Source organism: Shewanella sp. 0m-6 (assembly GCF_052977325.1).
In genome coordinates this window covers 1-57,671 of record NZ_JBRIMD010000011.1, presented here as the reverse complement: position 1 = coordinate 57,671, position 57,671 = coordinate 1, and the positions used below count along the sequence as shown (strand labels likewise).

General features: G+C 41.0%; 46 protein-coding genes and 1 pseudogene. 35 read left to right on the top strand and 12 right to left on the bottom strand.

Annotated elements, in window-relative coordinates; translation table 11 throughout:
* Positions 1-34: 34 nt before the first annotated feature.
* The 4 genes from ACVBJC_RS10465 (at position 35) to ACVBJC_RS10450 (ending at position 3,829) form a co-directional block, all read left to right on the top strand.
* The gene (locus ACVBJC_RS10465) at positions 35-1,222 is read left to right on the top strand and encodes a protein-glutamate methylesterase/protein-glutamine glutaminase (RefSeq protein WP_447161394.1); all 1,188 of its coding nucleotides are present in this window, start codon (positions 35-37) and stop codon (positions 1,220-1,222) included.
* Positions 1,215-1,871: a hypothetical protein gene (locus ACVBJC_RS10460; protein ID WP_447161393.1), complete on the top strand. Its 657-nt coding sequence runs from the start codon at positions 1,215-1,217 to the stop codon at positions 1,869-1,871. The genes ACVBJC_RS10465 and ACVBJC_RS10460 overlap by 8 nt, the downstream gene beginning before the upstream one ends.
* A 244-nt stretch (positions 1,872-2,115) precedes the next feature.
* The gene (locus tag ACVBJC_RS10455; RefSeq protein WP_447161392.1) at positions 2,116-2,907 is read left to right on the top strand and encodes a ParA family protein; all 792 of its coding nucleotides are present in this window, start codon (positions 2,116-2,118) and stop codon (positions 2,905-2,907) included.
* Positions 2,891-3,829, top strand: a complete 939-nt coding sequence (locus ACVBJC_RS10450) for a chemotaxis protein CheW (protein WP_447161391.1) — start codon at positions 2,891-2,893, stop codon at positions 3,827-3,829. The genes ACVBJC_RS10455 and ACVBJC_RS10450 overlap by 17 nt, the downstream gene beginning before the upstream one ends.
* Positions 3,830-3,855: 26 nt before the next feature.
* Here ACVBJC_RS10450 and ACVBJC_RS10445 read toward each other — a convergent pair whose 3' ends face one another.
* Positions 3,856-4,104, bottom strand: a complete 249-nt coding sequence (locus tag ACVBJC_RS10445; RefSeq protein WP_447161390.1) for a hypothetical protein — start codon at positions 4,102-4,104, stop codon at positions 3,856-3,858.
* A gap of 217 nt (positions 4,105-4,321) precedes the next feature.
* Here ACVBJC_RS10445 and ACVBJC_RS10440 point away from each other — a divergent pair, with 217 nt between their 5' ends.
* Together ACVBJC_RS10440 and ACVBJC_RS10435 are read left to right on the top strand one after the other, a co-directional pair.
* Positions 4,322-4,813, top strand: coding sequence for a chemotaxis protein CheW (locus ACVBJC_RS10440; RefSeq protein WP_447161389.1), 492 nt, complete (start codon positions 4,322-4,324; stop codon positions 4,811-4,813).
* Positions 4,814-5,395: 582 nt separating this feature from the next.
* Entirely contained in the window at positions 5,396-5,800 is a 405-nt protein-coding gene (locus tag ACVBJC_RS10435; protein WP_447161388.1) for a DUF2802 domain-containing protein, read from the top strand.
* Positions 5,801-6,459: 659 nt separating this feature from the next.
* Here ACVBJC_RS10435 and ACVBJC_RS10430 read toward each other — a convergent pair.
* A complete protein-coding gene (locus tag ACVBJC_RS10430; protein ID WP_447161463.1) occupies positions 6,460-6,768 on the bottom strand; it encodes an EscU/YscU/HrcU family type III secretion system export apparatus switch protein in 309 nt (102 codons plus the stop codon).
* Positions 6,769-6,833: 65 nt separating this feature from the next.
* On the bottom strand, positions 6,834-8,528 hold the full coding sequence (locus ACVBJC_RS10425; RefSeq protein ID WP_447161387.1) for a hypothetical protein: 1,695 nt from the start codon (positions 8,526-8,528) through the stop codon (positions 6,834-6,836).
* A 394-nt stretch (positions 8,529-8,922) separates the two neighbouring features.
* Here ACVBJC_RS10425 and ACVBJC_RS10420 point away from each other — a divergent pair, with 394 nt between their 5' ends.
* Positions 8,923-9,702, top strand: coding sequence for an MlaA family lipoprotein (locus ACVBJC_RS10420; protein WP_447161386.1), 780 nt, complete (start codon positions 8,923-8,925; stop codon positions 9,700-9,702).
* A 90-nt stretch (positions 9,703-9,792) separates the two neighbouring features.
* Positions 9,793-10,899 carry a response regulator gene (locus ACVBJC_RS10415; RefSeq protein ID WP_447161385.1) on the top strand — a complete coding sequence of 369 codons (1,107 nt, stop codon included), beginning with the start codon at positions 9,793-9,795 and terminating at the stop codon, positions 10,897-10,899.
* Positions 10,900-11,720: 821 nt separating this feature from the next.
* Here the strand turns inward: ACVBJC_RS10415 and ACVBJC_RS10410 are convergent.
* The gene (locus ACVBJC_RS10410; RefSeq protein ID WP_447161384.1) at positions 11,721-13,190 is read right to left on the bottom strand and encodes a peptide MFS transporter; all 1,470 of its coding nucleotides are present in this window, start codon (positions 13,188-13,190) and stop codon (positions 11,721-11,723) included.
* A gap of 463 nt (positions 13,191-13,653) precedes the next feature.
* Here ACVBJC_RS10410 and rfaH point away from each other — a divergent pair, with 463 nt between their 5' ends.
* The 20 genes from rfaH to galU all read left to right on the top strand — a co-directional run bounded on the left by rfaH (position 13,654) and on the right by galU (position 37,262).
* Positions 13,654-14,175: a transcription/translation regulatory transformer protein RfaH gene (gene rfaH / locus ACVBJC_RS10405; RefSeq protein WP_447161383.1), complete on the top strand. Its 522-nt coding sequence runs from the start codon at positions 13,654-13,656 to the stop codon at positions 14,173-14,175.
* A 1,877-nt stretch (positions 14,176-16,052) separates the two neighbouring features.
* Complete coding sequence (locus ACVBJC_RS10400) at positions 16,053-18,848, top strand: SLBB domain-containing protein (RefSeq protein WP_447162318.1); 2,796 nt, start codon at positions 16,053-16,055, stop codon at positions 18,846-18,848.
* 283 nt (positions 18,849-19,131) lie between these two features.
* Positions 19,132-19,509 (top strand): four helix bundle protein, encoded by a 378-nt coding sequence (locus tag ACVBJC_RS10395; protein ID WP_447162317.1) that lies wholly within the window; start codon positions 19,132-19,134, stop codon positions 19,507-19,509.
* Between the two features lie 187 nt (positions 19,510-19,696).
* Positions 19,697-20,674, top strand: coding sequence for a Wzz/FepE/Etk N-terminal domain-containing protein (locus tag ACVBJC_RS10390; RefSeq protein ID WP_447162316.1), 978 nt, complete (start codon positions 19,697-19,699; stop codon positions 20,672-20,674).
* Between the two features lie 209 nt (positions 20,675-20,883).
* A complete protein-coding gene (locus tag ACVBJC_RS10385) occupies positions 20,884-22,074 on the top strand; it encodes a UDP-N-acetylglucosamine 4,6-dehydratase (RefSeq protein WP_447162315.1) in 1,191 nt (396 codons plus the stop codon).
* A gap of 66 nt (positions 22,075-22,140) precedes the next feature.
* A complete protein-coding gene (locus ACVBJC_RS10380; RefSeq protein WP_447162314.1) occupies positions 22,141-23,286 on the top strand; it encodes a LegC family aminotransferase in 1,146 nt (381 codons plus the stop codon).
* Positions 23,287-23,348: 62 nt separating this feature from the next.
* Entirely contained in the window at positions 23,349-24,518 is a 1,170-nt protein-coding gene (neuC, locus tag ACVBJC_RS10375) for a UDP-N-acetylglucosamine 2-epimerase (RefSeq protein ID WP_447162313.1), read from the top strand.
* Between the two features lie 7 nt (positions 24,519-24,525).
* Positions 24,526-25,599 (top strand): N-acetylneuraminate synthase, encoded by a 1,074-nt coding sequence (neuB, locus tag ACVBJC_RS10370; RefSeq protein WP_447162312.1) that lies wholly within the window; start codon positions 24,526-24,528, stop codon positions 25,597-25,599.
* The gene (locus ACVBJC_RS10365) at positions 25,592-26,248 is read left to right on the top strand and encodes an acetyltransferase (RefSeq protein WP_447162311.1); all 657 of its coding nucleotides are present in this window, start codon (positions 25,592-25,594) and stop codon (positions 26,246-26,248) included. Before neuB ends, ACVBJC_RS10365 begins: the two co-directional genes overlap by 8 nt.
* 3 nt (positions 26,249-26,251) lie before the next feature.
* Positions 26,252-27,307: a nucleotidyltransferase family protein gene (locus ACVBJC_RS10360; protein WP_447162310.1), complete on the top strand. Its 1,056-nt coding sequence runs from the start codon at positions 26,252-26,254 to the stop codon at positions 27,305-27,307.
* A gap of 3 nt (positions 27,308-27,310) precedes the next feature.
* On the top strand, positions 27,311-28,000 hold the full coding sequence (locus tag ACVBJC_RS10355) for an acylneuraminate cytidylyltransferase family protein (RefSeq protein WP_447162309.1): 690 nt from the start codon (positions 27,311-27,313) through the stop codon (positions 27,998-28,000).
* A 302-nt stretch (positions 28,001-28,302) separates the two neighbouring features.
* Complete coding sequence (locus ACVBJC_RS10350; RefSeq protein WP_447162308.1) at positions 28,303-29,571, top strand: O81 family O-antigen flippase; 1,269 nt, start codon at positions 28,303-28,305, stop codon at positions 29,569-29,571.
* Between the two features lie 45 nt (positions 29,572-29,616).
* Entirely contained in the window at positions 29,617-30,516 is a 900-nt protein-coding gene (locus ACVBJC_RS10345; RefSeq protein WP_447162307.1) for a glycosyltransferase family 2 protein, read from the top strand.
* The gene (locus tag ACVBJC_RS10340; protein WP_447162306.1) at positions 30,513-31,538 is read left to right on the top strand and encodes an EpsG family protein; all 1,026 of its coding nucleotides are present in this window, start codon (positions 30,513-30,515) and stop codon (positions 31,536-31,538) included. Before ACVBJC_RS10345 ends, ACVBJC_RS10340 begins: the two co-directional genes overlap by 4 nt.
* A gap of 32 nt (positions 31,539-31,570) precedes the next feature.
* On the top strand, positions 31,571-32,515 hold the full coding sequence (locus ACVBJC_RS10335) for a glycosyltransferase family 52 (protein WP_447162305.1): 945 nt from the start codon (positions 31,571-31,573) through the stop codon (positions 32,513-32,515).
* 3 nt (positions 32,516-32,518) lie between these two features.
* Entirely contained in the window at positions 32,519-33,718 is a 1,200-nt protein-coding gene (locus ACVBJC_RS10330) for a glycosyltransferase (protein WP_447162304.1), read from the top strand.
* 226 nt (positions 33,719-33,944) lie between these two features.
* Positions 33,945-34,769 carry a glycosyltransferase gene (locus tag ACVBJC_RS10325; protein WP_447162303.1) on the top strand — a complete coding sequence of 275 codons (825 nt, stop codon included), beginning with the start codon at positions 33,945-33,947 and terminating at the stop codon, positions 34,767-34,769.
* Positions 34,766-35,680 (top strand): NAD-dependent epimerase/dehydratase family protein, encoded by a 915-nt coding sequence (locus ACVBJC_RS10320; protein WP_447162302.1) that lies wholly within the window; start codon positions 34,766-34,768, stop codon positions 35,678-35,680. The genes ACVBJC_RS10325 and ACVBJC_RS10320 overlap by 4 nt, the downstream gene beginning before the upstream one ends.
* Entirely contained in the window at positions 35,677-36,228 is a 552-nt protein-coding gene (locus tag ACVBJC_RS10315) for a sugar transferase (RefSeq protein WP_447162301.1), read from the top strand. The genes ACVBJC_RS10320 and ACVBJC_RS10315 overlap by 4 nt, the downstream gene beginning before the upstream one ends.
* A 155-nt stretch (positions 36,229-36,383) precedes the next feature.
* Complete coding sequence (galU, locus tag ACVBJC_RS10310; protein ID WP_447162300.1) at positions 36,384-37,262, top strand: UTP--glucose-1-phosphate uridylyltransferase GalU; 879 nt, start codon at positions 36,384-36,386, stop codon at positions 37,260-37,262.
* A gap of 219 nt (positions 37,263-37,481) precedes the next feature.
* Here the strand turns inward: galU and ACVBJC_RS10305 are convergent, their stop codons facing one another.
* Positions 37,482-37,784 carry a hypothetical protein gene (locus tag ACVBJC_RS10305; protein WP_447162299.1) on the bottom strand — a complete coding sequence of 101 codons (303 nt, stop codon included), beginning with the start codon at positions 37,782-37,784 and terminating at the stop codon, positions 37,482-37,484.
* Between the two features lie 374 nt (positions 37,785-38,158).
* Between ACVBJC_RS10305 and ACVBJC_RS10300 the strand changes: the two genes are divergently transcribed.
* The 3 genes from ACVBJC_RS10300 to rfbB all read left to right on the top strand — a co-directional run bounded on the left by ACVBJC_RS10300 (position 38,159) and on the right by rfbB (position 42,799).
* Positions 38,159-40,102, top strand: a complete 1,944-nt coding sequence (locus ACVBJC_RS10300; protein ID WP_447162298.1) for a polysaccharide biosynthesis protein — start codon at positions 38,159-38,161, stop codon at positions 40,100-40,102.
* A 233-nt stretch (positions 40,103-40,335) separates the two neighbouring features.
* Complete coding sequence (gene rfbA / locus ACVBJC_RS10295; protein WP_447162320.1) at positions 40,336-41,199, top strand: glucose-1-phosphate thymidylyltransferase RfbA; 864 nt, start codon at positions 40,336-40,338, stop codon at positions 41,197-41,199.
* Between the two features lie 556 nt (positions 41,200-41,755).
* Positions 41,756-42,799 carry a dTDP-glucose 4,6-dehydratase gene (gene rfbB, locus ACVBJC_RS10290; protein WP_447162297.1) on the top strand — a complete coding sequence of 348 codons (1,044 nt, stop codon included), beginning with the start codon at positions 41,756-41,758 and terminating at the stop codon, positions 42,797-42,799.
* Between the two features lie 512 nt (positions 42,800-43,311).
* Here the strand turns inward: rfbB and ACVBJC_RS10285 are convergent.
* Positions 43,312-44,772, bottom strand: coding sequence for an MBL fold metallo-hydrolase RNA specificity domain-containing protein (locus ACVBJC_RS10285; RefSeq protein WP_447162296.1), 1,461 nt, complete (start codon positions 44,770-44,772; stop codon positions 43,312-43,314).
* 649 nt (positions 44,773-45,421) lie between these two features.
* On the opposite strand from ACVBJC_RS10285, the gene ACVBJC_RS10280 reads away from it, so the two are divergent.
* The 4 genes from ACVBJC_RS10280 (at position 45,422) to rfbC (ACVBJC_RS10265) (ending at position 49,714) form a co-directional block, all read left to right on the top strand.
* Positions 45,422-46,588: a nucleotide sugar dehydrogenase gene (locus ACVBJC_RS10280; RefSeq protein WP_447162295.1), complete on the top strand. Its 1,167-nt coding sequence runs from the start codon at positions 45,422-45,424 to the stop codon at positions 46,586-46,588.
* A gap of 234 nt (positions 46,589-46,822) precedes the next feature.
* Positions 46,823-47,833 (top strand): NAD-dependent epimerase, encoded by a 1,011-nt coding sequence (locus ACVBJC_RS10275; RefSeq protein WP_447162294.1) that lies wholly within the window; start codon positions 46,823-46,825, stop codon positions 47,831-47,833.
* Positions 47,834-48,144: 311 nt separating this feature from the next.
* Positions 48,145-48,711, top strand: coding sequence for a dTDP-4-dehydrorhamnose 3,5-epimerase (gene rfbC, locus ACVBJC_RS10270; protein WP_447162293.1), 567 nt, complete (start codon positions 48,145-48,147; stop codon positions 48,709-48,711).
* Positions 48,712-49,147: 436 nt separating this feature from the next.
* Positions 49,148-49,714 carry a dTDP-4-dehydrorhamnose 3,5-epimerase gene (gene rfbC / locus ACVBJC_RS10265; protein WP_447162293.1) on the top strand — a complete coding sequence of 189 codons (567 nt, stop codon included), beginning with the start codon at positions 49,148-49,150 and terminating at the stop codon, positions 49,712-49,714.
* Between the two features lie 474 nt (positions 49,715-50,188).
* On the opposite strand, the gene ACVBJC_RS10260 is transcribed toward rfbC (ACVBJC_RS10265), so the two are convergent.
* The 6 genes and pseudogenes from ACVBJC_RS10260 to ACVBJC_RS10235 form a co-directional block, all read right to left on the bottom strand.
* Positions 50,189-51,535, bottom strand: coding sequence for a CDP-glycerol glycerophosphotransferase family protein (locus ACVBJC_RS10260; RefSeq protein WP_447162319.1), 1,347 nt, complete (start codon positions 51,533-51,535; stop codon positions 50,189-50,191).
* A complete protein-coding gene (locus ACVBJC_RS10255; protein ID WP_447162292.1) occupies positions 51,535-51,990 on the bottom strand; it encodes an adenylyltransferase/cytidyltransferase family protein in 456 nt (151 codons plus the stop codon). The genes ACVBJC_RS10260 and ACVBJC_RS10255 overlap by 1 nt, the downstream gene beginning before the upstream one ends.
* Before the next feature lie 120 nt (positions 51,991-52,110).
* Complete coding sequence (locus ACVBJC_RS10250) at positions 52,111-53,601, bottom strand: sugar phosphate nucleotidyltransferase (protein ID WP_447162291.1); 1,491 nt, start codon at positions 53,599-53,601, stop codon at positions 52,111-52,113.
* A gap of 10 nt (positions 53,602-53,611) precedes the next feature.
* A complete protein-coding gene (locus ACVBJC_RS10245; protein ID WP_447162290.1) occupies positions 53,612-55,816 on the bottom strand; it encodes a WecB/TagA/CpsF family glycosyltransferase in 2,205 nt (734 codons plus the stop codon).
* 191 nt (positions 55,817-56,007) lie between these two features.
* Entirely contained in the window at positions 56,008-57,084 is a 1,077-nt protein-coding gene (locus ACVBJC_RS10240) for a glycosyltransferase family 2 protein (RefSeq protein WP_447162289.1), read from the bottom strand.
* Positions 57,081-57,671: pseudogene (locus tag ACVBJC_RS10235) on the bottom strand (hypothetical protein); the annotation flags it as partial. The pseudogene ACVBJC_RS10235 and the gene ACVBJC_RS10240, both read right to left, overlap by 4 nt.

Here is a 57,671-nt window from a genome sequence, read left to right as displayed (position 1 = left end):
TTGAGCGAGCCAGTGGTGCGGTATAGGGATTTAAATGGGCATTAAAGTTTTAGTCGTTGATGATTCGAGTTTTTTCAGACGACGTGTTAGCGAAATAGTGAGTCAAGACTCTGAGCTTGAGGTGGTGGGTACCGCGTGTAATGGTGCTGAGGCCGTGAAGATGGCTGCAGAGTTGAATCCGAATGTGATCACCATGGACATCGAAATGCCTGTTATGGATGGGATCACTGCGGTAAAGCAGATCATGGCGAGCAAGCCAATTCCTATCTTAATGTTTTCATCACTGACCCATGATGGCGCTAAAGCCACATTGGAAGCATTAGACGCGGGTGCTTTAGACTTTTTACCAAAACGCTTTGAAGATATCGCCAGTAATAAAGATGACGCGATAGCGCTATTGCAGCAACGAATTCGTGCGTTAGGTCGTCGACGTCTATTTAGGCCGATTGCTCGTCCATTGTCTGGCAATGACAGAGTTCAGCCTAGCGGTGTTAGTGCTACTAGTAGTATTAGTAATGAGAGAGCCGCGGATAGGATCCGTAGTTCATCGAGCCTTTCTCGCTCAGCCGTTACAGCTACAACCGCTGCAAGCACACTTGAAAGGCCCGCCAGTCGAGCAAGTGTTATCACTCGTGGTAGTGGCAAAAAATATAAAGCATTACTTATCGGTACCTCTACAGGGGGGCCAGTTGCACTGCAAAAGGTGTTAACTCAATTACCTGCGAATTATCCGCACCCCATTTTGCTTATTCAGCATATGCCAGCGGCTTTTACGCCAACGTTCGCAACCAGACTTAATAGCTTGTGTAAGATTGAAGTTAAAGAAGCTGAAAGTGGCGATCAGCTAAAGCCTGGCTGCGCATACTTAGCGCCTGGCGGCATGCAAATGATGCTAGAGCGCGGTGGGGCTTACGGCAGAATTAAGGTGATAGCGGGTAAAGCCGATATGAATTATAAGCCTTGTGTCGATATTACCTTCGCATCAGCGTCTAAAGTAATTGGCGGCGATGTGCTTGCTGTTGTCTTAACCGGTATGGGGGCAGATGGTCGCGAAGGGGCCAGAATGCTTAAAGGTATTGGCGCTACAGTGTGGGCTCAGGATGAGGCTAGCTGTGTGGTTTATGGTATGCCGCAAGCAGTAACTGCGGCAGGCATCGCCACTAAGTCTATTGCGTTAGAGCATATGGCTGAATCGATTATTAAAGAGACCATTAATGGCTAAAGCGGCTTTGAGGCAACGTGCCGAAAGAAAAAGTGCCGTAAGAAAAAGCATCATAGCGCAGCGGGGCGAAGTGAATACGCTGTCATTGCTATTGATGTTTTTGCTAAGTATTGCCTCTTTTACGTTTGGTTCACTCTACTTTGAATCTCAGCATAAAAACAAACTGTTAACCAATGAAGTACAGAAGCTGCAAAGCAGCCAAATCTTATTGATGGTCCCCGATGAACAGGCTGAAGTGATGGCTAACTGGATGGCTGAAAATCCACATTTTGTACAGTCTTTTGTCGATAAGGCACTGCAAGGTGAGTCAACGGTTTTACCCATAGGGCCAGGAGTTACGCAAGCAACACAAGTTAAGCAACTTACGCAAGCAACAAGAGTTAAGCCAGAGACACCAGCTCAGCCAACAAGTCATCTTGATGAGACTCGTTCAGTAAATAAGACGTTAAAACATAAAGCAGAGACAAGTGATAAGCCGCTTGCAATACAGCAAGACGTTAACAGGGCGCTAAACACTGAGCTTGTTAAGCATAACGATATGAGTCGTCAGGCGAGCGCTGTGACAGTGTTAGAAAGCGATGATGGAGTGAAACTCATTAGTTTGCCCCATGGCGGAATTAGAGTAACAACCAGAGAGCCAGAAGATTAAGTGGTGTGAGCTTTGACAAGGGCAATCATTCATTTGATTACAGCACAATCTTCATTGAGCGATAGAGTGCAAAAGTTGAGCGAAGTAATAACGTTGAGCCATAGCACTGATCACTAACACTGAGCACTAGCATTAAGCACTAACACTGAGCACTAGCATTAAGCACTAACATTAAGCACTAACACTGAGCAGTACAGCTGATTAACAAGCGCTAAAACAAAATCTTATAACCGGGGATTATCCTTTGAAAATCTGGACCATAGCAAACCAAAAAGGTGGGGTGGGGAAAACAACAACTGTTGCCAGTCTAGCGGGTGCGTTTGTGAAACGTGGTCTGAAGGTGTTGATGGTTGATACCGATCCCCATGCATCCCTTGGGTACTATCTTGGTATTGATAGTGAGCAATTACCCTGTTCTTTATACGATCTGTTTTTAGCGAATAAGCGCTTAACGAGTGATGTCGTACAGGCTCATATTGTACCGACCAATGTCGTGGGATTAGATTTAATGCCCTCAACGATGGCGTTAGCGACGATAGACCGGAGTTTAGGTCATCAAGAAGGCATGGGGCTCATTTTAACCAAGGCCTTAAAGTTAATCGAAGATAGGTACGATGTAGTATTGATAGATTGCCCGCCAGTTCTGGGGGTGTTAATGGTTAATGCGTTAGCCGCAAGTGAGCATATTATTGTGCCGGTGCAAACTGAGTTCTTAGCACTTAAAGGTCTAGACCGTATGGTGAAAACCATGTTGTTAATGGGGCGATCAAAAAAAATCCAATACAGCTACACCATAGTGCCAACCATGTATGACAAACGCACTCGCGCGGCCTCAGCGGCATTGTTACAACTTAATGAAGATTATAACCAAGAGTTATGGCAGGACGTGATCCCTGTTGATACCAAATTTAGAGATGCCAGTTTGAGCCATTTACCTGCTTCCCATTACGCCCCTAATAGCCGTGGCGTAAAAGCGTACGATAGATTACTCGATTATTTACTTGCGAAGGGCTTATCACATGTCAAAATCAGTTGATGATGCAGTATGTGATTATTTCTCGTTGCTGCTTAATGAGCCGCAAACAAAGTGCGCAGTAGCGAGTAGCGTAACAGAAGGCGATTACGCACAAAGCAAAACCCTAGAATGCACAAAATTAGCAAGCCGAGAGGCAGATGAGCGCCTAAGTCGACAAGCATTAGAGCAATTGTTCGCTCGCTCACCTCAAGAAAGTGCCAACAAGGTTGAGCCGCAATACTCGACAGCGACGTTAGCCAGTGCTGACACTCTTACCGATATTTCGCCTGCTGCCGGCATAGCTTCAATTAGCCATGATTCAACTTTTAGTCATCATACAAAAATTGAACCTGAGTCTGAATTGCTCGCTGACTCAGCAGTTATCAGCGATAGCGCCCAGCAGCAGGATCTAACGCCTCAAACTACAGAGCAATCAATCAATGAGCCTTTAGTGTCTACTCAAACACTATTGGAGCAGCTAGATGAAGAGTTTCAGGTGTTATTTTTTAAAGTAGCGGGTTTGACGCTAGCAGTACCTTTAGTGAGTTTAGGGGGCATTGTGAGTGTTGATAAGATCACTCGTCTCATGGGACGGCCGTCTTGGTATATGGGAGTGCAACAGCATCGAGAAGCACAACTTAATGTTGTCGATACTTGCGCTTGGGTGATGCCTGAAAAATATGATGAGCAATTAAGCGAGAATGTGACCTATCAATATGTTGTTCTACTAGAAAATAGCGATTGGGGCCTTGCGTGTGAGTCATTAGTTGACACAATATCGATTAAAAAATCTGACATTAATTGGCGTAGCCAAGCAGGTAAACGGCCATGGCTTGCTGGTGTGGTAAAAGAGCGCATGTGCGGCATTTTAAATGTTGAGGCCTTGGTACAGATGTTGGGTTCAGGCTTAGGCTGTCAAGACTGGGTAGTCAAGACAGCATAACCATATAAAGTTCGGATGATTTTTATTTACTCATCGCCCCACAGTATTAACGACTTAGAGTTGCGCAGGGGTGCTAAGGTAAAGCTGTTCAGGTAAAGTTGCTCAGATAAAGATGCCACACTATTGATGCCAGTGTATCTATGACCTAGTAAAGATGCTTGGGTAAAGAAGCCAAGATACAGAAGGCAAGGTAAAGAATAGTGCTGAGCAGTCGATACAGGGCAATAGGGAAAGATTGTTGGCAGTCTTGCATTAGACTGCGATGCTTGCACCATAGTAAAAATGAGCACCTATTTTAGATAATAGATTTATTAATGGGAATTCAATGGCTATATGCGGCATAGAAACAAGTAACTATCTATTTTAGTTATCAATATTATGCGTACTAGCACATTATTAGCATTTAACAGTGGTTAGCCAATCGGTTTGGTTGGTATAAATATTAAAGAATAGATTAGACAAATAGCTGCAGAGCTATAGATTGAGGCGATTATGACAAGTTCAAACAGTGTAGCCGTAGCAGCGGGAACCGAAGATGCAGTGTTACAGTGGGTAACATTCAAGCTCGATAATGAAACCTATGGTATCAATGTAATGCAGGTACAAGAAGTATTGCGTTATACCGAGATAGCGCCTGTACCTGGTGCGCCTCACTATGTATTAGGTATTATTAACTTACGTGGCAATGTTGTCACCGTTATCGATACCCGTTCGCGTTTTGGTTTAGCGTCAGCTGACGTAAATGATTCAACGCGTATCGTTATTATTGAGGCTGAAAAGCAGGTCATCGGTATTTTAGTCGATAGCGTTGCTGAGGTTGTTTACCTGCGCCGCTCTGAGATTGATAACGCACCGAATGTAGGAACTGAAGAGAGCGCCAAGTTTATTCAAGGCGTGAGTAACCGCGAGAGTGAATTATTGATTTTGGTTGATCTAGATAAGTTACTATCTGATGAAGAGTGGATGGAACTAACGCAGATTTAAAGTCGGGGCGAGAACGGACTTCGTCCTGCTAGGGCGTTCGCAGGCTCACTTCAAGGACGCTTCGCTGCTAGGTCCTAGGAAATGCAAAAGCAAATGCAAAAGCTTGTATCGATTAAGTGTAAAGTTTCTTTTGCCAAACCTAGAACCTTCTTTTAAAGTAGGTCGGCATTTATGCCGTCGTTTCTATAGATGGCATCAGTATTTGATGGGCTAAATCCGAACCTACAAAACATAACTTGCTGAGTCTAGAAGTGACTCAGTCTGTTCGTTTTAATTTTTTGATGTTCCTAGGACCTAGCTCCTTCATAGCTTTAATCTAGAAGGAGCAACGCGACGCCTTTCTTCGTGTTTCCGTAAGCGAAGCGTTCCGTAGTGACATTCAGTTAATACAAATAGTCACGTGCCGTAAGACCGCAGGCCGTTCGTCTTAGCCTTACTATTTATTGATTTTCCTAGAACCTGATTTTCCTAGGACCTAAGTCCTTCTTCGCTTTAACCTAGAAGGAGCAAGGCGACGCCCTCGAAGTGACGCAATCACGCTCTAGCAGCGTCCTTCTTAGATATTTAAAAAATGAGTTATTAATGATTTTTGAAGAAATTTTAATCGCAGCAGCGTTACTATTCATCGTTGTCTGCCTTGCGTTGGTGTTTTATTTACAAAAACAGACTGGCGAGCTACGAGCAAAAGTTGATGCGTTAACTTTGTTAGTAAAAGAAGGCGATAAGCAAAGAGAAGCCGTTAAGCGCGAACTACAAGAGCTTAGAAGTGGCACCATTGGTGTTGGGCGTCGAATGCTAGAGCTTGAGAAAAAGCTAACACAACAAGATGAAAAACTGGAAGAGAGTAGCCAACAAGATCCGCAAGCTAGACTATATTCTCGTGCAATGAAGATGGTTGCCCTAGGCGCAGGCGTTGCAGAATTGATTGAAGAGTGTGAGCTACCAAAAGCCGAAGCCGAACTGTTGATCCGACTGCATGGAAAGTAGCAGGACGTTCGCAAGCTTACTTCTAGGGCGGACTTCGTCCTGCTAGGGCGTTTGCAGGCTCACTCATAGAACGCTGCGCTGACGGTACAAGCGAAGAAGAATCTAGGGCGCTGCGCTTCTAGGTGCTAGAGCTGACTTCGTCCTGCTATACAATCAAAGGCTGAGACGAACGCTGGGCTTACGGATAACGGAACGTTCGCAGGCTCACTCACAGAACGCTGCGATGACGGTTTAAGCTAAGACTATACAGGCTGAGATGAAACCTCCTGGGGCTGTGAGAGCCAAGATGAGAGCACATAAAATAATTTTTTGTAGGTTGGGCTTCAGCCCATCAATCTGGGAGGCAAACACAAAATTTGTCGGGATAAATCCCGACCTACATTTAAAAGGGTTAGTACAGGCTAAGATGCTACAGACTAAGACGGTACAGGCTGAGTCTTCTGACTTATTTATCTCCTTCACTTTTTCGGCTTTGTATTCCAATTACCGCAGTGTTTTTTTTGTTTTCCGTAAGCGAAGCGTTCCATAGTGACATCCAATCAAATCAAACAGTCATGTGCCGCAGGCCGTTCATCTTTGTTTTTTTCGTCCTTCTTTGCTTTCCATCTTAGCTTTCACCTAGGACCTTTCTTTGCCTTTCCTCGGACCTCGGACCTTCTTTAAACCTCTTCCATTATCTTATGATGTAAATTGTCCCATTTTTCTGGAAACTTGCCGTCTAGCACATATACAAACGCAATTAGCTCTGCGATAAGTAAGTAAAGCTCGGCTGGGATCTCATCACCAACCTCTAATCGCTGTAAGAAATCACACAGATGTTCATCTTGATGAATATGAACCCCTGCTTGTTGGGCTATGGCGATAATTTCTTCTGCGAGTTTATCTTCACCTTTTGCAGTGACTTTTGGCGCACTACCCGCCTGGTAATTTAGCGCTACAGCTTTTGTTGGTTTGTTAGAATCTTTCATTGTAGTGTTCAACTAGTATTTCCCTGGTCATAGGTTCACTGAAGGCTAAATCTTGCATTGTGAGTTTATACATGAACTTTCACTAAGTAATGCTCGCCTGGCAAAATGCTGGCAGGTACATTTTCTTGTTTAGTCGTTACTGAAACTTGACTAAAGCCGACAGCTTCGATTTTGTGCGTAAGTGCTGGTGTTAGCAGTTTTATTTTAGCTATCAGGGTGTCACTACTGCTGCAGAAGTTTAGCTTAAGGGATCCGTTTATTGGCTTTTCATGATTTCTATTTGCTTGTGCTGCTTGTGCACTAATTAATAATGGGCCACTGGCTAAGTTAAACTTTAATTGTAGTTTCCACGTGCAGCTGTGTTTATTAGCACTATCTTTATCTGGAACGTTTTGCTTAGTACTGTTTTCTTTTTGCACATGCACTTCTAATTGCTCTTGATAATGATTGATAGAGTAGGGCAGAGCAAAATAGTAATGAGTGGCCACTTCAGTTTTAGTTGATGCCTGCTGATAAAGACTTAAATTATTAAAAATGTTTGCCAGCGACTCGTTAACCAGTGCTGCCTCGAGTAATTTCATTATTGCCTCAGGGAGCGCTAGGTAACTTTGTAGCTTTGCTAGCTTTTGCATGAGTTCGGGGGAAATACTTTGCGAAGAGGCTCTTGCTAATAGTAATTGAAGCAGTAAACCCATAGTGCTGAAGTGACTCGAAAGTGACGTATTAAGCCATTCGTTGGGAGAGACTGAGGGGCTAAAGAGTTGAGCTGTGATTAGCTTTAGCCGTTGAGGCTGACTCAACTCGGTTAACGTTTCAGGCATCATCATAGGGAGCGACTTGAGAAGCACGCTGGCAAGACTTTGTTTTGTATTAAGTGTGGCAGCGGCCAATTTTGGGAGCCCACCGGCTTTTATCAGTGCACCAGCTAAGAAGCCTTCACGAGTGGTTGCATTTGAGATTTGAGTAGAAGCTTGAGCTGTTTTGTCTGTTATTTCAGTTTTGTTTAAGCCCGTTACATCGCTATCAGCAAGCTTCACTTCGATGCTTTCTAATGCTTTGAATAATTTTCTATATTGAAAGTTCATATCGGCTTTTTGAGCTGATTTTGAGTCCGGTTTTTCTACTATTGGCTGACTTGCTATTTCGTTCTGTTTTTCGTCTGATGCCTGCTCAGGGATCAGGTTAACTTCAGTTTGTAACTTAATCGGGACTAACTGCAGGAACAACTGATCATTGGTACTTTTAATCGATGCCACATAGTGCCCACAACTGAGAGAGCCAAGGCTTGCTAACTCGATCCTTGGACCTTTATCAAATATTAGCTCACTGTCATGTATTTCTGCGTTCGGTAGTTGATAGCCATCTTTACGTTTAGCTAATAGTTGTAATTTTTTTTCTTGGCCATTGGCATTGCTAATTATGGTTAGCAGAGCTTGCGGTAAAGGGAGTCTAAGTGTCTGGCCTAAGGCTAAAAGTATGCTCTGTTTTATAGTGCCGTTGATTTGCACTATATTTAACATGAAGTTTGAATATTGGTTAAGGCGCGGTAATTGGGTCTCTTGCGTAGGTTTTAGGCTAAAGCTCTTACCTGCAAGCATAACGCTCAGCCCACTTTGATGACTTGTTCCTGGTTGAGGACCTAATCCTGGTTGAGGAGTCTGCAGCGACACCGGCACCAAAGAGCTAACAGGCTTTGCCGTTGACAAACCTTTGCCTTGTTGATGATTTGCAGCTGTAAAGAGTTCCGTTACCGTATTCAAAGTATGCTCTTGTTAAGTGTTACAAGGGTTTAAGCGACTGCTTAGATATGTTTGTACACAAATTTATGTTTGATCTTATAGGCTTACTCAGTATTCTTATCCACCTTTAATGTAAAAATAAAGATTTTCGACTACTTTTATAAATTTTTGGAACCATAAACGGTCTTGTTACGTATATCGACACTAAGGCTACAGCACTTTAGCTTGAATTTTGCTTTAACAGATGTACGATGCAAAGTGACATAGATTGATACTGTTTTTATTGAATTAAAACAGATTGCTAGCGATAGTTAGTCGAAAACTTAATATGAATTTTTATCTCATGTATTAAGGCGTAAGTCGAAATGCGTGAAAGTAATGACGAGTACATGGACTCCTTTTCAAAGAGACAATTATGAAGTTTAAATGGATTGTGCTTTCTCTGGCGATATTTGGAATGCCTTCAATTGAAGCTGCAGAAAATGCCACTGATCCCACTATGGATAGTGACCAGCAAATAACGGTAACCTATAACGACCCAAGAGATCCCATAGAGGGCTTTAACAGGGCGATGTGGGACTTTAACTATCTGTTTATGGATAGATATTTTTATCGCCCCGTCGCACATGGCTACAATGACTATGTCCCGCGACCGCTGAAAAGTGGCATTAATAATTTCGTACTTAACCTTGAAGAGCCATCGAGTCTGATAAATAACACATTACAAGGTAAGTGGGGCTGGGCTGCAAATGCTGGTGGACGTTTTACGGTTAACACCACATTAGGGCTACTCGGGACAATTGATGTAGCCGACATGATGGGCATGCCACGTAAACAAGACGACTTCAGTGAAGTGCTTGGTTATTACGGTGTGCCAAATGGTCCTTATTTCATGGCACCATTTTTCGGTCCATATGTTACTCGTGAAATCGCCTCAGATTGGGTTGATGATCTATACTTTCCTCTGTCTGAGCTAACGTTTTGGCAATCAGTACTAAAATGGGGTCTTAAAAACTTGCATACCCGAGCATCTGCAATCGATCAGGAACGATTGGTTGATAACGCTCTAGATCCATATACCTTTGTTAAAGATGCTTATTTTCAGCATTTGGATTATAAGGTATATGACGGCGATGTACCTCAAAGTGACGATGATGACGAGTTGCTTGACGAATATATGCAAGAACTAGAATAACATTGGTAGAGTGGGGAATAACAACTAAAAGCTCTACTTAACACGCAAACGAAAAGTGTTGTTTGCGTTGTTGTCAATTAAGGGCAGTTTATGGCGCTAAAAGAGCTTACGATACTTTTTGTTGAAGACGATCCAGTTTTTCGTAAACTGGTCACATCTTATCTAGATAGCCGCGGTGCAGAAGTAATAGAAGCAGATAATGGTGAGCAAGGACTCACTCGCTTTAAAGAACAGCAGTTTGATATTGTCATTGCAGACTTAAGTATGCCCAAACTCGGTGGTTTAGATATGCTTAAAGCGATGAATAAACATAGGCCTGGCACTCCTTCGATCATCATATCGGGTAATCAAGCAATGTCTGATGTTATTGACGCATTAAGACATGGTGCCAGTGACTACCTCGTTAAACCTGTCTCTGATTTATATCTAATCGAAAATTCCATTCGCGAATGTCTGAATAACTCATTTGAAGAGTCATTGAATTTTGATGAGCAAGAATCCTTATCCTATCTTGAATTAAATGAAAATTTGGCGTTATTGGAGCAAAGTAGCGAAGCCGCTAAAAGCGTGCAACAACAGCTTTTCCCGCCGAGTCGGGTTGAGTATAGCGATGTTGTGATTGACTATAGCTTGTTTAATACCAACGAGGTGAGTGCCCACTTTATCGATACCGCCATGATAGATGAAAACCATGTCATGATGTATATGGCCCACTTTCATCCTCATGACAACCGAGCAGCGTTTGCTTCAGTGCTACTAAAGAGCTTTGTAAATCATAAACTCAAGTTGTATAGCAACGGTATGTCACCTGTCATCACCGAACCTTTTAATATGCTGGTCTATCTTAACGATCGTATGGCTAAGTCTCGACTTGGCATTGTGGTTGATATGGCTTATGTCGTGGTCGAACTCACTCAATATCGAGCCGCTATTGCGACAGCGGGAAGTGAATTTAGGTGTTATCTAAAAAACAGTGAGGGGTTGTCACCGATAGCGCTTGCAGATTCTCTACAGCTTGGCATGACAAATTGGAGCAAGCCTAGTGTTCAGTTTAGAACCCTGCTGTTTGGAGAGCAATTATGTATCTCTACTCAAGTAAGCAAACACAAGCAACAACTGTTAGATAATCAGTTCTATGGATTGATCCATGACCCAAGCACCCAGCCCGGCGGATATATTCAATTGTCATTAAAATAGGGGCGATCGCAGAAAAGAGCGCAAGCGGAGAAGCGGAACGGTTTACAGCCTACGGTGTACGGAACGTTCGCAGGCTCACTTACGGAACGCTGCACTGACGGTTTTAAGCTAAGAAGATCGGCCTTTGGCCTGCTAGTACAGCCTACGGCTGGCTAGAGCGTTGCTTTGCTCCTGCTAGATTACATACAATCTGAAAGCTGAGACGTAAAACGGATTACAGTGTCCTTTGTGTGCATGGTTTTGGTTTTTAACTAGTGATTTAAAGGCTTTTTTACCACGAAGCGCACCGAGCCCCAATAACATTCGTGTTTAACGGCCAGTTCGCTATCCCTAGCTCTCGCTTATTAGCACATGGCTTCGCCGTGGTGAATAGCTTTTGGCTTTTGATTGTAGCGTGAAGTACTTTTCTCTGTGGTGCATAGCTTTGATTATTGATTACAGCATGAAGAGCATTCTCACCACGAAGCGCTGCGCTTTCACGGAGGGCACGGAGAAGTGCAAAAGAGCAAAATATCTGTTGATTGACTTGCTGTTTTTGATCTTGCGGTTGCTTTTCTTCGTGTCGCGGAGCGCTCCGAGCCCTCCGTGGTGAATAGCTTTTGGCTTTTGATTGTAGCGTGAAGCGCATTTCTCTGTGGTGAAAAGCCAAAAGTACATTACAGGCCGTGTTTGTAGCTTGTCTGGCCTTCCACGCCTCTGCTTAAACCAGCTTTAAATCTTAAAAACAAAAATGCCAGAAGAGTAATCTTCTGGCATTTTTCTGTTTCATGCTTTTCCGGCTTTAGTCTCAGCTTCGACCGTCTTAGCCTAAACCGGATCTCTTATCTTCTAATCGCTTCATGCTCTGCAGTAACAGCAATCTCTTCTTCTAGAGCTTGCTCTTCAGTATGCGGGCCATCCTCAGCACCGTGCATCCAGTCAACTAGCTTATCAGCCATGAAGTACAGGATAATACCTGAAATTGCAGAGGTAATTGCGATGCCAGCAAAGATAGCCATAGCATTTGCAAGCTGCTCTTCTTTTTCGCCAGCATGTCCAATAAATGAACCTACCACGCCGCCAACCTTGTTAGCGATAGCAATGAACAAGAACCATGCACCCATCATTAATGAGGCGATACGCAGTGGAGCAAGTTTAGTCACCATAGATAGGCCGATTGGAGATAGACATAACTCACCCATAGTATGGAAGAAGTATGCACCTACTAACCACCACATGCTTGACTTAGCGTTAGCGTCGCCGCCCATCTCTAATACAGCACCGATCATAAATAGGAAACCAATACCGAGTAGCACAAGACCTAATGCAAATTTAACCGGTGAGTTTGGCTCGTTTTTACCTAAGCGGATCCAGATAGAGGCGATTACTGGCGCAAAAATAACAATGAACATGGCGTTAAGAGATTGGAACCATGTAGTTGGAACTTCCCAACCGCCAATCATGCGATCGGTAAAGTCATTTGTGAACAGGTTCATCAAACCACCGGCTTGCTCAAAACCAGCCCAGAAGATGATAGTGAATAAACCCATAACCATGATCACTTTAATGCGATCGCGCTCAATCTTAGTCAATGGCTCTTTACGTACATCACCTGCAGCTTCGGCTCTTTCTTTCTCAAGCTTAGCCGCTGGCTTGCGACCAATGTCACCAAGTAATCTTTGTGCAAATACGAATTGAATGATCAGTGACAGCACCATACCAACACCGGCGCACAAGAAGCCCATCTGGAAGTTACCATCGTAAGCAGCAACAACCGAGCCTACAATAATACCTGAAAGGAATGCACCTACGTTGATACCCATATAGAAGATGGTGAATGCACCGTCACGGCGATGATCGCCTTCTTCATACAGGTCGCCAACCATAGTTGAAATGTTTGGCTTAAACAGACCGTTACCCAAGATTAACGTACCAAGACCAAAATAAAAGGCCAAGGTTTCAGAACCAGGGATCCAGTTGTGTGGCAGCGCCAAGATAAATTGACCAGCGGCCATTAAGGCACCACCAATCATGATAGATCTACGTTGGCCCAGGTAATTATCGGCTAACCAACCACCTATCAGAGGGGTCAAATATACAAGACCGGTGAACGTACCATAAAGCGAAATAGCCTCGCCCTGTGTCCAACCAAGACCGTGTCCGCCTTCAGATTGTACTTTATCAACTAGATACAACACCAAAATGGCGCGCATTGCGTAATAACTGAATCGTTCCCATAGTTCTGTTGTAAACAACAGGAACAGTCCCTTAGGATGCCCGAGCATCGTCCCCTGAGGTTTTGCTACGCTCATGTATTCTTCCACCTTCGCTTGTGATTGCCTGCAACTCAAATATCGCTACAGAAATTTGTTTTACTTAAATTATTACAGCTTCTAATTAACGTAATTAGCCAAGAGGTGTTAAGTCTGTGGTGTTTTTGTTAATCAAAAGGCTGTTTTATTGTTGGCTTGTATTCTAGTTTTTGTCATTTGGCGCTGAAAATAGCGTCAAATGCGATAAAGCCTACCTTATATACCCTTTATGGACGGCTAAAGTCAATTTTGAAAACGTAACTGCCGACTTAATAACCACTAGAGTACGATTGACTGAATCAGTGGCTTAATCAGTGATCAAACAGACATTAGAAATGAGGCTTAGGCTTTACTTTGATTCGTCTCGGCTTTCAATTTAGCTTACAAATTTGCTAGTATCCATGCGGCGAATAGGGCGTCACTGATTGTAAAGTGCGCTCGTTAGATTACATGAGAGAACGAAATGAAGGCTTGGTATCTACTATATTGCAAATCTCGGGGCGAAGCTCGAGCTCAGCAAAACTTGGCGCTTCAGCAAATTGAAACTTATTTGCCTAGTTACCCAGAAGAAAAGATACAAAAAGGGCAAACAAGTATACGACGCGTATCGCTATTTCCCAGTTATCTATTTATCAACTTTGACCCGCAAGTTACCAGCGTGGCCAAAATTCATAACACACGTGGCGTGATAAGAATCGTTGGTTGTAAAGAACTAATGACACCGATAGATGACAGCATTATTCATGTAATCAAAATGCGCGAACATAAGCTGCTATCAAGAATATCCCCGCAAGAAGATGAAGCCATAACGCTGCCAAAGATAGCGGTAGGGGATAAAGTCCGTTTTACTCAAGGTCCATTTACTGAGTTAGAAGGGATTTTCGATGAATCAAATGGTGAGAAGCGCTGCTTCGTACTGTTTGATTTAATGGGTAAACAGCAACGAGTAGCCGTTGAAAGAGATTCGATAAAACCGATTAAATAAATTACCTAGCTCGTTTAAGCTTAATAAATCAAAAGTAGGTATTTTACTATTAAATTTGTAGGATATTTGCCATAGCGAAAATCGCGACGCTAGATTTTTTATGCGCTTTTATGGCGGTAACTATAGGTGTTAGTTTTAGCGGTTAGCTTTAAGTGTTAGCTTTAAGTGTTAGTTTTAGGTGTTGATAGTGGGAATAACAAGATTGAATACTTAGTTCAGTTTAGTTATTAGCTCAGTTATTAGCTCAGTGTATTAAGAGTATGGCCTAGGTAGACTGTAGTCTAGCCATAGATAAAATGTAGTGGCTGAGCGAGGGCTATACCGTTGAGTCTTTAACGGGTAAGCGGCTAATTTAGTGCATTAGCATTAACTGAGTTCAGAACTAAGTGATTAAACCATTAAGCGCAAAAAATAACTAAAACCTAACGACAGAGTTTACAAGTGCATAAAGATTCAGCAACTAACGCAAGTGATTGCTTAGAGTTACTGCTCAAGTAAGCTCGTTAGTGTATAATTCTGCGCTTCTCAAATTTTTACCTTTGTAATGTATTGGTGAAAAAAGCTGTAACTTTGATGAGCAGTCTCTATGGCATGAGGGTGACTCGTCTTTTTACGAGTAACTGGTTATGAGTAACCGATTAACTAATGAATTAGTAACTAATTAGTCACTGGCTAGTGGCTGATTGTCGCGATTAGTTGGTCTTAGTAACGTGTAAGGCTAGCTGTCATGTTAGTGATGTTTTAAGACTAACTCTCATGTTAGTGAAGTCATTAGTATAGAACAAATTGCTTTACTCTGTTTTGAAGGCCAAGTTTGCAGAAACTATGACTATGTTAGAGCAAAGAGAAAGAGAAAGAGAAAGATAGAAAGTAAGTTGATTTAAGATAGAGGCACGAGCTGAACCTACCTTAAGTTAAATTTGAAAGTAACAAAAAATTAGACATATCCGCCAAGCGGATGGGCACGTTGGAAGCCGCAATCCATGGGCGGTAGCGTGTCTGAAGACATCGAATGAATAGTTTCATTCGTTAAGCGATAGCCGAAGGCCTCTGGCCGCCACGCGGGTCGGTAGCGTGTCTGAAAACTGATAAGGTGCTAGGTTCTAGGGCGTTCGCAAGCTCACTTATAGATTCTAGGTACTAGGTTCTAGGGCGTTCGCAGGCTCACTTATAGATTCTAGGTACTAGGTACTAGGGCGTTCGCAAGCTCACTGCTAGGAAAGCCAAAGACCAAAATCAACAGCAAACAACATTTAGCTTTAGATGTTAATGATTTCCCTCGAACCTAGAACCTAGGATCTTTATTTCAAACCTAGAACCTTCTTTAAAAGTAGGTCGGCATTTATGCCGTCGCTTCTATAGATGGTATAAGTATTTGATGGGCTAAAGCCCAACCTACAAAACATAACTTGCTGAATCTAGAAGTGACTCAGTCTGTTTGCTTTAGCTTTAATCTTTTGATTTTCCTAGAACCTAGAACCTAGAACCTAGGACCTAGAAACTGTTTATAAACCTAGACCTTCTTTAAAAGTAGGTCGGCATTTATGCCGTCGCTTCTATAGATGGTATAAGTATTTGATGGGCTAAAGCCCAACCTACAAGACATAACTTGCTGAATCTAGAAGTGACTCAGTCTGTTCGCTTTAACTTTAATCTTTTGATTTTTCTAGAACCTAGAACCTAAAACCTAGAACCTAGGATCGTCTTTGCTTTTACCGTCTCAGCTATAAACCGTTTTTTTAAGCTTTGCTTTTACCGTAAGCGAAGCGTTCTGTTGTGACATTCAATCGATACAAACAGTCACGTGCCGTAAGGCCGTAGGCCGTTCGTCTCAGCTCTTATCGTATTAGATTTTTAACCTCTCTCGGAGATTACTGGTGCTTAACAAGACTAAAAAACTCATCATTGCTGGTATGTCAGCGCTGATACTACTGTCAGGGCAGGCAAGTGCTATCACGCCTTCTCCACAAATGATGGAGCAATTTAAAAATCTTCCAGCATCTGAGCAGCAACGCTTAGCACAGCAGTATGGTATCGACCCTTCAATGTTAGGGGGTAGCAGTAGCTCACAACCGCAACTTGAAAATCCAAACTTAGTTAATCCTCGTGCCCAGTACGATGTAAATGGTGATTTAATTCAAGTTGATCAATTTGGTAATCCGGTTGATGCATTTGGTAAGCCGCTAAATGACAAATCAGACGAGCAGTTAAAATTTGAAGATGATGCAGCTAAAAAAGAGTTGAAACGCTTTGGTTATGACCTGTTTGCAGGTGAGCCAACAACGTTTGCACCAGTATCAGATGTGCCTGTACCAAGTGAATACCTTGTAGGCCCTGGTGACAACATCAAAGTACAGCTTTTTGGTAAAGACAATAAAGAGTACGACCTTGTTATCAATCGTGAAGGGGTTATCCAGTTCCCTGAGCTTGGTCCTATCTCAGTTGCAGGTTTAAGCTTTAGTGAGCTGCGCGAAACATTAACGAGTCGCATTAGCCAGCAGATGATTGGTATTCAGTCAAACATCACCATGGGCGAGTTACGCTCAATCCGTATCTTTGTGGCCGGTGATGCATACAAACCAGGCTCATACACGGTTTCAAGCTTATCAACCATTACCCAAGCTTTGTTTGTTGCCGGTGGTATCAACGAGATTGGTTCTTTACGTAATATCCAGGTTAAGCGTAACGGCAAATTAGTCGGTAGCATGGACTTGTACGATCTACTGCTTCGCGGTGATGCATCTGGTGACATTAACTTACGCTCAGGTGATGTGGTATTCATTCCATCGGTTGGTGGTCTAGTTAGCGTAACCGGTGAAGTACGTCGCCCTGCTATCTATGAGCTTAAAAAGCATGAAACCATGGCGCAAGTAATCGAAATGGCCGCAGGCATTAAACCTGGTGCCTACCCAAGACGCAGCAGCGTTGAGCGTTTTAATGCTAATAGCCTTAAATCAATTTTAAATGTCGATTTAACATCAAATAAAGGTAAGGCAACAAAAGCCCTAGCAGGCGATGTGATCCGCGTTAAGAGTGCTACTACTCAGTACGAAGATGCCATTACGGTAGTTGGCGCAGTGGTTCGCCCGGGTAAGTATCAGTGGTATCAAGGTCAAAAAATTAGCGACTTAGTACCGTCTATTTGGGGTGACCTCTCAGTATCTGCCGATCTTGAATACGCCATCATCGTGCGTGAAATTAATAAGCAAGGTGATATTCAGGTCTATCAATTCTCACCAGTAAAAGCCATTAATGGCAAAGTGCTTTCGCAAGACTTACCACTTCAAGCACGTGATAAAGTGATTTTCTTTAACTTTAGCGACCTAACCCAAAACCGTTATGAGCTAAATAAGCTAGTTAAAGAGCGCGTACAAAAGGTTCAGTCATTATCAGGCAACTCTCTACTGGGTAACGACCTATTTGAAGCTGGATTCTCACAACTTAGCCAAAAGAAGTTCTCAGATATTAAAGAGCTTGGTGGCGTTGCCATTAATAGCCAGGGCGAAGCTGAAGATCCAACCGCTAAAGCGGTTAAAGGTGAAGTCAACAAGATGTTGGTCAACCTGTTTGAAGATAGCGACTTAATCAAGTTAAGTGGCGAGATGAACCGTGGTGAGCTACTTTACCCAATCATCATGAAGCTAAATAGCCAAGGCCGAGCTGGCGCTGGCGTAAAAGCAGTAGCAATTAATGGCCGCGTTAATAACCCTGGTGTCTATCCATTAGCGGTTAATGCTCGTATCAAAGACTTAGTCACAGCTGCCGGCGGTTTAGAAGAAGGTGCCTACACACCACGCGCTGAGTTAACCAGTACTTACACTACGGTTGATGGCTCTGCAATCAAACATACCAATGTTGAGCTTGAAGCTGCGCTTCAAGGCGACGCTGCGCAAAATATCGCTTTAAAAGGCCGTGATATTTTAACCGTAATGACAACGCCTGATTGGCAAGAAAATAAGTCTGTTGAAATACGCGGTGAAGTTAAATTCCCTGGTACTTATAATATCCGCCGCGGCGAGACATTAGCAGACGTGTTAAAGCGAGCGGGTGGCTTTACTCCATATGCCTACTTACCATCGTCAGTATTTGTACGTGAGTCTGTACGCCAGCAAGAGCAGTTAGAAGTTAAAAAGCTCGCAGAACAACTACTGCGTGACGTTGCTACTCGTGGTGTATCAAAAGACGGTAACGTAATTAACTACAGCGACGCACAAATGATGCTAACAGACTTGGAAACAATTCAAGCCGTAGGTCGTTTAGTGGTTGACGTATCAGCAATCTCAGTCGGTATTAAGCAAGCCGATCTGCAATTAGAAGATAAAGACGTACTGTACGTACCATCGACTAAGCAAACCATTGCAGTAATGGGTGAAGTACAACACGCAGCGACCCATAGATTCAAAGATGGTCAAACCATTGACCAGTACCTAGCGATGTCAGGTGGTGCAAGAGAGCGAGCGGATGATGACAGAACTTATGTTATCAAGGCAGACGGCTCAGTAATGTTACCAAAGCGCTCAATGTGGTTTAGCAGTGAATCAACATTACAACCAGGCGACACTATCATTGTGCCATTAGATACCGAGTACAAAGACAACCTAACACTCTGGTCGCAAGTAACCCAAATCATCTACAACAGCGCCGTCGCATTCGCCACAGTCGCAAATCTTTAGACCGCAAAGCGGTCATAGAACGCCGTTGGCTTGCTAGAACGTTCGCAAGCTCACGGCTAGATCGCTTCGCTGCTAGAACGGACCGCCGAGAATCTAGATGCTAGAACGCTACGCTGCTAGAACGGACTTCGTCCTGCTATAAAGTCAAAAGCTGAAAGCAAAAAGTTGAGCCGCTCTTGTCTTTTGCTTTTATAGAATCTAGAAGGAGCGAAGCGACGTTCTCGCCGTGACGCTGTCACGACCTAGAAGCGCAGCGCTCTGTTTCACGGAAGGAGTCACTCAAATGAGATTCGAACAACTGGATGTTTGGAAAAGAGCTTCAAGATTGTCGTGCGAAATATACAAGGCCACAGAAACAGTACAAAACTGGGGCTTTAAAGATCAAATTACACGTTCAGGTTTATCAGTACCTTCGAATATAGCCGAAGGTGAAGAACGAGAAACCAACAAAGAGAAAATACGCTTCTTGTATTATGCAAAAGGCTCACTCGGAGAGTTGGTTACCCAGTTATACCTTGGAATTGAAATCGGCTACCTAAATAAGCAGTCTTCGATGGATATGATAAAAGAAGCTAAAGAGCTAGCTAAAATCATAGGTTCTCTTATTAAAAATAAGGAATCACAGATCAAAGAAGAAAACGCTGATTACAAAATCGACTAATTTACAGGGTAAGGTTTTTTGTCACTTGCCTTTATAGCAGCGTAGCGCTCTATCCGCGAAGCGTCCTTGGATCATCAATCCAGAGTTTTAACAAATTAATTTATCAGATACTCCGTGGCAAACTTTGCTTTTATAGAAGCGAAGCGCTCTATCCGCGAAGCGTCCTAGAATCTAGAGTCTTGATATAATGAATAAGCAAGTACAACAAAATCACACAGACGCACAGTTTCCGCATATGAACTCCGTTCATAATCCGAGCGACGATGAAATCGATCTTCGCGAGTTATTCTCAGTCATCTGGCAAGGCAAATGGCTCATCATCGCCATTACCGCTGTCTTCGCCATTGGCGCTGTTATTTTCGCCCTAATGCAACCCAACACCTACAAGTCTGAAGCTTTATTAGCTCCAGCAAGTGAAGAACAAAATGGTGGACTGAGCGCATTAGCTGGCCAATTTGGTGGCCTTGCAAGTATGGCGGGTATAAACCTTGGCGGTGGCGGCGGAGTCGATAAAACTCAAATGGCAATCGAAGTAATGAAGTCTCGCCAATTCGCGAGTCAGTTCACCCAAAGCCACAATATCTTGCCTGACTTAATGGCTGCTGATGAGTGGGACATGGCAAATGATACGCTTGTATATGATGACGAGCTGTATAACCCGCAAACCAAAACCTGGATACGTGAAGTAAAAGCGCCATTCAAACCTGAACCTTCAATGCAAGAAGCATTTAAAGTGTTTTCAAAAGTCATAGCGGTTAACTCAGCCAAAGACACTGGTATGGTGACAATATCTGTAGAGCACCTATCACCTAGCGTTGCCCAGCAATGGGTGACTTGGTTAATCCAAGATATTAACAAGGTGATGAAAGAGCGTGATGTTGCTGAAGCAAATCGCAGCAGTGAGTTTTTAGAAACTCAAATCGCTAAAACTAACGTGGCAGACATTCGTACAATTCTTTACCAGCTTATTGAAGAGCAAACAAAAACGATTATGTTTGCTGAAGTACGCGACGAATACGTATTTAAAACCATTGACCCAGCGTTAGTGCCAGAAGAAAAAGCAGGACCTAAACGAGCACTAATATGTGTACTTGGTACTATGTTAGGCGGCATGCTAGCAGTGATGATTGTCTTAATAAGACATTTCGTTAAGAAAGAAGATTAGGGCCTTTCTCTTATAGTTTCTAGCAGCGAAGCGCTCTAGCATTCTAGAGTCTGCTTTAAAACTCGAAACCCAAGGCTTACAAGGGATAGCGCTTACTTTTAAATAAGAGCGACGGTCTCAAAATGGATTAAAAGTGTCTCAGTCTAATTCTATAGGCTGAGATTGGAAAGTGTAATTACTCAATTAAAATGATTTAGGAATCGAAGTATATGAGCAATATATTGCCGTTAATTGGTCGTGATAAAGAACTATTTGTATCCGATATTAATCAACATGACCAAGAGTTACAGCGCATTGTATCAGGTTCTAAGTTCCTCGTTTTAGGTGGTGCAGGCTCGATTGGCCAAGCCGTAACGAAAGAAATTTTTAAGCGGAATCCTCAGAAACTACATGTTGTTGATATTAGTGAAAACAACATGGTTGAGTTGGTTCGAGATATCCGCAGTTCATTTGGTTACATCAATGGTGATTTTCAGACCTTTGCTTTAGATATCGGTTCTATTGAATATGATGCGTTTATTAAGGCTGATGGTGAATATGATTATGTGTTGAACTTATCAGCACTTAAGCATGTACGTAGTGAAAAAGACCCATTTACGTTGATGAGAATGATAGATGTCAATGTGTTCAACACAGATAAAACGATTCAGCAGTCTATCGACTGTGGTGTTAAGAAGTACTTCTGTGTGTCGACAGATAAAGCTGCAAACCCAGTTAACATGATGGGAGCTTCTAAGCGCATTATGGAGATGTTCCTAATGCGTAAAAGTGAACAGATTGCTATTTCAACGGCTCGCTTTGCCAATGTTGCTTTTTCTGACGGTTCACTTTTGCACGGCTTTAACCAACGTATTCAGAAGGGGCAGCCAATTGTCGCACCTAATGACATTAAGCGTTATTTTGTAACTCCACAAGAGTCTGGTGAATTATGTTTAATGTCCTGTATCTTTGGTGAAAATCGTGACATTTTCTTCCCTAAATTAAGTGAAGCACTACACCTGATCACGTTTGCAGATATTGCTGTTAAGTATCTAGAGCAACTAGGATTTGAACCACATTTATGCGCTTCTGAAGATGAAGCTAGAGAGCAGGTTAAAACGCTACCTGCAGAAGGGAAGTGGCCATGCTTATTTACATCAAGTGATACTACAGGCGAAAAGGACTTTGAAGAGTTCTTTACGGATAAAGAAACACTAGATATGGAGCGCTTTACAAATTTAGGTATTATTAAAAATGATCCGCTTTATCAGCAAGAGTTATTAGAGTTGTTTGAACAGAAAATTACTCAAATGAAAGCTGATTGCGAATGGAACAAAGAGGATATCGTTAAGCTGTTCTTTAGCATGATCCCAGACTTTGGGCACAAAGAAACCGGTAAATATCTCGATAGCAAAATGTAGAACTTCCTATCGCAGTAATAGATATTTTGAATTGAAAACAAGAACATATAAAGTTGTGAGTTTAAAATGAGCCAATCTTCGTTAGTTAAGTTTGTTCGTGATATATACCAAACCAATGAATTTATTCCACTACATGCGCCAACATTTAATGGCAATGAGCAAAAGTATGTTCTTGAAACTATTCAAAGTACTTTTGTTTCAAGTGTAGGAAAGTTTGTTGATCAGTTTGAACAGAAAATTGAATCCTACACTGGAACTGCAAAAGCTGTTGCGACGGTAAATGGGACCGCTGCTCTTCATGCTGCACTCTATATGGCAGGTGTTAAGCCCGATGACTTTGTAATAACTCAAGCTCTAACCTTTGTTGCAACATGCAATGCTTTGCACCATATGGGAGCGGAGCCTATTTTCGTTGATGTTTCGCCTGTTAGCTTAGGGCTTTGTCCAAAAGCAATGGATGAGTTTTTAGAGCAACACGCACAATTGACTGACTCTGGTTGTATTCATAAAGCAACAAAGAGGCCAATTCGTGCAGTTGTGCCAATGCATACTTTTGGTCACCCTGTTGAATTGGATGAACTTATTGCTGTATGTCTTAAATGGAACATTGCACTTGTTGAGGACGCCGCAGAAAGTTTGGGTTCTTTCTATAAAGGAAATCACACTGGTACTTTAGGTGATTTTGGCGCTGTCAGTTTTAACGGTAATAAAGTGATTACTACCGGTGGTGGTGGGATGGTTTTATGTAAAACCGTTACTTCTGGTGCCAGAACAAAACATGTGACTACTACGGCAAAAGTACCTCATCCTTATGAGTTTTATCATGATGAAGCAGGCTTTAACTATCGCATGCCAAACCTAAACGCTGCATTAGGTTGCGCTCAGATGGAAGTATTAGAGAACTATTTAGTACAAAAAAGGGCATTAGCTAAAGACTACAATGAGTTTTTTGCGAAAAGTGATTATCAATTTGTATTGGAGCCTGAATATGCACAATCAAATTACTGGCTAAATGCGATAATTTGCCCATCAGCACAAGCTCGTGATGAATTGTTGAAAAAGACTAATGATGCAGGTGTCATGACGCGTCCAATTTGGCAATTAATGCATAGACTACCTATGTTTTGTGATGCGCCTCGTGGTGATTTAACGCAATCTGAATATATTGAAGCGCATTTGGTTAACATACCGAGTAGCCCAATTTCACTCTAGTCAAGAATAACGATGTAAGGTTAACCACCTCGATGGATAGGCAAGAAGCGAGTAAGTCATCAATGAATAAGAAAGTAGCTGTGTTCACGGGTACAAGAGCTGAATACGGCTTACTATTTTGGCTCTTGAAAGATATTCAAAGCGATCCTGAGTTGCATTTGCAACTGCTGGTATCTGGTATGCACTTATCACCAGAATTTGGTGAAACTTATCAGCAGATAGAAAAAGATGGCTTTGTCATTGATGAAAAAATTGAGATCCTTCTTTCATCGGATTCTGCTGTTGGCACAGCGAAAAGTATGGGACTAGGCGTACTCGGTTTTTCAGATGCACTTGCTCGCTTACAGCCAGATGTATTGGTGATTTTAGGTGACCGTTTTGAAGCTTTAGCAGCCGCACAAACCGCAATGATTATGCGTATACCTATTGTTCATTTGCATGGTGGTGAGATAACCGAAGGTGCTTATGATGATGCAATCCGTCATGCCATCACCAAATTAAGTTATTTGCATGGCACGTCAACTGAAGAATATCGCCAACGTGTTATTCAACTCGGAGAAGAGCCTAACCGTGTTACTACCGTCGGTGCAATAGGATTAGATCATTTAAAGCGCGCGACATTTCTGACAGTAGAACAGCTGTCAGAATCTTTAGGATTCAAGCTTAACAAGCCCTTTGTTGTCGTAACTTATCATCCCGTTACGTTAGCTGACGAAGCACCTGAAGTGAGCTTCCAAGCTTTATTAGATGCTTTAGATTACTTCCCTGAGCTTCAAGTTATTCTTACATATCCAAATGCTGATGATGGTGGGCGCCGTATTATTCCGATACTAGAAGAGTACGCACGAAGTAATCCTCAACGAGTTTTAGCTATTCCATCTTTAGGTCAAGTCCGTTATTTAAGTTCGATAATGCATGCATCTGCGGTTATAGGGAACTCTTCAAGCGGGATTATTGAAGTTCCCTCATTTGATGTGCCAACTGTCAACATTGGTGTTCGTCAAAAGGGTCGCTTAGCTGCAAAAAGTGTTTTAAACACAGAACCTAACCATACTGCAATTTCAAATGCAATTAGTGTTGCTATAAGTCGCAGCTATAAAGATAAAGATGAGGTTATTGATAATCCATATGGACAAGGTGACGCTAGCGCTCAAGTGATTGAGATGATCAAGTCTCTAAAATTTGATGCAAGTAAAGTGTTTTACGATTTAAAATTTAACGATATACAGTGAGACTATAATGACTTTAATCATAGCGGAAGCCGGTGTAAACCATAACGGCAATGAAAAACTTGCATTTGAATTAGTAGATGCTGCTCACCAGGCAGGTGCTGATATAGTTAAGTTTCAAACCTTTAAAGCTAAAAACCTTGTTACAGCTGAAGCAAAACAGGCAGACTATCAAGTCACAAATACCCAAAAAGAAGAGTCTCAACTTGCAATGTTAAGCCGTTTAGAGCTTTCTTTTGAGGTTCATCATCAACTAGTTAAGCATTGTGAATCTTTGGGGATTGAGTTTCTATCTACGGCGTTCGATTCAGAAAGCCTAGACTTTTTGGTTAACGATTTAAGTTTAACTCGGCTAAAAATTCCATCAGGTGAAATTACAAATGCACCATTGGTTTTAGAGCATGCTCGTACTGGTTGTGATTTGATTGTATCTACAGGAATGGCTTCTTTATCTGAGGTTGAGGCCGTATTAGGTGTTATCGCATTTGGTTACACTGCCGATTCTAAAGCGGAACCCTGCGAGCTAGCTTTTCAGCAAGCATATGCGTCGAAACTAGGGCAAAAAGCTTTAAAACAGAAAGTCACTGTTCTACATTGCACCACTGAATATCCGGCACCAATGGCTGAAATTAATCTTAAGGCGATGGATACATTAGCTCGCGCTTTTGAATTACCAGCAGGATACTCTGATCACAGCCAAGGTATCACTATTCCAATAGCAGCGGTAGCTCGAGGTGCTGTGTTGATTGAAAAACACTTTACTCTAGATAAAAATATGGAAGGGCCAGACCATAAAGCATCGTTAGACCCATTAGAACTTGCTGCAATGGTTACGGCTATCCGTCAAGTTGAAGTCGCTTTGGGGGTAGGAGTTAAGAGTCCAACTGTTTCAGAGGTTAAAAATAAAGCAGTGGCTCGTAAGAGTTTAATTGCATCAAGAGATATCAGAGCTGGTGACCTGTTTACCGTTGATAATGTAACAATTAAACGCCCAGGTTCAGGACTGTCGCCGTATCGTTATTGGGAATTGCTGAATAAGTCTGCTAGCACTGATTTTATGGCTGGGGATTTGCTCGTTGAATAACGCTAAGTTAAAGCCGATCGTAGTTATTGGTGGTGGGGGCCATGCCAGTGTTTTAGTCGATATTTTACGTTTACAAAATCGTGAGATTTTAGCCGTCATCAGTCCTGATAACATTAGTGAACGGAAAGTTTTTTCAGATATTGAACACTTTAAAGAAGATGATGATGTATTACGCTTTTCAACTAAAGATGTATTGTTAGTTAACGGCATAGGAATGCTTCCTAGATCTGATTTAAAACGAAAGCTTAATCAATATTACCTCTCTCTTGGTTATAAATTTGAAACCGTTATTGCTAATAGTGCGCAAGTTTCCCCATTTTCAACTATTGAATCAGGTGTTCAGATTTTCGCGGGTGCAATAATTCAAGCTGGAGTATCTATCAGTGAGCATTCAGTGATTAATAGCGGAGTAATACTTGAGCACGATTGCAAGGTCGGAACCTATAACCATATTGCTCCTAGAGCAACATTATGCGGGCAGGTAAGCACTGGGAATGATGTTTTCATTGGTGCTGGCGCGACAATTATTCAAAATATTGAAATTGAACCTAGAGCTATAGTAGGTTCTGGTGCGCTAGTGACTAAGAATCTTGCTACCAACTATATTTATTACCCTAGTCAATCAACAATCCATTTTATACAAAGGTAAGTTATGAGTTACTCTTGGACTAATGTTCTGATCTCCCCACAAACCACGATACTTGATGCGTTAAAAGTAATAGATAAAGAAGCGTTACAAGTTGCATTAGTTGTTGAAGATAATAACAGCCTTAAGGGGGTTGTTACCGACGGCGATATAAGAAGAGGGATTCTAAATAGTATACCTTTAGATGCACCTGTAGAAAAAGTAATGAACAGACTGCCTATTACAGCAGCTATAGGAACTCCTCGAACAGACCTAGTTAATATAATGCAGCAGAAGAGCATATTAGCTATACCGTTGGTCAAAGGGGAGAGTGTTGTTGGCTTAGAAACGTTAAGGCAGCTTAGTGATGAAAATACGTATGAAAATCCAGTGTTTATCATGGCTGGAGGGTTTGGTACTCGATTAAAGCCGTTAACAGATAATTGTCCAAAACCAATGCTCAAAATTGGTGACAAACCAATTTTAGAGACTCTTATACGTAGTTTTATTAAAGCTGGTTTTGTAAATTTCTATATATCTACTCATTACATGCCAGAGCAAATTCAACAGCATTTTGGAACTGGTTTGGAGTTTGGGGTGAATATTTCTTATGTTCATGAGGATAGTCCACTTGGAACAGGAGGCGCGATTGGCTTATTGCCGGATAATTTGCCACAGGATTTACCATTAATAATGATCAATGGTGATGTATTAACCAAGGTAGATTTCGAACTTCTTTTAAAGTTCCATAATGAAAATAAAGCTGCTGCGACTATGTGTGTTCGTGAATATGATTATCAGATCCCTTACGGTGTGGTAAATGGCGATGGGAATAAGATAATCAGCATGGTAGAAAAACCAACTCAACGTTTTTTCGTTAATGCTGGTATTTATGTTGTGTCACCCAAAGTGGTTAAATCAGTGCCAAAGAATCAGCGTATAGATATGCCCACATTACTTGAACAGCACATGCATGAACATGAAAATGTACTTATGTTTCCAATTCATGAGTATTGGCTAGATATTGGTCGTATGGATGATTTTAAAAGAGCTCAAGTAGATATTTTAACTTTAGGTATATAACTAGTGTTTGAAAATAAGAAAATTCTTGCGATTATTCCGGCAAGAGGTGGCAGTAAAAGACTACCAAGGAAGAATATTCTTCCATTATCCGGCAAACCATTAATTTCATGGACTATTGAAGCCGCTAAAAATAGTAAATATATTGATGAAGTTATTGTTAGTACAGATGATCAGGAAATTGCTGATGTAGCTGTTAAATCTGGAGCAAAGGTCCCTGAATTAAGGCCTAGCGCATTATCAAATGATTCGGCCACAACTGAAAGCGTTGTTTTTTACACACTGAAAAAATTTGGAAAACAAGCAGATATAGTTATTTTGTTACAGCCTACCTCACCATTTAGAAACGAGAAACATATAGATGAGGCATTGGATTTATTTAGTACAAAAAAAGCATTCTCTGTCGTATCTGTAACGCCATGTGAGCATCCTCCCTTGTGGGCAAATACAATTCCTGAAAATGATTCATTGGGAGATTTTTTGCTACCAGATGCAAATAAACGATCTCAAGAATTGGAAAAATTCTATAGATTGAATGGTGCTTTATATGTATTTGACGTAGCGAAGTTGCTAATTAATAACAAAATGTCTTACAGGAGTGACTCTTACGCATACAGAATGAATAATGAGTCATCCCTTGATATTGATACCTCATTGGATTTTGAGTTGGCTAAAGTTTTGATGCTTAACCAATAATCGCTTTCTAGTTGTTATTATAATTATTTGACGAGTATATTATTTAAAAATATGACTCGTTTAATTTTTGATAAAGTGAAAATTAAGTGCAACAAGTTTTTATCTATTAACATTATAGTTTCTCATGAGATGATTATTGCTTACGTTTCTTTCAATTTTTTAAATAAACAGATTTGGTACAGTTACTTGTCGGTTTCATTAGCAAAAATTATAAATCTGAATCTTTTAGATTAAATCAAGCAGTATTAACTCCATTGCTGTAATAAAGACTATTGTGAAATTTAAATCTAAGGTATAAATGAGTGGGATATAAAAGCAAAAATATAGCATTTTTAGGTTTGGTTTCTACAGGTTTGAAACTATTTACCGGCCCATTTACGATGTTGATAATAGCTAAAACTCTCGATTCAGAAGAGCTAGGTTTTTATTACATTTTCTTTACTCTCATTGCAATGAAACAGTTACTTGAAATCGGAATGGGGGGAGTTATAAAGCATTTTTACGCTTCAGAAGTGCCCGAGAGTAAAATGTTTACTGATGAAAATAGGAGGAATGTTTCATCACTTTATGCATTTTCATATTGTTGGTACTTTCTGTTGGCCATCTTATTTGTACTGCTAGGTTTTTTTGCCGGTGAAATTAACTTTTCAGAGTATAGTGGCGATGTTAAATGGGAGTTTGCTTGGTACGCAGTTCTATTATCATCGGCATTGAATTTATTAGTAATGCCCAAGAAAATATACCTCGAAGGAATGCAATTTCAGATTAAGTTGAATTTGTTTGAGATTGTTACGCAGTTATTTACCACTTTTGCGTTATGGTTGTGTCTTTACTCGCAGTTTGGTCTTATTTCTATTGCTATATCTCAGTTCGTTGGGGCTGTAGTGTTCGTTATAGTTTTTCATTTCAATAAGTTGCAATCTTTTGAATTTGATTATAGTGACTATAATTTTAAAGTGGTGTTTAAAAAACTATACCCATTGCTAAAGAAAACCGGGCTTGTATGGTTTATGGGTTATTTTTATTGGAATGGTTTTAATATAATTGCTTTTAATTATCTTGGCCCAAGTATCGCGGGGGCTATTGGCTTATCTATAGCTCTGGCAAGGGCTGGTGTAGGAATCGCTGGTTCTGTAATTGTTTCACAAATTACTATATTTTCAAATTTGATTTCAAATAGCAAGCAGTCAGAAGCATTTGATATCTTTAAATTATACTCAATCTTGTCCAACGTAGTGCTTTTTGTTGGTTACTTTGTTTATATTATGTTGATGCTAGTATTTCCGGGGTTTTATTTCTTTGACAAAACTTTGGACGTAGAAAACATGATTATTATGTTTGTATTTTTCATGGTTGCGCATAATGTATCATTGATGGATAGTTACACTCGCTGCTACAAAGTAGAGCTTTTTGTGTTCATTCAGTTTATTAACTCAATTTTAACGCCGTTTTGTTTCTATCTATCAATTAGGTTTGGTTTTGAATATTTCGTTCTTCCAATAATTTCGATTTTAGGTGTGTTTATTCTTACAATTAGAAAGTTCAATGGGTTGGTTTATAAGTCTTTGTGATAAAAGCAGTTGTCTCTATGTTATTTTTCTGTGGAAGGGAAATGTATGAAATACAGTTTTATTGTTCCGATGTTCAATGTGGAATCAGTTTTGACGGAGTGTCTTGATAGTATAGTTCCTCATTTGAATGAGTTTTCAGAATGTATTATTGTTGATGATGGCTCAACTGATGACTCCTATTATATCGCCAAACATTATTCAGAAGAATTTCCGACTTTATTTAAAATAATTCAACAGAAAAATCAAGGGTTATCCATGGCAAGGAATCATGGTCTAGATATAGCCAGTGGTGAGTATGTCATATTTGTTGATAGTGATGATTTGATTTCGCATGATTTTGGGCAAATAATTAATTTAATGGACGACGGAATTTATGATATTATCTCATATGATTACGCTACTTTTAGCCATGAACTCAGTGAAAGAGTTATTTACTCGTCAGTTCATATTGATGTAAACCTGCCAGTTTTGAAACGCACGTTTTTACAAAATGTTTGGTGTGCTCCATTTCGTGTCTATAAGAGACACTTGTTTGAAGATTGTAGATTTGTTCCCGGATTATATTACGAAGATTTAGAGTTGGTCCATAAATTGTACTCAAAAGCTTGCGTTTTGAAACATGTCGGTATTGTTGGCTATTATTACAGGGTTTCTCCAAATGGTATAATGAAAACTTTAAATGAAAAGAAGTTAGAAAGCCTTTTTATTATTTACAATAAGTATAAGAGCTCTGAAATTATTAACCCTGCTTTTACCTTTCACTATTTAAATCACGTTTGCAAACTTATAAATGAGTATGAATTCGATAACGGTTTGTCTTTGACTGATTTTAAAAAAATGAAGGTTTATGATATAAGGTATTTAGGGTGTAAAAGGGTTTTATACTCATTCTACCCAAAAATGTATTTTAAGTTGGCTAGATTAATTAGTAAATTTAAGTCATGAATCAAGTTATATATAATTTGTTTTTGTTTTGCTCTGTAGCACCCTTATTTTTAATTTACACAAAGCAATTTAAGCACTCAAAACCAGTTATGTTTTTTTTGTCATGGATAATTGTTTTTGTTGTTAGTGTCGTGAGGTTTGATGTTGGGCCAGACTACATGGCGTATGTTGAAGCTGTTAATTCAGTGCTTAAGTATGGAGAATCAGTCCAGCTTGATTACTGGTTTCTTTCTAAATTAACACTTTTATTTAGTGGGGTAGATAATACCTTTTTTTACGTACTAGCAACGTATTTCTTTGTGACTTATGGGTTGATTTTAAATCGCTGGTCTAAGGAATGCAGTATACTTATTGCGCTGATGGTTTTTATTTGCTTTGGATTTTATTTTGATTCATTGGATAGAGTTAGGCAATTTTTAGCTATTTCAATATTCTTTTTTAGCTATACATTTTTCTTGGAAGGTAAGTATAAGTCCTGGTTTGCGTGTGTTTGTTTTGGTTTTGTCTCTCATGCCAGTTTTTTGTTGGTTTTACCTTTTTATTTTGTATATAAAGTAAAGACTAATGGTGTTTTGTTAGGCTCGATATTATTTATTTTTTTGGGTATAAGTTTTACTGGATTATTTGGTAACCTTCTTCACTTTTTCCTGGAATTTATTCCATTTTACTCTGTAAAGTATCTGGCTACTGGCTTTGCCTCGCAAACTACAGAAATAGGTTTGGGGTACGTATTTAGGATTTTACTAGTAATATTCTGTGTTCTATTGGTACCTAGCAACTTTATTCGTAATTTATTGTTTTTCGGTGGTGTGATTTATATTTTTTCGGGCGGCGATTTGCTATTGATGAGAGTTTCTGCTTATTTTACTATGTTTGTGACAATAGCTTTTCCATTGATTGCTTTAAGATTTAAGCAAAAGATTATTCCTTTTCTTATTATGTTTGTTCTTGTTTTTTTCTTTCAAACTGATATGAATAGGAATAATTTCGAATATAAAACTATTTTTACTAATAAGATTTAATTTGTTTTTTAAGAAAAGGGTTTATCATAGTCATGATTGCTAAGAAGAATATTCTTGTTGTAAATAGCGTTTATAGTTTGTTTTTGTATTCAGTTGTTTTTAATGAAAATCTAGATGATACCACTTTCGTCGTTTCTGATGGTATACCTGTAAAAATTAGAGGTAATCTTGATAATTGCGTCTATATTAAAGGGGGGTGGGTTGGTTATTTTCATATTTTTATAAAGTTAATGTTTTCATCTTTTTTTAGAGGCTTAGTTTTTAGTTCTAATAAATTTAAGTTGTATGGTCAAGATCATTTGCTTTATTCTTTTATGTTTAGAAAGGAAATGGTATTGATTGAAGATGGTCTTTTAAATTACTCAAAATCGAATCGTCGCGGTCTAGCATCTCTTCTAATACCTAACCGGATTCCAGGCTCAAGTCTTAATGTGCGATCTATCATTCTGACTGGTTTAAAGCCTTTGCCAAAAAGTATTTCGCATAAAGTTAAAATGGTTAATATAAAAGAGTGTTGGAATGCTTTGACACCTGAAAAAAGAAATAAAGTGAATAATTTGTTCGGCTTTAGTTTTTTAAATAATAAGTGTGATATTTTGATCTTGACGCAACCTTTAAGTGAGTATTCTTTGATAAGTGAAGCGGAAAAGATTGAGATTTATAAATCTATATTGTCAAAGGCCTCGTCTAAAATGTGTGAAAAAAGGGAGCATGTTCATGTGTGTTTAAAGCCTCACCCAAGAGAGATGACTGATTACTCATGTTTATTTCCAGGTGTTTTTATAATTGATTCTTTTTTTCCATCAGAGTTACTATGCCTAAACTCTAGTGATGTAAAGTATGTATATACTATTTACTCCACTTCAATCTACTCGTTTGATGCTAGTGAAAGATTTGTTGTAGGAACAAGTGTTAATAAGGCTTTGATGAATAGAGTAGGTTTTATTCCTTCAGAACATTTAATTCCAGGAGTTTAGTAAGTGGCTAGTTTCTTATTTATTAATAATGCATTGAGTGGGACCGGTGGAGCTAGAGTTCTACTTAATTTATCTGAAAGCTTAATTGAAAAAGGCCATGATGTTACCATCCTTTTAGACCGAGTTGATAATATTGATTTTGAGGTTAATTCGGAAATCAATATTTTTCACTGGAGTCTTTTTGGTATTTATCGTCATCATTATAGCTCAAACACTTTAATTTGTGAGTCAAATAAAACTGTAAAAACCGTTAAGAATATGAAGGTTAAGTCGTTATTCAGGTTTGTGCGGGATTCAAAATTTTTCTTGTTATATCCATTTTATTGTTTTTCTGTATGGAAATTTTTTCATAAGCAAAAGTTTGATTTAATACTTAATAGTAATATTTATATTGGTGTTGAACGGCATTGGTTTCTTTCCAAACTTCCTGGTAAGTATTTTCCATTTTTCCATAATAGCCCTGAAGAAGTTTTCTCAAGGAAAAATTTCTATAGTGTTTTACCGTTAAAGTTTATATTTAACGGGGTTTCAACTGTCTCGGTTTCAGAGGGAATAAAAACTGAGCTGATTGGACTTGGAATCGGAAATGATGATACAAATATTGTTATTTATAATTCCTTCGATTTTAATAAAATTCATTCTCACTCGTTAATTGAACCGGCGGAGATTCGAAAACCATATATTTTATCAGTGTCTACGTTAACCGAAAGGAAAAGAGTCGATAGAATTATTCGAGCATTTTCACTAAATAAAAGGATTGTTGAGTCTTTTGATTTGGTTATTGTAGGCTTAGGAGATAAGGAATGTGAGCTTAAGGTTCTTGCTGAGGAACTAGGTATTTTAAAAAATGTACATTTTTTAGGGTTTGTTAGTAACCCTTATCCTTTAATGGCTTCTGCTTCTTTATTGGTATTATCTTCCGATTCAGAAGGACTTCCAACAGTGTTGATTGAGTCGCTGTCTCTTGGTACTCCGGTGATCTCAACTAATTGCCCAACTGGCCCAAGTGAAATTCTTAATTCGTGGGGTAATGATGTGTTGGTTGAACTGTTGCAGGATAATGACAGGTTAATAGAAGAGGTATCTAGTAAAATGTCTAGACTCTTAGAGTTAAATATCGAACCAGAGGTGGTCATTAAAAGGTCAAACTTGTCGAGATTCGATAGTGTTAACGTCATAAAGCAGTGGGAGAAGCTAATTTAGGTTTCTTCATAAAGTAACATGTAGCACTTTAATCATATGGTGAAGTAATCAATTAAATAGTAGTCGATGTATTTTATTGTTGATTACTTCATTACTTATTTTGATTCAAAAGTTAACTGTATAATAAGAGAATCTTTTGTTGATTATCTATTGGTATATTATATTTTGAATCTATTTTTATATTTTCGCTCAAATTTTTTATTATGGTGTAGTTGGTGGTTTTAATATGTCAGAACTTAATTTTAGTGTTTTAATGTCGCTTTATCATGCAGAGAAAAGTAAATATTTAGATGATTGTTTTGATTCTCTAGTTACTCAGACTTGTCTACCTAATCAAATAGTCTTGGTGCTCGATGGTCCTGTATCTGATGAACTTTTAAGTGTGGTTTATAAGTGGGAAGATAAGTTTGCAGATTTTTGTATAGTAAAATTAGAAAAAAATGTTGGTTTAGGAAAGGCTCTTAATGTAGGCCTTTCTAAATGCAAGTTTGATTTGGTTGCTCGAGTCGATACGGATGATATTAATTTATCCTCTAGGTTTGAGGAACAACTTAAAATTTTTAAAGATGATTCAAGTATTTCAATCTGTGGTAGTCAAATTGATGAGATCGAATGTGAGAGCAAAGCTTTTATTTCTAAGCGTAAGGTGTCTGAAAGTAATGCCGATATTGTTAAAAATGCCATTTTAAAATCCCCCTTTAATCATATGACCGTAATGTTCAAAAAAAGTGCTGTTTTGGCTGTAGGTGGGTATCAGCACATGCAATCTATGGAAGATTGGTATTTGTGGCTTAGATTATTATCTCATAACTATATTGGTTACAATATTCAATCGTCTCTTGTACATGCAAGAACAGGGAAGGAGTTAATGGTTCGGCGTTCTGGTCTAAATTATATAGGTTACGAAGCGAATATAGTACGGGCAAAGGTTAAACTTTTTCCGAAGTATAAATATAAGGCATATCTTTTTTTTGTCATTCGCTCCTTACCTCGTTTACTTCCAAATAAAATTTTGAGCTCAGTATATATAAATTCGAGACGGTTAAAGTGAAGATTCTTTTAACGGGGAGTGGCGGGTTTATCGGTAGTTATTTATATGCAAGGAACCCTAGTCTGTTTAGGTGTGTAGTTAGAAATAATCCAAATTTACTAGAGGTCGACAATTTTTTTATTGATGCATTTAGCTCTAAAACCATTTGGAATGGAGCTTTTGACGATATAGATTCTGTATTACATTTAGCTGGTATAGCGCATTCAAAATCAAGTGAACTGGGTGAATATAGAGATGTTAATTTATTTGGAACTCTTCATTTGGCAAGGGAAGCTGCAAACTCTGGCGTTAAGCGTTTTATTTTTGTGAGTTCAATTCTGGTAAATGGAAGAAATTCTATAGATGGAACTTTCTCAATCGATAGTAAACCTAATCCACAGGGAGATTTTGCAAATTATAAATTCCAAGCAGAAGAAGAATTGAAAAAAATATCTAATGAAACAGGAATGGAGTTAGTCATCATACGTCCAACCCTAGTCTATGGTCCTAACGCGCCTGGCAATTTTGGTTTATTAAAAAGGCTAGTTCAAAAATCACCGGTACTTCCTTTTGGTTTGTCAAAAAATAAGCGTGATTTTATTTCTCTACAAAACTTGGGCGATTTATTGCTTACTTGTGCGAATCATCCAAATGCGGCTGGGCATATCTTTTTAGCTTCTGATGGTATGTCGGTCTCTATTAAAGAGTTTACAAATGCGATAGCAAGAGGGCTAGGCAAGCCTTTAATTCAACTTCCTATCCCAATTAGTCTTATATCGTTTGCTTCGCGTATGCTTGGTAAGTCCGAAGTAATGGAACAACTATTCGGTAATTTACAGGTTGATTCATCTAATGCGCAAGAAATTTTAAGCTGGGCTCCCCCTTACACCATGGAGCAAGCAATGGCTTCACTTTCTGAGAAAACAAAATGATTCGTTTTATAGATTTTTTAGCCGCTTTCTTTGGCTTGTTGTTTCTTTGGCCTGTGTTACTTATTGTAACTATTATTGGTATGTTTGATACTGGTTCGCCTATTTTTGTTCAAACCCGTGTGGGTCAGAATAAAAAGCCCTTTAAATTGATAAAGTTTCGCACTATGTCCGTTGAAACAAAATCAGTGGCTAGTCATTTAGCTAACAACGCTTCAATTACCACATTAGGTAATTTTTTGCGTAAGACTAAGATTGATGAGTTACCGCAACTAATTAATGTGGTTAAAGGTGAAATGAGCCTGGTGGGTCCTCGTCCAAATTTATTTAACCAAGAAGAATTGATTAAAGAGCGTGATGCATTAGGTGTTTATGATGTTTTACCTGGTGTTACAGGTTTAGCTCAGGTTCAAAATATTGATATGTCCACACCTGCTTTGTTAGCACAAACTGACAAAAAAATGATCGATAGTCTCAATGTTAAGGATTACTTCAAGTACATCATGATGACGGTTACGGGAAGTGGATCCGGCGATGCAATAAAAAAATAGATTTATCTGATTTATTTCAAGTATCGAATGTTAACCATTCATGGGCCTTTTATGTTTTTAGGATTTGTCCTTTAACTTAATTACTTGCGGAGTTTTATTTTCCATTTTTTAAAGAATTAGTAAAAGTAATTAAGTCTCATACATTTGGATGATTTATGAAAGTTGTTATTCCTGTTGCTGGTCTGGGTACACGTATGTTGCCAGCCACAAAAGCTATACCTAAAGAGATGTTACCAATCGTCGATAAACCACTCATTCAATACATCGTTAATGAATGTGTATCGGCGGGAGTTACTGAGATAGTTTTAGTAACTCACGCAAGTAAGAATGCGATTGAAAATCATTTTGATACATCTTTTGAACTTGAGGCTACATTAGAACGACGTGTTAAACGTCAATTGCTTGAAGAAGTTCAGTCTATTTGTCCTCCGAACGTGACGATTATGCATGTTAGGCAAGGAGAGGCTAAAGGACTTGGTCATGCGATTTTATGTGCTAAGCCTTGTATTGGCGATCATGCGTTTGCCGTTGTATTGCCTGACGTTATTCTTGATGAGTATACGGCTGAACAAAAGAAAGATAATTTAGCCGCAATGATAATGCGATATAAAGCTAGTTCGGCTAGCCAAATTATGGTTTCTCCAGTACCTACAGATGAAGTACATAAATACGGTATAGCAGACTGTGGTGGTGTTGAGTTAGCACAAGGGGAGGTTGCTCAAATTAAAGGGATGGTAGAGAAGCCTTCGATTGATAATGCCCCATCTAATCTTGCTGTTGTAGGTCGGTATGTACTATCAGAAAAAATATGGGATTTATTGGCTAAAACTCCAACGGGTGCGGGTGATGAAATACAGTTAACAGATGCTATTGAAATGCTTATAGAGCAAGATAGAGTCGAAGCATTTCATATGACTGGTGAATCACATGATTGTGGTGACAAGTTGGGATATATGCGGGCTTTTGTAGCCTATGGACTTCGTGATAAAAAGCTCGGTAGCGACTTTAAAGAACTTGTTCGTGAATTGCTCTAGCTAGCTCTTCTAAAACATAAGGCCAACTCATATTGAGTTGGCTTTTTGCTTTATATTGACCAGTTATAAAAATGGTTTATATTCAGTACTTTATTAGGTCAGCCCTCCATCCCTCATCAGCGAATCAAAAGCCTTTCCGTCCGTTCTAGAAGCATTAGCTACATAAGGTGCATACACATCAACAGTAGCCTCGTATCGCTATGACCGAGCATTTGACTCTTATTTCGAGATGTATAAAGCGGATTTCATGTGTTCTATATGCAGTACAGCCGCGGTATGACGTGTTTCATATGGGCGTCGTAGTTTTAACCCTGCCTTTTTTAGTGTCGGATACCAGAGTTTTCTACTCACAAAGTGGGTTTCTAATGGTGTGGCTGATGGGCCGGTAAACACAAAGTTTGAATCTGATTGGCTTGCCTCTTTCACCCGCTTAAATGCCTCATACACCGACTCATACATTTTAAGTTCTCGACGCTGCTCTTCCTGGTAATCATGGCGTTTTAACATTACATGTTTTGCCATTGACCCAGTTTTGTCTAATCTGGGTGAGTCGATGGTCAAAATCAAAATGCTGCCATTCCAACCCATGCATTTCAGTGCTTCTCATCGTAGTCCAAAAGCGGACGATAAAGCAGCCCTTCCACTGCTTTGGTACTTTGCTTATGAAACTAGGGTGTTAGTAGTGATTTAGCTCGCTATGATTCTTAATCTAAACGCACTAACTAAGTAGAGAAGATAGTGAAAGCAATGATGAGCAAGGTACTCGGTATCTTTTCGTTAAGTAGTAGCAGTATATCCCCACCAATATATGTTATTATCGGCGGCGTTATATAATCATTTCTTCAGTAATTAAGTAGTCATTTCTTATGAAGCCTTCTTGCCAAATGGATCAAAAAATGGATTTTTTGCAGTGCTTGTTTTCATTAAAACGAGTGGAAAAACGGATTGTGAGTGTGTTAATTGACTCGTTATTTTTAGTGATAGCGTTTTGGGGAGCTGTTCTTGTCCGCGTGGATGATATCAGTGCGCTGACGAATGGCTCATATTGGTTACTTATCGCAAGCGTGGTGCCGCTTAGTATTCTTGGTTTTGCCAAACTCGGTTTATATCGTGCGGTATTACGTTATATGGGATTACAAGCACTTAGCGCGATTATATTGGGTGTTGTCGTATCTACAATCAGCTTAGTACTGGTTGCTTATTATTTCGATTCACAACTTCCAAGAACAGTACCCGTTATCTATTCCGCCTTTGCACTGGTTTTTATTGGTGGCACTCGCACCATGGTGCGAGCTTTTGTCGGTACAGGAATGAAGCGTATCGGTGAGCCGGTAATTATATATGGCGCTGGTGTAAGTGGTCGCCAACTGGTAACGGCTTTAGTACAAAGCCATGAGTATTATCCTTTTGCCTTTGTCGATGATGACACAACATTACATGGCACGGTTATTCAAGGTGTACACGTGCATTCGCCATCCATTATGCGCAAGCTTATCAGAGAAAAGCAGGCGACCAAGGTGCTACTGGCATTGCCGAGTGTTTCGCGTTCGCGCCGTAAAGAGATTTTATTGTCATTAGAGCAACTTGCAGTGCAGGTACTGACTTTACCGGCAATGGCTGATTTGGTCAGCGGTAATAAGCTTTATAGTGACATAAAAGAAGTTGAGATTGATGATCTTCTGGGTCGTGATAGTGTTAGGCCGCGTGATGATTTGATGACTGCTAACATTAAAGATAAAGTGGTGATGGTGACTGGCGCAGGTGGCTCTATAGGGTCTGAGCTATGCCGACAGATTATCAAGCAAGCCCCCAAGAAACTTGTATTATTTGAGCTGTCTGAGTTTGGCTTGTATTCAATTGAACGTGAGCTTTCTGCTTTGGCTTCAAGCCTTGGGTTAGAGATTGAAATCTATCCAATGTTGGGCTCTGTACAGCGTAAAAACCGTATAAAAGCTGTCATGGAAGCATTTGAGGTTCAAACTGTCTATCATGCGGCGGCCTACAAACACGTGCCGTTAGTTGAACATAATGTAGTAGAAGGCGTACGTAACAATGTATTTGGTACGCTGTACACCGCACAAGCAGCAATAGCAGCAAATGTGGAAACGTTCGTGCTCATTTCTACGGACAAAGCGGTTCGCCCTACCAATGTTATGGGCACAACTAAGCGCCTGGCAGAGCTTTCTTTGCAAGCGCTAGCGAATGAATCGCATAATACACGTTTTTGTATGGTGCGTTTTGGTAATGTGCTTGGCTCGTCAGGCTCAGTGGTACCCTTGTTTAGAAAGCAGATTGCAACAGGCGGCCCTGTTACGGTAACGCATCCAGAGATCACTCGTTTCTTCATGACGATACCAGAAGCATCACAATTGGTTATTCAAGCGGGCGCAATGGGCAAAGGCGGTGATGTGTTTGTTTTGGACATGGGCAGTTCAGTTAAAATTGTCGATCTTGCTGCAAAAATGATCCGTTTAAGCGGTTTTGAAGTTAAAGATGATATTAATCCTGAAGGCGATATTAGTATTGAATTTAGTGGGCTTCGTCCTGGGGAAAAGCTATATGAAGAGCTGCTTATTGGTGATGATGTGACGGGCACAGATCATGAACGTATTATGACGGCCAATGAGTTATGTTTACCTTGGCATGAGCTTGAAGTGATCCTTTCACGACTTGATATGGCATGCCATGAGTTTCAGCATGAAACGATTAGAGACATTCTACTGAGCGCACCTACCGGTTTTAATCCTACCGACGGTATTTGTGATTTAGTGTGGCAGCAAGGTGAGCATGATACTGCACAGAGCGACGAAGACAAAAATGTGTTCTCAATAGTTAATTAAATTATCGACTTAATTAATGATGTTATTTAACGAAAAGTCAGCTCATCGAGTTGGCTTTTTTGTTTTTTGAGGAAACATGTTAAGCGTACAAAGCTGATTTATACATGCATATCGCAACTGTTTTTGATTAATTGGGCCTAGCGTTAGAATGCTGAACCAATCAAGTTTTGATTTCATTAATATGTTTAATTATGGGGCAGACTTTGAAAAGTACCGATAAAAGCCAAGCTATGATGAAAGGGATTGTGTTAGCCGGTGGAACGGGTTCACGGCTTTATCCTATCACGCGAGGTGTGTCTAAGCAGTTGCTCCCTGTTTACGATAAACCGATGATCTATTATCCGTTATCAGTCCTAATGCTTGCAGGGATTCGAGATATTTTGGTTATTACGACTGCTGATGAGTTAACCTTGTTTCAACGTTTACTCGGTGATGGTCGTGATTTTGGCGTACGTCTGTCTTTTGCCGTTCAAATAAGGCCTGAAGGTATTGCTCAGGCATTTGTGATTGCAGAGGATTTTATTGGTGATGATAATGTTTGTTTGATCCTTGGTGATAATGTTTTTTATGGCCAAGGGTTTAGTGAAGCTTTAAAGTCGGCGGCCAAAAAGCAATCTGGTGCCACTATTTTTGCGTATCAAGTCCAGCAAGCTGAGCGCTTTGGTGTTGTTGAGTTTGATAAATCCTTTAAAGCATTATCGATTGAAGAAAAGCCGTTACAGCCTCAATCTAATTGGGCGGTAACCGGGCTCTATTTTTACGATAATAGAGTCGTCAATATCGCTAAAAACCTAATGCCATCTAAACGATATGAGCTAGAGATCACCGATATTAACCAAGCTTATTTAAAGCAGGGAGAATTACAGGTAGAAAGACTAGGGCGCGGCTTTGCATGGCTAGATACTGGCACGTTTGATAGTTTGCAACAAGCCTCTGCTTTTGTTCAAACGATTGAAACGGTGCAAGGGTTGAAAGTTGCTTGTTTAGAAGAGATTGGCTGGCGAAGTGGTTGGTTAACTGATAATGATATTGAGCGTCTTGCACAACCTATGTTGAGTAATAGCTATGGACAATACTTACTGTCTTTAATTGAATAAGCAAAGAAGGTTCTAGGTAAAAGCAGAGAAGGTCCTAGGTTCTAGGAAAAGCAGGTTCTAGGTATAAGGAACAGCTTGTGAGTTTACGGATTGCGGAACGTTCGCAGGCTCACTTACGGAACGCTGCGCTGACGGTTAGAAACAAGACTCTAGAACCTCAAACCTAGGACCGTCTTTGAATGTAGGTCGGCATTTATGCCGTCAGCTTTTGTTCTATGTTTTGATGGGCTAAAGCCCAATCTACGTAAAGCGAAGCAGTACAAGTCGAGACGATTAAAGCCGGAATAAGCAGAGACGGGAAATCGAACTGCCTGCGGAACGTTCGCAGGCTCACTTACGGAACGCTGTGCTGACGGTTAGACACAAGGTTCTAGACCCTAGAACCTCAAACCTAGGACCTTCTTTTTAAAGTAGGTCGGTATTTATACCGTCAGCTTTGTGTCGTTGTGTGATGCTTATTGATGGGCTAAAGCCCAACCTACAACGATGCTGTAGGTTATCGCTTATGCCGTCAATTTAGACGTTGTTGTTAAATTTAATTTTGAGTTGGTAGTAAATGGATAAGGTCATCTTGATCACCGGTGGTGCTGGGTTTATTGGCTCAGCTCTGGTTCGCTTCCTCATTAAGTACACCAATAGTGTTGTGGTTAATCTCGATAAACTGACTTATGCCTGTAATTCGGAGTCTTTAGCTGACGTTGAATTATCGAATCGCTATGCGTTTGTGCAAGGTGACATTTGTGATAGGGCGTTAATAGACAAATTACTTATACAGTATCAACCTGATGCCATTATTCACTTAGCTGCTGAGAGCCACGTAGACCGTTCTATTGATGGTCCTGCAGAATTTATGCAAACCAATATTATTGGTACATACACTCTTCTTGAAGCTAGTCGTGCATACTACGCTTCACTCAAAGAAGATAAAAAGTGTGCGTTTCGGTTTCATCATGTATCTACCGATGAAGTATTTGGTGACTTAGCTGACGGTGAATTATTTACCGAACAAACTAGGTATGATCCTAGCTCGCCATATTCTGCTAGCAAAGCGGCATCAGATCATTTGGTTCGGGCGTGGCATAGAACCTATGGTTTGCCTATTGTTGTGACCAATTGCTCTAATAACTACGGTCCTTTTCAGCATCACGAAAAACTCATTCCTCAAACGATATGTAATGCATTAGCCGGTGAGACTATTCCAATATACGGTAATGGGCAGCAGGTACGTGATTGGTTATACGTGGAGGACCATGTCAGGGCGCTTTATGCGGTGTTAACTGAGGGTAAAGTTGGTGAAACCTATAATATTGGTGGCAACTGTGAGAAGCGTAATATTGATGTCGTTAACCTGATTTGTGAGCTTCTAGAGGAGTTAGCCCCTGAAAACCCTAATTCATTAAAGGGGAGTTGTAATGCTGAGGGATTTAAAGGGCTCATTACTTATGTTGAAGATAGACTAGGGCATGATGTTCGTTACGCAATTGACTCTAGTAAGATCCAAAGCGAGTTAGGCTGGAAGGCGACGGAGACGTTTGAATCTGGGTTACGTAAAACCGTAGAGTTGTATGTAAAAGCGGCGGTAAAAGCAAAGATGGTTTAAAGTCGATAAAGGCTGAGACGGGAAAGCGGATTATGGTATACGGAACGTTCGCAAGCTCACTTACAGAACGCTTCGCTGACGGTTGGCTCTAAGATGGTGCGAGGTTCTAGGAAAAGCAGGTCCTAGGTAAGAGCTAAGACGGTACAAGCTGGGAGGGTAAAGCGAACGGCCTGTTTTGATTACAGCATGAAGAGTATTCTCACCACGAAGCGCTTTCACGAAGGACACTGAGAAGTGCGTAGAGCAAAAGATTAGCGCTATTTTTAGTTGGTCTTGATGTTGCTTTTCTTCGTGTCGCGTAGCGCTCCGTGTCCTCTGTGGTGAATAGCTTTTGGCTTTTGATTACAGCATGAAGAGTATTCTCACCACGAAGCGCTTCGCTTTCACGGAGGACACGGAGAAGTGCGTAGAGCAAAAGATTAGCGCTATTTTTAGTTGGTCTTGATGTTACTTTTCTTCGTGCAGCGTAGCGCTCCGTGTCCTTTGTGGTGAATAGCTTTGGCTTTATAGTCTTAGCTTGTTCCTATTTCAATCTCTGCGTTAGGTAAGAGTTGCCGGTATTTATCAGCTAACGCTTGTTTGGCATCTGAATCGCCGTGGACGATGCGTATGTGTTTAGGCTTATTCTGTATGCCTTCGACAAAGTTTATCAGGTCTTGTTGATCTGCATGGGCTGAATAGCCGCTGATGGTATGTACTCCTGCTTTGATATCGATTTTATCCCCTTCAATATAGACGTAGCCTCCGTTTGGCCCGTATGTCTGAATATCCCGTCCTATCGTTCCTTTTGCTTGGTATCCCACAAATAGAATATCTGCAGTGGGCTGGGCTAAAAATCGCTGTAGATAGTTGACGATTCGCCCGCCTGTACACATCCCGCTTGCTGCAATTACCACCGCAGGTTTTTGCCTGCTTGAAAGGTAGTTGATTACCGCTAAGTGATCTTGGTGGCTATCTATGGTGTAAAGCTGATTAAAATCGAGCGGATGGCGCTGCTGGGTTAATACGGCTTTGGCTTCAGAATCCCACAGTTTTTTATACTTTATGTATTGCTCGGTAAAGTTTGCTGCCATGGGCGAGTCGACAATGATATCGATACTTTGCCACATAGGGTTGTGTTGTTGCTCAAAGATGATTTGCTCTAGCTCGTACAGTAGCTCCTGGGTGCGCCCAATGCTGAAGGCTGGAATGAGTACTACGCCGTTGTCGTTGACTGATTTCTCAATCACTCGGCGTAAGCTTTCAGCTCGTCTTTCGCGATTAAGGTGGTTTTTATCGCCATAGGTTGACTCTATCACTAAGGTGTCTACCCGTAATGGGCTTCTCGGGCTTGGTAATAGCGGCGTGTTACTGGCTCCTAAGTCACCTGAAAATACGATGAGGTGCTTGTCTTTGTCTTTGTCTTTGTCTTTGTCTTTGTCATTGTCATTGTGATTGTCACCGTCACTGTAAGCTAGCGAATTATTACTCAGTTCTATTTCAACATAGGCCGACCCCAGAATGTGCCCAGCGACGTTAAACCTTGCTTTAGCTTGTTGAAAGCCGCAGTCACAGTGATTCACCTCCAGGGTAAACCATTGGCCATAATCAATAGGCTTAATTAATTGTTGTAAGCGCTTTAAATACAAACTAATTAATCGCTGATTTCTGGTGACGCCTATTTTGAGTGCATCTTCTATCACCATGGGAAGGAGGGCTGCAGTTGCTGATGTCGCATATATCGGGCCATCAAAACCTGCGGCAAGCAGATATGGGATTCTACCAACATGATCAATATGGCAGTGAGTAACAATTAGTGCAGTGATATGGGTTAAGTCAAATTCTATTTGGAGTTGGTCTCCTGCGGTTTGTCCTGCTGTTTCAGCGCCTTGAAATAAGCCGCAGTCAATGAGAATACTTGAGTTGGAGTTGATATTAAGCTGGTGGCATGAACCTGTTACTCCATTAACAGCACCATGATGGATGATTTGCATAAATGACTTCCTTATCGTTGTTATTAGGGGGCAGAGACTAGAACGTGGCTCCGCCACGGCTAGAGCGTCGCTACGCTCCTGCTAGATTCTATACGAGCTTAAAGCAAGAAGGCCCTAGGTACTAGGAAAGCAGGTCCTAGGTACGAGCAAAGACGGTAAGCAAAGACGATAAGCAAAGGTGGAACGGTCTTTGGCCTACAGAACGGTTCGCTGACGGTTAAAGGCTAAGAAGGTCCTAGGAAAAGCAGGTTCTAGTTCCTAGGTACGAGCAAAGACGATAAGCAAAGATGGAACGGCCTTTGGCCTACAGAACGCTTCGCTGACGGTTATAACCCCAAATCTAGGAGCTTCTTGAATGTAGGTCGGCATTTATGCCGTCAGCTTTTCTTTGATGTTTTATGTTGTTGATGGGCTAAAGCCCAACCTACACCAGGCGCATTCCGACCTAGAAACGTCCGAGGTCTTAGCACCGTATCGGTTTGCACTTTAAGCGGAGCATTCTGTGAGTGAGCTTGCGAACGTTCCGTTATCCGTGAGCGAAGCGTTCGTCTTTGCTGTACCTCGTCTTAGCGGTAAAAATGTGGCCTAAAACAAGACTTTTTGCTTCTTGAGTGCTATTTTACGCCGACAATATTTTGTGGGTTTAATAATGAAAATTGCTATAGCAGGAACTGGATACGTTGGTTTATCGAACGCGGTACTTCTAGCGCAGAAAAACACAGTGGTGGCTGTGGACATTGTAGCCGAAAAAATTGAGATGATTAACCAAGGTTTTTCACCTATAGCAGATACAGAAATTGTAGATTACTTAGCTCATCACAAGCTCGATTTAACGGCAACGTTAGATAAAAAGCTAGCCTATCAAGATGCTGAGTACGTGATTATTGCGACGCCTACCGATTACGATACCGTGTCAAACTACTTTAATACCTCATCTGTTGAAGCGGTCATTCAAGATGTACTCGCTATTAACCCTAATGCTGTGATGGTGATTAAATCAACTGTACCAGTAGGTTACACTGAGTCAGTTAAACAAAAATATAATACTCAGAATATCATCTTCTCACCTGAGTTTTTACGTGAAGGGCGCGCTCTTTACGACAACCTACATCCTTCTCGTATTATTATCGGTGAGCGCTCTGAGCGCGCTGAAGTATTTGCTAACTTACTTGCGAATGCGGCGATTAAAGAAAATATTGATATTCTTTTCACTGATTCAACAGAAGCTGAAGCGGTTAAACTTTTCTCTAATACTTATCTTGCAATGCGTGTCGCGTATTTCAATGAGTTAGATAGTTACGCTGAATCGCATGGTTTGGATGCGCGTCAAATTATTGAAGGTGTCGGTTTAGACCCTCGAATTGGCTCGCACTACAACAATCCATCATTTGGTTATGGTGGTTACTGCTTACCAAAAGACACCAAGCAATTACGTGCAAACTATGCTGACGTACCAAATAGCCTGATTAGCGCAATTGTTGATGCTAACTCGACGCGTAAAGATTTTATTGCTGACTCAATTATTAAAAAACAACCTAAAGTTGTCGGTGTTTACCGCCTAATTATGAAGTCAGGCTCAGATAATTTCCGCGCGTCTTCTATTCAAGGCATTATGAAGCGCATTAAGGCTAAAGGCATTGAGGTTGTAGTATTTGAGCCTGTGCTGACAGAGCCCGAATTTTTTAACTCTCGCGTGATGCAAGATTTAGAAGAGTTTAAGCAAGTTTCAGATGTCATTGTATCGAACCGTATGGTTGAAGAGTTAGCCGATGTTGCTGATAAAGTTTATACACGAGACTTGTTTGGGTCGGATTGAGGCAAAGCTGAGAAGGTCCTAGGGAAAAGAAAGGTTCTAGGTTCTAGGTACAAGCTAAGACGGAAAAGCGGGAAAGAGCTGCAAGGTCAAAGGCAACGCTGTTTTGTTTTTGATTTCCCTAGTAGGACGTAGTCCGTCCTCGGAGCGAAGCGTCCTAGGTCCTAGAACCTTGCTATTCAGAGAGTTTGCGAACGTCTTAGTATCTAGGGTCTTCTTTTAACAAAAGAGAATTTTATGAAGTATTTAGTAACAGGTGCAGCAGGTTTTATCGGCTCAAAAGTCAGTGAACGTTTATGTGCTGCTGGCCATGAAGTAGTTGGTATCGATAACATAAATGATTATTACGATGTTAACCTAAAACTGGACCGCCTTAAAAATTTAGAGTCTCAGGCTCTTTTTTCATTTAAAAAATTAGATTTAGCAGATAGAGAAGGCATTGCAGCGCTGTTTGCAGAGCAAGGTTTTGATAGAGTGATTCACCTCGCGGCGCAAGCGGGTGTGCGCTACTCAATCGATAACCCTATGGCCTATGCCGACAGTAATTTGGTTGGCCACTTGACCATTTTAGAAGGGTGTCGTCACCATAAGATTGAGCATTTGGTTTATGCTTCTTCAAGCTCTGTCTATGGCCTTAATTCAAAAATGCCGTTCTCGACTGACGACAGTGTTGATCATCCTATCTCGCTGTATGCTGCGACTAAAAAAGCCAATGAGTTGATGTCACATACTTATTCGCATCTTTATGGTGTGCCAACGACAGGGCTTAGATTTTTTACTGTTTATGGTCCTTGGGGACGCCCTGATATGGCGCTACTTAAGTTCACCAATAAGATAGTGAAAGGTGAAGCGATTGATGTTTATAACCATGGCAACTTAAGCCGCGATTTTACCTATATCGACGATATCGTTGAAGGCATCATCCGTATCCAAGGCAGTATTCCTGCCGCTAATCCAGATTGGTCAAGTGATTCGGGCACTCCAGCAACGAGCTCCGCACCTTACCGTGTGTTTAATATCGGTAATGGTAGCCCTGTTCAACTAATGGATTACATCTCTGCGCTTGAAAAATCGTTAGGTATTGAAGCCATTAAAAATATGATGGATATGCAGCCTGGCGATGTACATTCAACATGGGCCGATACTGAAGACTTATTCAAGACTGTAGGCTATAAGCCACAAACTAGCGTCGAAGAAGGCGTACAGAAGTTTGTTGAATGGTATAAAGAGTATTACTTAAAAAGCTAAGAAGATCGCTGCGCTTCGAGGAAGTGACTATGTCACTGCGAGAGCGTCGCTTTGCTCCTACTAGATTCTATACAAGCAAAAGCGATGGTTATGAGTTGCAAAAGTCAAATAGAGTGAAGGTGGAAGAACCGGGGTAAGCTACAATACAAAGACTGACATGCAAGAGCTGACAAGTTAATTTACACCCCAAGGTGCTGCTGTTCTGTTGTTGATTTTCCTAGCAGGCTGAAGGCCGTCCTCGGAGCGAAGTGCCCTAGGTCCTAGAACCTAGAACCTAGGTCCTAGTCCAAGCCTTTATTTAAAAGAATATGATGAAACTAATACCTACCCTAATTCCTGATGTGTTGCTGATTGAGCCCAAAGTATTTGGTGATGAACGGGGCTTTTTTATGGAAACCTTTCGTCAATCAGAGTTTGAGGCGCTATTTGCTGAAGTTGGCATGGCTTGCCCGAGCTTTGTGCAAGAGAATATGAGTCGATCGAAAAAGCATGTACTGCGAGGCCTGCATTATCAACTGCAACAAGCTCAAGGTAAGCTTATTCGTGTAACAGCTGGTAGTATTTTTGATGTCGCGGTTGATATTCGTGAAGATTCAAAAACCTACGGTCAGTGGTTTGGGCAAATTTTATCTGCCGAAAATAGACTGCAAATGTATATCCCCCCGGGTTTTGCTCATGGTTTTTTAACTTTAAGTGATTACGCCGACATTATTTACAAATGTACCGATTACTATGCGCCAGAGTTTGAAAGAACTATTGCCTGGAATGATCCTCAATTAGATATCCTATGGCCGTTAGAAGAGGGGGCTAAGCCGATTTTATCGGAGAAAGATAAAAAGGCTGAGACGGTCCTAGGAAGAGCAGGTACTAGGTCCTAGTTAAGAGCAAAAGATGGTAGAAGCTAAGACGTAAAAGCGGAACGGCCTGCGGCCTTACGGTATACGGAACGTTCGCAGGCTTACTTACGGAACGCTTCGCTGACGGTTAAAAGCTAAGAAGATCGGCCTCTGGCCTGCTAGTACAGCCTACGGCTGGTGAGAGCGTCGCTTTGCACCTGCTCCTGCTAGATGCTATACAAGCAAAAGCGATGGTTATGAGTTGCAAAAGTCAAATAGAGTGAAGGTGGAAGAACCGGGGTAAGCTACAATACAAAGACTGACATGCAAGAGCTGACAAGTTAATTTACACCCCAAGGTGCTGCTGTTCTGTTGTTGATTTTCCTAGCAGGCTGAAGGCCGTCCTCGGAGCGAAGTGCCCTAGGTCCTAGAACCTAGAACCTAGGTCCTAGTCCAAGCCTTTATTTAAAAGAATATGATGAAACTAATACCTACCCTAATTCCTGATGTGTTGCTGATTGAGCCCAAAGTATTTGGTGATGAACGGGGCTTTTTTATGGAAACCTTTCGTCAATCAGAGTTTGAGGCGCTATTTGCTGAAGTTGGCATGGCTTGCCCGAGCTTTGTGCAAGAGAATATGAGTCGATCGAAAAAGCATGTACTGCGAGGCCTGCATTATCAACTGCAACAAGCTCAAGGTAAGCTTATTCGTGTAACAGCTGGTAGTATTTTTGATGTCGCGGTTGATATTCGTGAAGATTCAAAAACCTACGGTCAGTGGTTTGGGCAAATTTTATCTGCCGAAAATAGACTGCAAATGTATATCCCCCCGGGTTTTGCTCATGGTTTTTTAACTTTAAGTGATTACGCCGACATTATTTACAAATGTACCGATTACTATGCGCCAGAGTTTGAAAGAACTATTGCCTGGAATGATCCTCAATTAGATATCCTATGGCCGTTAGAAGAGGGGGCTAAGCCGATTTTATCGGAGAAAGATAAAAAGGCTGAGACGGTCCTAGGAAGAGCAGGTACTAGGTCCTAGTTAAGAGCAAAAGATGGTAGAAGCTAAGACGTAAAAGCGGAACGGCCTGCGGCCTTACGGTATACGGAACGTTCGCAGGCTTACTTACGGAACGCTTCGCTGACGGTTAAAAGCTAAGAAGATCGGCCTCTGGCCTGCTAGTACAGCCTACGGCTGGTGAGAGCGTCGCTTTGCACCTGCTCCTGCTAGATGCTATACAAGCAAAAGCGATGGTTATGAGTTGCAAAAGTCAAATAGAGTGAAGGTGGAAGAACCGGGGGAAGCCACAATACAAAGACTGACATGCAAGAGCCGACAAGTTAATTTAACCCCTAAGGAACTGCTGTTCTGCTGTTGATTTTTCTAGCAGCGAAGCGCCCTCGCAGTGAGCTTGCGAACGTTCTAGAACCTAGGCTCTAAATGTTTAAGTAGGTCGGCATTTATGCCGTCAATTCTTTTGCTTTTGTTTTTCCTAGCAGCGAAGCGTTCGAGGTTCTAGGAGCTAGAACCTATTCTTTCTTCCAAAGCTTCAAATGCATTTGGCGTGTCCTTTCCCCAAAATAGTTCTGTTACTGCTTGATAGTTATTTTTATAACTAGTTTGATTAGCCCTTTGTCCACTGTCTATAGCATTAGATCTCCGTGCGGCGATAGTCTCTGGTTCTAGCTGCTTTAATAACTCATCAAAATTTGTGCATTTAGGTGCGAACTCTGGCAACTTTGTGGCGTAGTCGTAGATATCTCGGCAATCTCGTTGGTAATGTTGTTCATCAAAGCGATAGAAGCAGATTGGCGTACCTTGTGGTAGTACATCAATAAATAAAGATGAGTAGTCTGTAATGAGTAGGTCCACCTGATGCAATAAACTATATACATCTTCTAACGGCGTAATATTGATAATGTTAGCGTAACTTGTAAGCTCATCAGCAAGTGCCGCCTCATTGGGATGTAGGCGTAATAGAAACAACTGATTATTAGCCACTAAGTGATTTGATAATTGCTGCCAGTTGAATGCTTTGCTGTACGGGTTGCCTTCCTGATGGCTGTCACGCCACGACGGAACGTATAAAATAATGTGTGGCTGCGGTGCAGGCTCACTTGGCTGAGTTAGATGGACTGCGAGCAGTGACTTAATGGATTGAGTTAGCGTGCTCGGACTCGGTTCACCACTTGTTGGGTATTGTTCTGTTGAACCTTTGACTGGTGAATCGCTTTCTATTTCACTTTTTATGGCGTAGCCGAGTGTAAAGTAGTCGGTTCTTGGATTGGTTGCACGCAAGAGCTGTGAGCTGCTGAGTCTAAATGCACTGCAAAAAAGCGAATCGATTAGCGGACTTGGGCTCAACATTAAGTCAGGCATTGTCCGTTGCTGGTGGGCAAGTAGCCATTGTTTACACTGGGCTAGTTGGCTTTTAGGATTAAAAACTTCGGCCATGGGGCCTGTTGTTATATCAAATTCAATTTTCTTCATCGGCAAGCCATGCCATAAGTTTATCTTTACTGCACCATTAGCAAGCCACTGATTAATATCGCCAATGTAACTATTATAAAAAAAGTATTTAGCCGTTAAGCTGTGGTAAATACCTTTAAATGACCAGCGATAATAAGCCTCTAGGTTCTGGCTTTGTAGCTGCGTGATCACAGCCTTATTGCCACTTATCCAGATGCAACGGATGAATTTTGTCTGCTGCCAATGCAGGTACAAGTATTTGCTGTTGTCACTAAAGCCCTCTTTATAACTTCCAAATACCGCTTTTTTAGATGTGCGCGGAGCAAGGCCAGATAGCATGAATATGAGCTTTCTGAGTATTGCTTTTAGCCAGTCTAAAATAGAGTATGTCATCATTTGTTTATCTTTTTGGATTGCTGCAACGGTGTTGAAGCTGTGTCATTACCATCACTGGTTTGTTTAGGTAATGCTAGGTTATTTTTAATCTCAGTTGTTGAGATCTCACCGGTTCGATCTAAGTAAATAACCTCACACAATAGTGACAGATCATCAAATTTACCTTTCCAGTCGTTACCCATGCCAAAAATACTGACATCATATGCACATATATCTTTTGCTTTTTGATTCCAATGGGTTTCTGGTACTACCATATCGACATATTGGCAAGCTTCGACGATTTCAGCTCGTTGAAAGTAGCTAAAAAATGCGGCCTTACCTTTTAAAGCATTAAATTCGTCTGTCGAAACTGCCACGATTAAACGATCGCCGAGTGCTTTTAATCGCTTAAACAGGCGCACATGTCCATAGTGAAAAAGATCGAATGTGCCGTAAGTGATGATTGTTTTCATAATGATCTCCCGCTTGGCTTATCTTGCTAATGTCAATTTGGCTACTTTTGCTTATGTTGAAACTTATGTTTTAGGCGCATGTTTTAGGCGCATGTTTTGGCTCATGCTTTAGGTTCGGCTTTAATTCTGTTCTAGCTGGTTATGTATTCGTAATTGTTTAGAGCGGTTAAAAACATATTTGATGAGTTGCCAATACTTATGTTTTTGTAAGGGCTGCGCGAATTCATCCTCGATTAAATCGCATTCTTCTTCAGGGAACGTTGCAGAGGCGTCTTCAACGGCTGAGTGTATTAATAGTTGTAGTGGGCCGTAGATCCCGTATTCATAGGCACTAAAGGGGTTGATAGGTTTGATAAATGGGCTACGACCGATAAGGCTTAATCGGCCTAAAACAACGAGGTAGAGCTGGGGGAGGCGACTCATCCATAGCGACTTAACATTCCAGCGCCAGCAGCTGTAGTGCTTATTATTTAATGTGACTTTCTCTTTAATTAGCGGCTTTCTAATTGATACCCCTCTCGTTAACGTATTGTTTTTGGCGTTAACTAAACAATAAGTTGCAATGAGCGGGCTAAACACTAATCCAATACAAAGAAGAAAAAGAGCAATACTTCTATCGCAAAGGGTCACGCTTTCAGTGTTAGCGAGGGTATGGTTTTTAGCCAAAATGCTGTCATCATTGAGCTTGATCGCGCCACCATTCCCGGGTGTGATCAGTGTATTCTTACACACAATGGCATTATTAACGTTGAGCCCTTTGCCCACATAAGAGTCATCTAGAATAATGCAGTTTTTAAGACTCGATTGCGCATCTACAAGGCAGTTCTTACCTAAAATACAGCTTTGCTGCAGATCTACACTTTCATCAATCCAGGTATTGTCACCAATGACCCCCCAGGCATTTTGCATTCTCAATGGGCCGGTTTTAGTTTTTGCTCCCACGTAAAAACCGTTTGCTTGGTCTGCACTACTGTAAAATCGTCCCTTAGGGCTAATTCCTATTATTTTTGCGATTGCCATCGCTTGATTAGCCTGCATATAGGCATTAAGACTTGTGAGCATGAAGCATTCACCATGCAGGATTTGAGTCACGGGTTCGTTTAATACCGCTGAGGCATCGCTTGGAATGACAACCTGATTGGTCAGCGGCCAGTTAAGCATCTCGGTATGTGAGGCTGCCGCAGGCAGCATCATTAGGCCTGCATTTTGGTTATTCATCTTGGCAATGACCAGACTTTGTTTCATCTGTTGGCTGAACTCAACAAATGCTTTGATACACGGGCTTCTCAGCATATCGCCGCGTGCAACTAATACAGATTCTGTTTTATCTACAGCCAATCGAGCCAGCACTTTCGAAGCATCTTCCTGTTCTCGGCTAAGAAAATAGTCAACTTCTAAGCCCCAGAACTCGCCGTTGCCGACTAATGCTTTTATTGCAGCGATATGCGTTGAGACAATGAGTTTTACCTGCTTAACCCCTGCGCTGGCGAGATCTTCTAGGGTATATTCGATAACGCTCTTATTGCTAATGGGCAATAGTGCTGGATTATAGTATTGGTTTAGTGGTGCCAACTCTTGCCCGTGGCGATTTGCAAAAATAATAGCTTGCATAAACAGCTCCTTAATACGCGCCGCGGGCGAAAATAACCGCAGGGATGGTCTTGATGAGGATAAGCAGATCAGCGGTGAAAGATTGTTGATAGATATAGTCAATATCTAGTTCAACCTGCTGTTCAAATGCAATGGTTGAGCGACCGGAGACTTGCCAAATACAGGTTATTCCAGGCTTTATCATTAATCGATTTCTATGGTGCTGGCTATATTGCTTTACTTCAGTCATAAGGGGCGGGCGTGGCCCGACTAACGACATATCCCCTTTGAGCACATTCCATAACTGAGGTAGCTCATCGATAGAAGCTTTACGGATGAAGTAACCTACTTTAGTGATCCTAGGGTCTTTTTTCATTTTGAAGATCACTCCGCCATTCATTTCATTTGCGGTGGTGAGTGATGCCTGTCTCTGCTCGGCATCTTGATACATGGAGCGAAACTTCCACATAATAAATGGACTGTTATTACGGCCTGCTCGTGTTTGGCTGTATAGCGCGCCGCCTCTGGATTCAAGTCTAATCAGCACGATAGTGAAGAGTAAAAAAGGTGACAGCAGTATGAGTAGGCTTGATGATATAAATACATCAAGCGAACGCTTGCAGGCGCAGTTAATACGTTGGTGCATGTTGAAAATGGCGCGGCGAGTATTGGCTTGTTTTAAATCAAACTGTGGCATCGCCTGGTTTTTTCTTGTTGCATTGTGAAGCTTAGTTTTGAGTTGGCTGCTGGTGAGTTGTGTTGCAGTTTTGGCATCAACACTTTCCTTATGGATGCGTAGCTTTTTTAGTTGATTATTTTCATGCCAAACGCGATATAGAAAGCTTGGGTTACCAAGAATGTAGCGTTTCCACATTCTTTTGGGCTCTTGCAGTAAACGGTAACTCCATTCAAACCCTATTTGTCTTAACCAGAGAGGGGCACGCTTAATTCGATTAGCGTAAAAATCAAAAAGCCCACCCACTCCTATTCCTACAGCGCAATTGAGCTTGGCTCTATTCGCCGCTAGCCACAGTTCTTGTTGTGGTGCGCCCATGGCAACTAACAGTATATCGGCTTTAGTTTGGTTAATTGTCTCTACAATACCCAGGCTCTGTGGGCTATTTGAGTCGCAGTCAAAGTAGCCATGATGGTAGCCTGCAATTTTAAGGTTTTTATATTGCGCTTGCATATTGTGAGCGGCTTGCTCTGCAATACCAGCGCGCCCACCTAACATAAAAATCGATAAGTGATTGTTTGAGGCGAGCTCACATAGGCGCGGAAACATATCAGTGCCATTTAGATTATCTTTTAGTGCTTTAGCTTTGCTGAGGCAGGCTAGGCGTACACCTATGCCATCGGCAAAAATCAAATCACTTTGTTGTAAGCATTGGCGATAAGCCTCGTTTTGAGTGCTGCGATTAAGGCAGTCTGTATTGACGAAACTAAATTGCTGCATGGGCTTTGAGGGGGCTTTACATTGCTGTAGAACCTCATTTAATAATTGGCTCATGGTCCAGTTATTTAGGTGTATGCCAAAAACAGTGATCTTAGTGTCGTGGCTCGTGGGTTTGTTAAACACTGCGCGAGTGAGCGTGGCGATGATAAGCGCTCTAAAGAGTGCTAACAGATAATGGGCTAAATTTTGGTGAGCCTTGTTGAGTGACGTTGATGCACATTCAAAGCAAAGGCCGGTCGCTGCATTCATCTGTTCAAATGAGGTGAGCCCTGGTTTGATGTAAAAGCGCGTATTTGACGGCTTTACTGACGAGTTGTTTGCTGTGCCTTTATTTTTAGACGTTGCGCTTGGTTTGCTACGTGCTGCATTTTTGGGTTCAGTATTGTCAGTGTCGACTTTGTTTAATTCACTCGGTGCTGTAAATGCAAATACCGATTGAGTGCCTAAAATTGTGATATCACCCTTAAGTAGGTTAATGAGCATCGGCAGTTTTTTGAACCAACCTGAGTATGAAAATTGCTTCAAACCTATTAGCGCAACATTAGTCGTATTAAAGTCAAGCTCCTGGATTTGAGCCGCTTCAATATAGAGGGTTTCTATAGTTGTATTTCTAGTGTTTCTGTCGGTAAGGCTTCTTACAAATCCAAACAAGATTAATGGGCTGGTCAGTAGCAGCATCAATAGCGCTGCACAAAGGTCAAAGCAACGAATACTGAAGCAGGAGTGACCTTCTAAAGTTGATTTTTCAGCAGACTCTATTTTATGTTTAGTCTTTTTCATTGTTGAGTCCTTACCAATAGTTGGGCTTAATTTTTATATATTTTTTTATGTAGTTAATCGTTAGGTTGCATATACAGCGCCAAATTTAAATTCGTTGAAAATCATTGGTTTGGTATTGTGTTTGCTTTTAGGTGGCTATGTTGAGCTAAGCATTCGCAACTTGCATGGCAGGTTGCGAATGGATTAATTGGCTAGGGTTTTAACAATGCAGGCTTAACACCATCTTGATGGATTTTCACCCTGTGAATGTAACTGAGTATGGATAGGGCTTGTTTCTCACAGCGGTTATAAACAGCCTGTGGTAGGTATTTCAATAAGTAAGCCGCGGCTAAGGTCGCTAAAGTTCGGCTGGTTTCTGCACCAATAATACTGGGTGCGATTTTAATGGCCTGATGCAGGCGCTTAACGGCCTCTTTGCCGTTTCTGTTACGGATGGCTTGCCTTGCAATATATCTCAATTGATAGGCTCTAGCCTTAGCTTCATACTGAAAAATTAGCTCAGGTGCATAGCCTGTAGCTTTATTTATCATGGTTTCCCAAGAGGCATATTGCTTGTTCAAATCAGCGGATAAGCCCTGGGGGTTTAAACGATAAAAGGTTAGAGGTGCTGGCAGCCCCTCCATTTTCCAGTGGGTGGTGGTTACGATCCTTAACCAGCATTCGATATCTTCTGATTGACGAAGATTTTCGTCGAAATAACAGCTATGGGGAACATGTTTACTCAGTGATTGATAGCGAATATCGCTGAGGGTTTCGTGACGGATCACTGGGGCCGAACCATTACCGACAGGGTTACGGCAGAGTAGATCTTGCGCGCTGATATTAGTGAGTTGCGGCATCTGGTAGATATTCATTCTTTGGCCTTCAGAGCTGATGAATAGCGACCTTGAGAAGCTGATACCAACTTCAGGGTTATTATCTAGGTGGTTAATATGTTGCTGCAGTTTTTCGCTGTGCCACATGTCGTCTGAATCAAGAAAGGCTACGTATTGACCTATTGCGTGGCGAATACCTGTATTTCGAGCGGCCGCTAAACCTAGGTTGGACTCGTGATTAATAATCCGAATACGAGCCTCTTTAAATTGCTGACAGATTTGTAAGCTTGAATCACTAGAGCAATCATTGACGAGGATTAGTTCAAAATTTTCAAAGGTCTGGCTAAGAACTGAATTGATCGCATCCTCTACAAACGCCTCAACATTATAGACAGGCATAACTACGGATACTTTTACGGCAGTTGGTTTTTTGGGGTAAGAGTTAACAGTCATAGTGAACCTCTAAGTGGTGAGGGCAAGTGTTTGGCTTTGGCCCGTTGAACGTTTGAGCTGAGTTTTAGGTAAAGGGTAAAGCTTGGCATGGCAATGACGTGCAGTATTAAGATTGCAAGTGCAACTGCTTGAAGCCCCCAGTAGCTTGAAAACCCAATCGTGATAGCAAGAGTAAGAGTAAAAGCGCTGTTGCAAAGCAGGTTAAGTTGGCTTCTACCCATACTAATAAGGTATTGACTGGCTGCTTCTCCAAGTGGACGAACTAAACCACTTAAGCACAGCAGAATAAATATTGGCAGCGCACCGACATCTATCCACTTCTGTCCGTAAACCAAAGGAAGGTACATTGGGGCAAGGAGTGTTTGTAGGCTCACAAGTGGCACTGTCAGTAACATAATGAACTTTAAAGACTGAAAATATTTTTGTTCCTGGCTTAGTTCATGGCTTAGTTTGGCAATTGCTTCGGGGCTTGCCTCATGGCTTAGTTTGGTAATTGCTTCGGGGCTTGCCTCATGGCTTAGTTTGGCAATTGCTTCGGGGCTTGCCTCATGGCTTAGTTTGGTAATTGCTTCGGGGCTTGCCTCATG

Coding starts and splice junctions, on each gene's coding strand:
- ACVBJC_RS10465 (WP_447161394.1), top strand. CDS start 35: ATGGGCATTAAAGTTTTAGTCGTTGATGATTCGAGTTTTTTCAGACGA.
- ACVBJC_RS10460 (WP_447161393.1), top strand. CDS start 1,215: ATGGCTAAAGCGGCTTTGAGGCAACGTGCCGAAAGAAAAAGTGCCGTA.
- ACVBJC_RS10450 (WP_447161391.1), top strand. CDS start 2,891: ATGTCAAAATCAGTTGATGATGCAGTATGTGATTATTTCTCGTTGCTG.
- ACVBJC_RS10445 (WP_447161390.1), bottom strand. CDS start 4,104: ATGGTGCAAGCATCGCAGTCTAATGCAAGACTGCCAACAATCTTTCCC.
- ACVBJC_RS10440 (WP_447161389.1), top strand. CDS start 4,322: ATGACAAGTTCAAACAGTGTAGCCGTAGCAGCGGGAACCGAAGATGCA.
- ACVBJC_RS10435 (WP_447161388.1), top strand. CDS start 5,396: ATGATTTTTGAAGAAATTTTAATCGCAGCAGCGTTACTATTCATCGTT.
- ACVBJC_RS10430 (WP_447161463.1), bottom strand. CDS start 6,768: ATGAAAGATTCTAACAAACCAACAAAAGCTGTAGCGCTAAATTACCAG.
- ACVBJC_RS10420 (WP_447161386.1), top strand. CDS start 8,923: ATGAAGTTTAAATGGATTGTGCTTTCTCTGGCGATATTTGGAATGCCT.
- ACVBJC_RS10415 (WP_447161385.1), top strand. CDS start 9,793: ATGGCGCTAAAAGAGCTTACGATACTTTTTGTTGAAGACGATCCAGTT.
- ACVBJC_RS10410 (WP_447161384.1), bottom strand. CDS start 13,190: ATGAGCGTAGCAAAACCTCAGGGGACGATGCTCGGGCATCCTAAGGGA.
- rfaH (WP_447161383.1), top strand. CDS start 13,654: ATGAAGGCTTGGTATCTACTATATTGCAAATCTCGGGGCGAAGCTCGA.
- ACVBJC_RS10395 (WP_447162317.1), top strand. CDS start 19,132: ATGAGATTCGAACAACTGGATGTTTGGAAAAGAGCTTCAAGATTGTCG.
- ACVBJC_RS10390 (WP_447162316.1), top strand. CDS start 19,697: ATGAATAAGCAAGTACAACAAAATCACACAGACGCACAGTTTCCGCAT.
- ACVBJC_RS10385 (WP_447162315.1), top strand. CDS start 20,884: ATGAGCAATATATTGCCGTTAATTGGTCGTGATAAAGAACTATTTGTA.
- ACVBJC_RS10380 (WP_447162314.1), top strand. CDS start 22,141: ATGAGCCAATCTTCGTTAGTTAAGTTTGTTCGTGATATATACCAAACC.
- neuC (WP_447162313.1), top strand. CDS start 23,349: ATGAATAAGAAAGTAGCTGTGTTCACGGGTACAAGAGCTGAATACGGC.
- neuB (WP_447162312.1), top strand. CDS start 24,526: ATGACTTTAATCATAGCGGAAGCCGGTGTAAACCATAACGGCAATGAA.
- ACVBJC_RS10360 (WP_447162310.1), top strand. CDS start 26,252: ATGAGTTACTCTTGGACTAATGTTCTGATCTCCCCACAAACCACGATA.
- ACVBJC_RS10345 (WP_447162307.1), top strand. CDS start 29,617: ATGAAATACAGTTTTATTGTTCCGATGTTCAATGTGGAATCAGTTTTG.
- ACVBJC_RS10340 (WP_447162306.1), top strand. CDS start 30,513: ATGAATCAAGTTATATATAATTTGTTTTTGTTTTGCTCTGTAGCACCC.
- ACVBJC_RS10335 (WP_447162305.1), top strand. CDS start 31,571: ATGATTGCTAAGAAGAATATTCTTGTTGTAAATAGCGTTTATAGTTTG.
- ACVBJC_RS10325 (WP_447162303.1), top strand. CDS start 33,945: ATGTCAGAACTTAATTTTAGTGTTTTAATGTCGCTTTATCATGCAGAG.
- ACVBJC_RS10315 (WP_447162301.1), top strand. CDS start 35,677: ATGATTCGTTTTATAGATTTTTTAGCCGCTTTCTTTGGCTTGTTGTTT.
- galU (WP_447162300.1), top strand. CDS start 36,384: ATGAAAGTTGTTATTCCTGTTGCTGGTCTGGGTACACGTATGTTGCCA.
- ACVBJC_RS10305 (WP_447162299.1), bottom strand. CDS start 37,784: ATGGCAAAACATGTAATGTTAAAACGCCATGATTACCAGGAAGAGCAG.
- ACVBJC_RS10300 (WP_447162298.1), top strand. CDS start 38,159: ATGGATTTTTTGCAGTGCTTGTTTTCATTAAAACGAGTGGAAAAACGG.
- rfbA (WP_447162320.1), top strand. CDS start 40,336: ATGAAAGGGATTGTGTTAGCCGGTGGAACGGGTTCACGGCTTTATCCT.
- rfbB (WP_447162297.1), top strand. CDS start 41,756: ATGGATAAGGTCATCTTGATCACCGGTGGTGCTGGGTTTATTGGCTCA.
- ACVBJC_RS10285 (WP_447162296.1), bottom strand. CDS start 44,772: ATGCAAATCATCCATCATGGTGCTGTTAATGGAGTAACAGGTTCATGC.
- ACVBJC_RS10280 (WP_447162295.1), top strand. CDS start 45,422: ATGAAAATTGCTATAGCAGGAACTGGATACGTTGGTTTATCGAACGCG.
- ACVBJC_RS10275 (WP_447162294.1), top strand. CDS start 46,823: ATGAAGTATTTAGTAACAGGTGCAGCAGGTTTTATCGGCTCAAAAGTC.
- rfbC (WP_447162293.1), top strand. CDS start 48,145: ATGAAACTAATACCTACCCTAATTCCTGATGTGTTGCTGATTGAGCCC.
- rfbC (WP_447162293.1), top strand. CDS start 49,148: ATGAAACTAATACCTACCCTAATTCCTGATGTGTTGCTGATTGAGCCC.
- ACVBJC_RS10260 (WP_447162319.1), bottom strand. CDS start 51,535: ATGACATACTCTATTTTAGACTGGCTAAAAGCAATACTCAGAAAGCTC.
- ACVBJC_RS10255 (WP_447162292.1), bottom strand. CDS start 51,990: ATGAAAACAATCATCACTTACGGCACATTCGATCTTTTTCACTATGGA.
- ACVBJC_RS10250 (WP_447162291.1), bottom strand. CDS start 53,601: ATGCAAGCTATTATTTTTGCAAATCGCCACGGGCAAGAGTTGGCACCA.
- ACVBJC_RS10245 (WP_447162290.1), bottom strand. CDS start 55,816: ATGAAAAAGACTAAACATAAAATAGAGTCTGCTGAAAAATCAACTTTA.
- ACVBJC_RS10240 (WP_447162289.1), bottom strand. CDS start 57,084: ATGACTGTTAACTCTTACCCCAAAAAACCAACTGCCGTAAAAGTATCC.